The organism is Thiomonas sp. X19 (genome assembly GCF_900089495.1).
Lineage (GTDB): Bacteria > Pseudomonadota > Gammaproteobacteria > Burkholderiales > Burkholderiaceae_C > Thiomonas_A.
The window spans coordinates 3,452,203-3,509,165 of the sequence record NZ_LT605203.1 but is presented as its reverse complement, the minus strand read 5'-3'; the positions used below and the strand labels follow the sequence as shown (position 1 = coordinate 3,509,165).

The 56,963-nt window shown below is 64.9% G+C and carries 49 protein-coding genes and 1 riboswitch (2 of these 50 only partly in view); of the genes, 18 read left to right on the top strand and 31 right to left on the bottom strand.

The features are described from left to right. From dnaK to THIX_RS16825, 14 genes are all read right to left on the bottom strand, one after another. Window positions 1-1,307, bottom strand: partial view of a molecular chaperone DnaK gene (gene dnaK / locus THIX_RS16890; protein ID WP_112487109.1) — the 5' portion only. The gene continues 637 nt to the left of window position 1, outside the view; only the first 1,307 of its 1,944 coding nucleotides appear in the window; the start codon lies at window positions 1,305-1,307; the stop codon falls past the left edge of the window. A 109-nt stretch (window positions 1,308-1,416) separates the two neighbouring features. Next, window positions 1,417-1,989, bottom strand: coding sequence for a nucleotide exchange factor GrpE (gene grpE, locus THIX_RS16885; protein WP_112487108.1), 573 nt, complete (start codon window positions 1,987-1,989; stop codon window positions 1,417-1,419). A 257-nt stretch (window positions 1,990-2,246) separates the two neighbouring features. Beyond that, window positions 2,247-4,055, bottom strand: a complete 1,809-nt coding sequence (locus THIX_RS16880; protein ID WP_112487107.1) for a glycosyltransferase family 39 protein — start codon at window positions 4,053-4,055, stop codon at window positions 2,247-2,249. Between the two features lie 170 nt (window positions 4,056-4,225). Further along, window positions 4,226-5,323, bottom strand: coding sequence for a ferrochelatase (gene hemH, locus THIX_RS16875; protein WP_112486663.1), 1,098 nt, complete (start codon window positions 5,321-5,323; stop codon window positions 4,226-4,228). Between the two features lie 19 nt (window positions 5,324-5,342). After that, complete coding sequence (locus tag THIX_RS16870) at window positions 5,343-6,257, bottom strand: adenylate/guanylate cyclase domain-containing protein (RefSeq protein WP_112486664.1); 915 nt, start codon at window positions 6,255-6,257, stop codon at window positions 5,343-5,345. A gap of 131 nt (window positions 6,258-6,388) precedes the next feature. Then, window positions 6,389-8,776 (bottom strand): RNA polymerase sigma factor RpoD, encoded by a 2,388-nt coding sequence (rpoD, locus tag THIX_RS16865; RefSeq protein ID WP_199195324.1) that lies wholly within the window; start codon window positions 8,774-8,776, stop codon window positions 6,389-6,391. 384 nt (window positions 8,777-9,160) lie between these two features. Then, entirely contained in the window at window positions 9,161-11,017 is a 1,857-nt protein-coding gene (dnaG, locus tag THIX_RS16860) for a DNA primase (RefSeq protein WP_112487106.1), read from the bottom strand. Window positions 11,018-11,067: 50 nt separating this feature from the next. Then, complete coding sequence (locus THIX_RS16855) at window positions 11,068-11,826, bottom strand: SDR family NAD(P)-dependent oxidoreductase (protein ID WP_112487105.1); 759 nt, start codon at window positions 11,824-11,826, stop codon at window positions 11,068-11,070. A 197-nt stretch (window positions 11,827-12,023) separates the two neighbouring features. Continuing rightward, window positions 12,024-12,677 (bottom strand): adenylate kinase, encoded by a 654-nt coding sequence (gene adk, locus THIX_RS16850; protein WP_112487104.1) that lies wholly within the window; start codon window positions 12,675-12,677, stop codon window positions 12,024-12,026. Between the two features lie 262 nt (window positions 12,678-12,939). Further along, on the bottom strand, window positions 12,940-13,746 hold the full coding sequence (gene kdsB, locus THIX_RS16845) for a 3-deoxy-manno-octulosonate cytidylyltransferase (protein WP_112487103.1): 807 nt from the start codon (window positions 13,744-13,746) through the stop codon (window positions 12,940-12,942). After that, complete coding sequence (locus tag THIX_RS16840) at window positions 13,743-13,982, bottom strand: Trm112 family protein (protein ID WP_112487102.1); 240 nt, start codon at window positions 13,980-13,982, stop codon at window positions 13,743-13,745. Before THIX_RS16840 ends, kdsB begins: the two co-directional genes overlap by 4 nt. Further along, window positions 13,963-15,051, bottom strand: a complete 1,089-nt coding sequence (lpxK, locus tag THIX_RS16835; protein ID WP_233224608.1) for a tetraacyldisaccharide 4'-kinase — start codon at window positions 15,049-15,051, stop codon at window positions 13,963-13,965. The genes THIX_RS16840 and lpxK overlap by 20 nt, the downstream gene beginning before the upstream one ends. Next, a complete protein-coding gene (locus tag THIX_RS16830) occupies window positions 15,048-15,467 on the bottom strand; it encodes a biopolymer transporter ExbD (RefSeq protein ID WP_112487101.1) in 420 nt (139 codons plus the stop codon). The genes lpxK and THIX_RS16830 overlap by 4 nt, the downstream gene beginning before the upstream one ends. Window positions 15,468-15,485: 18 nt before the next feature. Then, on the bottom strand, window positions 15,486-16,121 hold the full coding sequence (locus THIX_RS16825) for a MotA/TolQ/ExbB proton channel family protein (protein ID WP_112487100.1): 636 nt from the start codon (window positions 16,119-16,121) through the stop codon (window positions 15,486-15,488). Between the two features lie 438 nt (window positions 16,122-16,559). On the opposite strand from THIX_RS16825, the gene xseA reads away from it, so the two are divergent. Beyond that, complete coding sequence (gene xseA / locus THIX_RS16820) at window positions 16,560-17,933, top strand: exodeoxyribonuclease VII large subunit (protein WP_112487099.1); 1,374 nt, start codon at window positions 16,560-16,562, stop codon at window positions 17,931-17,933. A gap of 304 nt (window positions 17,934-18,237) precedes the next feature. On the opposite strand, the gene THIX_RS16815 is transcribed toward xseA, so the two are convergent. Then, window positions 18,238-19,593, bottom strand: a complete 1,356-nt coding sequence (locus THIX_RS16815) for an IS1182-like element ISThsp16 family transposase (RefSeq protein ID WP_112484377.1) — start codon at window positions 19,591-19,593, stop codon at window positions 18,238-18,240. Window positions 19,594-19,721: 128 nt separating this feature from the next. Here THIX_RS16815 and THIX_RS16810 point away from each other — a divergent pair, with 128 nt between their 5' ends. After that, the gene (locus THIX_RS16810; RefSeq protein WP_112487098.1) at window positions 19,722-20,306 is read left to right on the top strand and encodes a superoxide dismutase; all 585 of its coding nucleotides are present in this window, start codon (window positions 19,722-19,724) and stop codon (window positions 20,304-20,306) included. 118 nt (window positions 20,307-20,424) lie between these two features. On the opposite strand, the gene THIX_RS16805 is transcribed toward THIX_RS16810, so the two are convergent. Both THIX_RS16805 and THIX_RS16800 read right to left on the bottom strand, forming a co-directional pair. Next, window positions 20,425-20,913, bottom strand: coding sequence for a DUF192 domain-containing protein (locus THIX_RS16805; RefSeq protein ID WP_112487097.1), 489 nt, complete (start codon window positions 20,911-20,913; stop codon window positions 20,425-20,427). Between the two features lie 167 nt (window positions 20,914-21,080). Beyond that, entirely contained in the window at window positions 21,081-21,335 is a 255-nt protein-coding gene (locus THIX_RS16800; protein ID WP_233224607.1) for a hypothetical protein, read from the bottom strand. Window positions 21,336-21,549: 214 nt separating this feature from the next. Here THIX_RS16800 and icd point away from each other — a divergent pair, with 214 nt between their 5' ends. The 3 genes from icd to clpA all read left to right on the top strand — a co-directional run bounded on the left by icd (window position 21,550) and on the right by clpA (window position 25,701). After that, window positions 21,550-22,800 carry an NADP-dependent isocitrate dehydrogenase gene (gene icd, locus THIX_RS16795; RefSeq protein ID WP_112487095.1) on the top strand — a complete coding sequence of 417 codons (1,251 nt, stop codon included), beginning with the start codon at window positions 21,550-21,552 and terminating at the stop codon, window positions 22,798-22,800. Window positions 22,801-23,064: 264 nt separating this feature from the next. Further along, window positions 23,065-23,394 (top strand): ATP-dependent Clp protease adapter ClpS, encoded by a 330-nt coding sequence (clpS, locus tag THIX_RS16790; protein ID WP_112487094.1) that lies wholly within the window; start codon window positions 23,065-23,067, stop codon window positions 23,392-23,394. 9 nt (window positions 23,395-23,403) lie between these two features. Beyond that, on the top strand, window positions 23,404-25,701 hold the full coding sequence (gene clpA, locus THIX_RS16785) for an ATP-dependent Clp protease ATP-binding subunit ClpA (RefSeq protein ID WP_112487093.1): 2,298 nt from the start codon (window positions 23,404-23,406) through the stop codon (window positions 25,699-25,701). 55 nt (window positions 25,702-25,756) lie between these two features. On the opposite strand, the gene THIX_RS16780 is transcribed toward clpA, so the two are convergent. After that, complete coding sequence (locus THIX_RS16780; protein WP_112487092.1) at window positions 25,757-32,092, bottom strand: non-ribosomal peptide synthetase; 6,336 nt, start codon at window positions 32,090-32,092, stop codon at window positions 25,757-25,759. Between the two features lie 245 nt (window positions 32,093-32,337). Continuing rightward, window positions 32,338-34,023, bottom strand: a complete 1,686-nt coding sequence (gene ilvD / locus THIX_RS16775; RefSeq protein WP_112488429.1) for a dihydroxy-acid dehydratase — start codon at window positions 34,021-34,023, stop codon at window positions 32,338-32,340. A gap of 248 nt (window positions 34,024-34,271) precedes the next feature. Here ilvD and lgt point away from each other — a divergent pair, with 248 nt between their 5' ends. Further along, entirely contained in the window at window positions 34,272-35,093 is an 822-nt protein-coding gene (gene lgt, locus THIX_RS16770; RefSeq protein ID WP_112487091.1) for a prolipoprotein diacylglyceryl transferase, read from the top strand. A gap of 2 nt (window positions 35,094-35,095) precedes the next feature. On the opposite strand, the gene THIX_RS24355 is transcribed toward lgt, so the two are convergent. The 5 genes from THIX_RS24355 to THIX_RS16750 form a co-directional block, all read right to left on the bottom strand. After that, entirely contained in the window at window positions 35,096-35,431 is a 336-nt protein-coding gene (locus THIX_RS24355) for a PIN domain-containing protein (protein ID WP_112487090.1), read from the bottom strand. A 14-nt stretch (window positions 35,432-35,445) separates the two neighbouring features. Continuing rightward, window positions 35,446-35,622 (bottom strand): hypothetical protein, encoded by a 177-nt coding sequence (locus THIX_RS24350; RefSeq protein ID WP_158540931.1) that lies wholly within the window; start codon window positions 35,620-35,622, stop codon window positions 35,446-35,448. Between the two features lie 5 nt (window positions 35,623-35,627). Beyond that, window positions 35,628-36,464 (bottom strand): sulfite exporter TauE/SafE family protein, encoded by an 837-nt coding sequence (locus THIX_RS16760; protein ID WP_112487089.1) that lies wholly within the window; start codon window positions 36,462-36,464, stop codon window positions 35,628-35,630. Between the two features lie 296 nt (window positions 36,465-36,760). Further along, the gene (locus THIX_RS16755) at window positions 36,761-37,093 is read right to left on the bottom strand and encodes a cell division protein ZapA (RefSeq protein ID WP_112487088.1); all 333 of its coding nucleotides are present in this window, start codon (window positions 37,091-37,093) and stop codon (window positions 36,761-36,763) included. Window positions 37,094-37,139: 46 nt separating this feature from the next. Beyond that, entirely contained in the window at window positions 37,140-37,391 is a 252-nt protein-coding gene (locus THIX_RS16750; RefSeq protein ID WP_112487087.1) for a cell division protein ZapB, read from the bottom strand. Window positions 37,392-37,457: 66 nt separating this feature from the next. Then, a riboswitch (cobalamin riboswitch) is annotated at window positions 37,458-37,695 on the top strand. A 151-nt stretch (window positions 37,696-37,846) separates the two neighbouring features. On the opposite strand from THIX_RS16750, the gene THIX_RS16745 reads away from it, so the two are divergent. Genes THIX_RS16745 through THIX_RS16735 form a run of 3 tightly spaced genes read left to right on the top strand, consistent with a single transcriptional unit; the run spans window position 37,847 to window position 41,594 of the window. Next, a complete protein-coding gene (locus THIX_RS16745; protein WP_112487086.1) occupies window positions 37,847-39,838 on the top strand; it encodes a TonB-dependent receptor domain-containing protein in 1,992 nt (663 codons plus the stop codon). 38 nt (window positions 39,839-39,876) lie between these two features. After that, window positions 39,877-40,857 (top strand): iron ABC transporter permease, encoded by a 981-nt coding sequence (locus tag THIX_RS16740; RefSeq protein WP_112487085.1) that lies wholly within the window; start codon window positions 39,877-39,879, stop codon window positions 40,855-40,857. Further along, the gene (locus THIX_RS16735; RefSeq protein WP_112487084.1) at window positions 40,854-41,594 is read left to right on the top strand and encodes an ABC transporter ATP-binding protein; all 741 of its coding nucleotides are present in this window, start codon (window positions 40,854-40,856) and stop codon (window positions 41,592-41,594) included. The genes THIX_RS16740 and THIX_RS16735 overlap by 4 nt, the downstream gene beginning before the upstream one ends. A gap of 10 nt (window positions 41,595-41,604) precedes the next feature. Here THIX_RS16735 and THIX_RS16730 read toward each other — a convergent pair whose 3' ends face one another. The 5 genes from THIX_RS16730 to THIX_RS16710 all read right to left on the bottom strand — a co-directional run bounded on the left by THIX_RS16730 (window position 41,605) and on the right by THIX_RS16710 (window position 46,737). After that, complete coding sequence (locus THIX_RS16730; protein ID WP_233224606.1) at window positions 41,605-42,570, bottom strand: cobalamin-binding protein; 966 nt, start codon at window positions 42,568-42,570, stop codon at window positions 41,605-41,607. Continuing rightward, window positions 42,567-43,211, bottom strand: coding sequence for an endonuclease III (gene nth / locus THIX_RS16725; RefSeq protein WP_112487082.1), 645 nt, complete (start codon window positions 43,209-43,211; stop codon window positions 42,567-42,569). The genes THIX_RS16730 and nth overlap by 4 nt, the downstream gene beginning before the upstream one ends. 78 nt (window positions 43,212-43,289) lie before the next feature. Further along, the gene (gene rsxB / locus THIX_RS16720) at window positions 43,290-43,997 is read right to left on the bottom strand and encodes an electron transport complex subunit RsxB (RefSeq protein WP_112487081.1); all 708 of its coding nucleotides are present in this window, start codon (window positions 43,995-43,997) and stop codon (window positions 43,290-43,292) included. Between the two features lie 69 nt (window positions 43,998-44,066). After that, the gene (locus THIX_RS16715) at window positions 44,067-45,344 is read right to left on the bottom strand and encodes a polyhydroxyalkanoate depolymerase (protein WP_112487080.1); all 1,278 of its coding nucleotides are present in this window, start codon (window positions 45,342-45,344) and stop codon (window positions 44,067-44,069) included. Window positions 45,345-45,513: 169 nt separating this feature from the next. Then, entirely contained in the window at window positions 45,514-46,737 is a 1,224-nt protein-coding gene (locus THIX_RS16710) for an amino acid aminotransferase (RefSeq protein ID WP_112487079.1), read from the bottom strand. A 182-nt stretch (window positions 46,738-46,919) separates the two neighbouring features. On the opposite strand from THIX_RS16710, the gene uvrB reads away from it, so the two are divergent. From uvrB to THIX_RS16695, 3 genes are read left to right on the top strand one after another with little or no spacing between them, the layout of a single operon-like run. Next, window positions 46,920-49,013, top strand: coding sequence for an excinuclease ABC subunit UvrB (uvrB, locus tag THIX_RS16705; protein WP_112487078.1), 2,094 nt, complete (start codon window positions 46,920-46,922; stop codon window positions 49,011-49,013). Between the two features lie 52 nt (window positions 49,014-49,065). Then, on the top strand, window positions 49,066-50,310 hold the full coding sequence (locus THIX_RS16700; protein WP_112488428.1) for a PQQ-dependent sugar dehydrogenase: 1,245 nt from the start codon (window positions 49,066-49,068) through the stop codon (window positions 50,308-50,310). 47 nt (window positions 50,311-50,357) lie between these two features. Next, complete coding sequence (locus tag THIX_RS16695) at window positions 50,358-50,849, top strand: low molecular weight protein-tyrosine-phosphatase (RefSeq protein WP_112487077.1); 492 nt, start codon at window positions 50,358-50,360, stop codon at window positions 50,847-50,849. A 40-nt stretch (window positions 50,850-50,889) separates the two neighbouring features. On the opposite strand, the gene THIX_RS16690 is transcribed toward THIX_RS16695, so the two are convergent. Beyond that, window positions 50,890-52,113, bottom strand: a complete 1,224-nt coding sequence (locus THIX_RS16690) for a GNAT family N-acetyltransferase (protein WP_112487076.1) — start codon at window positions 52,111-52,113, stop codon at window positions 50,890-50,892. Here THIX_RS16690 and THIX_RS16685 point away from each other — a divergent pair. Together THIX_RS16685 and THIX_RS16680 are read left to right on the top strand one after the other, a co-directional pair. Then, window positions 52,112-53,824 (top strand): NAD+ synthase, encoded by a 1,713-nt coding sequence (locus THIX_RS16685; protein ID WP_112487075.1) that lies wholly within the window; start codon window positions 52,112-52,114, stop codon window positions 53,822-53,824. The two genes, THIX_RS16690 and THIX_RS16685, sit on opposite strands and share 2 nt — an antisense overlap. A 62-nt stretch (window positions 53,825-53,886) precedes the next feature. Continuing rightward, window positions 53,887-54,225: a P-II family nitrogen regulator gene (locus THIX_RS16680; protein ID WP_112487074.1), complete on the top strand. Its 339-nt coding sequence runs from the start codon at window positions 53,887-53,889 to the stop codon at window positions 54,223-54,225. Between the two features lie 46 nt (window positions 54,226-54,271). Here THIX_RS16680 and THIX_RS16675 read toward each other — a convergent pair whose 3' ends face one another. After that, window positions 54,272-54,856 carry a TIGR00730 family Rossman fold protein gene (locus THIX_RS16675; RefSeq protein WP_112487073.1) on the bottom strand — a complete coding sequence of 195 codons (585 nt, stop codon included), beginning with the start codon at window positions 54,854-54,856 and terminating at the stop codon, window positions 54,272-54,274. 194 nt (window positions 54,857-55,050) lie between these two features. Here THIX_RS16675 and THIX_RS16670 point away from each other — a divergent pair, with 194 nt between their 5' ends. The 4 genes from THIX_RS16670 to cas3 all read left to right on the top strand — a co-directional run. Then, the gene (locus THIX_RS16670) at window positions 55,051-56,103 is read left to right on the top strand and encodes a site-specific integrase (RefSeq protein ID WP_112487072.1); all 1,053 of its coding nucleotides are present in this window, start codon (window positions 55,051-55,053) and stop codon (window positions 56,101-56,103) included. Between the two features lie 108 nt (window positions 56,104-56,211). Then, complete coding sequence (locus THIX_RS16665) at window positions 56,212-56,514, top strand: BrnT family toxin (protein ID WP_112487071.1); 303 nt, start codon at window positions 56,212-56,214, stop codon at window positions 56,512-56,514. Further along, window positions 56,495-56,785, top strand: coding sequence for a hypothetical protein (locus THIX_RS16660; protein WP_112487070.1), 291 nt, complete (start codon window positions 56,495-56,497; stop codon window positions 56,783-56,785). The genes THIX_RS16665 and THIX_RS16660 overlap by 20 nt, the downstream gene beginning before the upstream one ends. Before the next feature lie 135 nt (window positions 56,786-56,920). Beyond that, window positions 56,921-56,963 carry the 5' portion of a CRISPR-associated helicase Cas3' gene (gene cas3 / locus THIX_RS16655; protein ID WP_233224762.1) on the top strand. 2,201 nt of this gene lie beyond the right edge of the window, so only the first 43 of its 2,244 coding nucleotides appear in the window; the start codon lies at window positions 56,921-56,923; its stop codon lies off the right edge, out of view.

The following is a 56,963-nucleotide window of genomic DNA, read 5'->3' as shown; positions in this document are numbered from 1 at the left end:
GCCGGCTGGTTGTCGTCGGCCGTGGAGTAGACCTGCGTGTGCTTGGTGGGGATGGTGGTGTTGCGCTTGATCATGGGCGTCATCACGCCGCCCAGGGTTTCGATCCCCAGGGTGAGCGGGGAGACGTCGAGCAGCAGCACGTCCTTGCGGTCGCCGGCCAGCACCGAGCCCTGGATGGCGGCACCCACCGCAACGGCTTCGTCCGGGTTCACGTCCTTGCGCGGGTCCTTGCCGAAGAACTCCTTCACCTTGTCCTGCACCTTGGGCATGCGCGTCATGCCGCCCACCAGGATGACGTCGGAAATGTCGCCGATCTTCACGCCCGCGTCCTTGATGGCCTTGCGGCAGGGCTCGATGGTGCGCTCGATCAGTTCTTCCACCAGGGCTTCGAGCTTGGCGCGCGTGAGCTTCAGGCTCAGGTGCTTGGGGCCGCTGGCATCGGCGGTGATGTAGGGCAGGTTGATCTCGGTCTGCTGGCTGCTGGACAGCTCGATCTTGGCCTTCTCGGCCGCGTCTTTCAAGCGCTGCAGCGCGAGCACGTCCTTGGACAGATCGACGCCCGACTCCTTCTTGAACTCGGCGACGATGTAATCCATGATGCGCTGGTCGAAGTCTTCGCCGCCCAGGAAGGTGTCGCCATTGGTGGACAGCACTTCGAACTGCTTTTCGCCGTCCACATCGGCAATTTCGATGATGGAGATGTCGAAGGTGCCGCCGCCCAGGTCGTACACCGCAATCTTGCGGTCGCCCTTGCCGACCTTGTCCAGGCCGAAAGCCAGGGCCGCGGCGGTGGGCTCGTTGATGATGCGCTTCACGTCCAGCCCGGCAATGCGCCCGGCGTCCTTGGTGGCCTGGCGCTGGCTGTCGTTGAAATAGGCCGGCACGGTGATCACGGCTTCGGTCACTTCTTCGCCGAGGTAGTCTTCGGCGGTCTTTTTCATCTTGCGCAGCACTTCGGCCGAGATTTGCGGCGGCGCCAGCTTCTTGCTGCGCACGTCGATCCAGGCATCGCCGTTGTCGGCGCGCACGATGCTGTAGGGCATCATGCCGATGTCCTTCTGCACTTCCTTTTCCTCGAACTTGCGGCCGATCAGGCGCTTCACCGCATACAGCGTGTTGCGCGGATTGGTCACTGCCTGGCGCTTGGCCGGAGCGCCGACCAGGATTTCACCGTCTTCCATATAGGCGACGATGGACGGCGTGGTGCGCGCGCCTTCACTGTTTTCAATGACCTTCGGCGCACCGCCTTCCATCACTGCGACGCAGGAATTGGTGGTGCCAAGGTCGATGCCGATGATTTTTGCCATGTCGAACTCCGTGTTTGTCGTTGGTTTCTTGCTGGCCGTGGCGGCTCGTGGTGATGATTGGCTGCCGCCCGGCGCTCATGTGCATCAAATGCTGCCGTTTCCCCGGGATTCAAGCACCCGGCTTGTCATTCATGTCTGCAGCCGGTCCTGCGGCCGCAGCGACCGTCACCATCGCCGGCCGCAGGGTGCGATCGGCCAGGGCATAGCCCTTTTGCAGCACGTTCACCACGGTGTTGGCGGCTTGTTGCGCCGGCACCGTGGTGATGGCCTGATGCCGGCTGGGGTCGAAGCGCTCGCCGGCGACCGGGGCCACTTCCTGAATGCGGCTGCGCTCGAAAGCCCCGCGCAACTGGCTGAGGGTCAGTTCCACGCCTTTCTTCAGCGCCTCGATGCTGCCGCTGGTGTCGGCCAGCGCAGCTTCCAGGCTGTCTTTCACCGGCAGCAGTTCCTGCGCCATGGCTTCCACGGCGAATTTGCGCGCCTTCGCGGTTTCCTCTTCGGCACGACGCCGGGTGTTTTCAGCCTCGGCCTTGGCGCGCAGGAATTGATCTTTCAGCGTGTCGAGTTCATCCTGGGCGATTTTCAGGGCTTGCTCGAGTGCGTCAGGCGCTTCGTCTTGAGGCGAGTCTGCAGCCTGGAGATCGACGGGCTGGGGTGTGGTGGGTTGTTCGGCTGACGACATGGAGATATGGGCAGGTGAGTTGGGCTTGGACCGAAAAAATGCAAATCTGCGCAGGATTTGAGGGCAAGCGGGCCGAATTCAAGGCAGAGGACTCGGATTTTCCGGCAGTGGCGCCGTGGAGTCGGCCCGTCTGGGANACTTGGCGCATCCGGGCACCATAGACATTGAATGTTTCTGCAATGTTGCGCATGAGGGTCTTCATGGGTTTCAAAATCCTGCAAGATTGGGGCGGTTGATGGTGCCGGTTGATGGTGGCATCAGTTGGCGTGAGAATTCTCGGTGGGGCTCGCATGCGGCATCTTCTGGCTTGCCCCCTGGCTGTAGAACACCACGCTGTTGCGGAAGTTCAAGCGCAGCAGGCCCTGTGCCAGGCCGGTGTGCAAGAAGCTGGGGAGTCGGCTGCGGGCCACCCACACCGCCACCGCCCGGCCCTGGGCGCGCGCCTGCTCCAGCGCCTGCGGTCCCACGCAGATCGCAGCCTGCGGCGCATGGCGGCAGCCGAACCACAGATCCGCGCTGGTGCTGTCGATCACCCGCAGCGGACGAAAGCCGTACAGCAGCAGCGAGGCATCATGGTCCTCGAAGGTCTGCCAGGAGAACATCGCCGCCCCGCCCGGCAGCGCCGCGTGGATGGCCGCGGCCACATGCTTCTGCGAGGTGTCCGCGGTCTTGGCGATGTCCAGCTGGGTGGCAAAGCCCACCATCACCACCCCGGCCAGGCCCAAGGCCAGCAGCCCGGCGTGCAAGCGCCCGGCCGCCAGGAGAGCGCCCGCCAGCAGCCCCAGCAGCGCCACGCCGCCGATGAGCGCCGGCAGCAGCGCGAATTGCGCCTGCGGCAAGCCGATCTGCCGCCAATAGGCGTGCACCCCGGGCGTCAGGCTCACCCCCCCCAGCGCCGCGGCGAACAGGCCGAACAGCGCCGCACCCCAGCCCAGCCAGGGCAGCACACGGGGCAGCGCCCCCTGGTCCGCCGCCAGTTGCAGCTTCACCCCCAGCCACCAGGCCACCAGCGGCACCACCGGCAGCAGGTAGTACGCCCCCTTGTTGCCGGCCATGGAGAAGAACACGGTGAGCACCACGGCGGCATTGCGCGCCCAGCGCGCTGTGGCGCTGGCCTGCGCGGGGGTGGCATGATGGGGGGCGGTCCGGGAGGTGGCATCGGCCGCCGGGCTCGGCCCCTGCGGGCGTGGCAGCCATGGGCTGCGCCAGGCCAGCAGCGCCAGGAGCGCGCTCCACTGGAAAAACCCGATCAGCAGCTTGGGGCCGTAATACCACCAGGGGCCGGCGTGGTAGTCATCGGGGATGCGCCGGCCGAGAAAGCGCATGATGGTCTCGTTGATGAAGAAGAACCAGGCGAAGCCGGGCTGCGCGCGCAGGGCGGCCAGATGCCAGGGGGCGGCCAGCAGCACGAACAGGGCGATGGCCCAGGGGTCGAGATAAAAGCGCAGCAGCGCCGCGCGCGTCCAGGCGCCGGGGGCGAACAGCAGCTGCAGCACGGCGATGAGCCCCAGCAGCAGCAGCGCCTCGGGGCCTTTGGTGAGGGTGGCCAGGGCCAGGGGCACGGCGGCGGCGCGCAGCCACAGGCGGCGGCGCTGGTGCACGCCCAGCACCGTCAGGGCCAGGGCGCTGAGCCAGAACAGCAGCATGAGGGGGTCGAACAGGATGGTGCGGGCGATCAGCACGAGGCCCAGCGCGGTGCCGCTGACCAGGGCGGCGAAGCGCCCACCCAGTGGGGCGCCGAGATGGCGGCCGTAGGCGATGCAGCCCGCGCTCAGCAGCCAGGCGGCCAGGGCGTCGGGCAGGCGCGCTTGCCAGGCGCCGACGCCGAAGGCCTTGAAGCTCAGGGCCATGAGCCAGTACAGCAGCGGGGGCTTCTCGATGTAGGGCACGCCGTCCAGATGCGGGATGATCCAGGAGCCGCCGCGCGCCATGGCCCAGGCGATGTCGGCGTACAGCGCTTCGTTGTTGTCGCGAATCGGCGGCCCGCCCAACCCCCAGAACAGGCACAGGGCGGCCATGAGCAGCACCAGCGCATCAAGGGCCCAGTCTGGCAGGCGGCGGAACATGGGGAACGGCACGGGGCTTGGCGGATGTCGAGACGCCAAGCAATCTTCGGCAATCTGCGCGCAATCGTTCAAAAAGAAAGGACGCATTCTAGGCAAGGGCTACCCGGACTGGCGTGGAACCTTCCAAGGCGCTGTCATGTACCGCGCAAACCTTGCGTGCGCGACCTTGCTCAGACGTTGTCCGCACCCATGGCTTTGGCGCGGTCGCGGCTGGCGTTGCGCTGTGCCGCGTCAACGGTTCGGCGGGTAGGCCAGCCCTGCAGATGGGTTTCGATCAAACCGGAGAAGGCTTCGACCCAGCCTGGATCGGCGTTCAGGCAGGGGATGTAGTGGTATTCGCCACCACCGCTGGAGAGGAAAGCCTGCTTGCCCTCCACGGCAATTTCTTCGAGTGTTTCCAGGCAGTCGACGGCAAACCCCGGGCAGACCACATCCACGCGTTGGGTTCCGGCTTTTGCGAGTGCGCGCAGCGTGGGCTCGGTATACGGTTGCAGCCAGGCCTGCTTGCCGAAGCGCGACTGGAACGTGACCTTGTACTGGCTTGCATCCAGCCCCAGGGCCTGGCCCAAGAGTCGGCTGGTCTTGTGGCATTCGCAGTGGTAGGGGTCGCCGAGCTTGAGGGTGCGCTGTGGCATGCCGTGAAAACTCATGATCAATTGTTCGGCTCGACCATGTTCGGCCCAATGGCGCTGAATTTTTCTTGCCAGGGCCGTGATGTAGCCGGAATCATCGGCATAGTTGCGCAGGGTGCGGAGTTCCGGTTGGCGACGGGCACGACGCAGCCAGGCCATGACGGCATCGAGCGACGAGGCGGTGGTGGCGGCGCTGTATTGCGGATACAGTGGCACGAGCAGCAGGCGCGTGACGCCTTGCGCGTGCAGTTCGTCGAGCACTGCCGTCGTGGCCGGGTTGCCGTAGCGCATGGCATGACGGACGATGACCTGGTGCCCCTTCGCGGCCAGGCTGGCTTGCATGCCCCGTGCCAGTGCTGCGGTGCCGCTGGCCAGCGGCGAGCCGTCAGCCTGCCAGATGCTGGCGTATTTGGCCGCTGACTTGGGTGCGCGCAGCGGCAGGATGATGCCGTTCAGCAGCGGGAGCCAGAGGGCGCGCGGAATTTCGACGACGCGCTGGTCGCTGAGGAATTCGCGCAGGTAACGGCGCAGGGCAGGGGCTGTGGGGGCGTCGGGCGTACCCAGATTCAGCAGGAGCACGGCCATGCCGGGTTCCGCGCCATGGGTGTACTGGCGGTCTGCGACGGGTTGCTGCATGGAAGGCAAAGCGTCGAAATCAGGAGTCGTGAAGCTGGAACAGCACGGTGGGCGCCGTCGGATCGGTCGGCTTGGCGCCCAGGCAGATTTCACCTTGCCCGTGCAGCACGCATTCGTTGCGGCGCAGGGCGAGCACGTTGTCCTGGCCGCTGTAACGCACCCAGGTCCCATTGCTGGATAGGTCGGTGAGCATGAAATAGCTGCCGCGCCACTCGATGCGCGCATGCTGACGAGAGACGCGAATGTCGTTGACGGCAAACTCCGCCGCTTGCGTGCGGCCGATGTGGATGGGGCTTTGTTCGGGGCTGAAGTCCTGGGCGGTGTCGAGCCAGCACAGATTGAGCCGCTGGGTGACGGCAGACAGGACGGTGGGCTGGTGCGGCAATGTCTGGCTGTTCTGCCAGGTGGTGTCCCATTCGATCTGGTGCACTGGCACAGGCACGTCGTAACCACGCAAGAAGATGGCGCCCAGGCTGCGAAGCCGCGCCAGCAGCTCCAGCGGCAGGCCTTCCATCACGGCATCGTTCACCAGAATTTGCCCGCCGCCAGCCGAGTCGGAAAGGCGTGCGGCGGCATTCACGGCATCGCCGAAACAGTCGCCTGGCGTCAGGACCACCGGGCCGCGCGACAAGCCGATTTTCAGTGGAACGGCGATCGGAGTCTTGCCGGTATGGCCCCAGTTGGCCAGGGTTCGCTGCACCTCGCTGCAGGCGTGCACCGCCTCGGCGTTGTTGTCGAACACGGCGAGGACGCCGTCACCCAGGGTCTTGACGACCTGGCCATGGAATTGGCTCACGGCGGTCGACATGGCATCGGTCACGCTGGTCATGAGCCTCGCCGCAACGGCATCACCCAGTGATTTGTAAAGCCCGGTACTACCGACAACGTCGGCAAATACGACTGTGCGAACGACGGGTTTGCGCAAATTCGACATAGCCGCGAGTCTAGCGTGGAATGACCGAATTTCGCACGCCGCAAGCTTGGGCGAAAAGAGGGGCCGGCCGCGGCGCGGGATTCCCATGAAAAAGCCCGGACATGCCGGGCTTTTTCATGGGGCAGGGGCCATCAGAGCGAGTCGAGGAAGCTGCGCAGCTTGTCCGAGCGGGTCGGATGCTTGAGCTTGCGCAGGGCCTTGGCCTCGATCTGGCGGATGCGCTCGCGGGTCACGTCGAACTGCTTGCCAACTTCTTCCAGCGTGTGGTCGTTGGCCATCTCGATGCCAAAACGCATGCGCAGCACCTTGGCTTCGCGCGGCGTGAGGGAGTCGAGAATGTCCTTGACCACTTCGCGCAAGCTGGCCTGCAGCGCCGCATCGGTGGGCGCCAGCATGCCGGTGTCTTCGATGAAATCGCCAAGGTGGGAGTCGTCATCGTCGCCGATGGGTGTTTCCATCGAGATCGGCTCCTTGGCGATTTTCATGATCTTGCGCACCTTGTCTTCCGGCATCTCCATCTTCTCGGCCAGCATCGCGGCATCCGGCTCGGTGCCGGTTTCCTGCAGGTACTGGCGCGAGATGCGGTTGACCTTGTTGATGGTCTCGATCATGTGCACCGGGATGCGGATGGTGCGGGCCTGATCGGCGATCGAGCGGGTGATGGCCTGGCGGATCCACCACGTCGCGTAGGTGGAGAATTTGTAGCCACGGCGGTATTCGAACTTGTCCACCGCCTTCATCAAGCCGACGTTGCCTTCCTGGATCAGGTCGAGGAATTGCAGGCCGCGGTTGGTGTACTTCTTGGCAATGGAAATGACCAGGCGCAGATTGGCCTCGATCATTTCGCGCTTGGCTTCGCGCGCTTCCTGCTCGCCACGGCTCATCTGGGCGTTGATGTCCTTGAAGTCCTGCAGCGGCACGACCACGCGGGTCTGGGTGTCGATCAGGCGTTGCTGCAACTCCTGCACGGACGGCAGGTTGCGCGCCAGGATGGGGGCATACGGCTTGTTCGACGCCGCCAGCTTCTCGGCCCATTTCAGATCGAGCTGGTGACCAGGGAACGATTTGATGAACTCCTCCTGCGGCATGCCGCAACGGTCGACGACGATGCGGCGAATTTCGCGTTCGTGGCGGCGTACTTCGTCAACCTGGCTGCGCAGCAGGTCGCACAGCTTCTCGACGGTGCGCGCGGTGAAACGCACTTCCATCAGATTCTTGGAAATCTGATCCTGTGCTTTCAGGTATGAGGGCGAGCGGTAGCCGTCCTTGTCGTAGGAGCGGCGCATCTTCATGAAGGCATCGTGCACCTGGGCAAAACGCTCCAGGGCTTTGGCCTTGAGCTCCTCCAGTTTCACGGAACTGGCGGCGGCGGCGGCCTCCTCGTCGTCCTCTTCGGCCTCGTCGGCCAGGGCGAAGTCCACGTCTTCCTCGGCAACGTAATCGTCCGACTCGTCGTCGGACACCATGCCGTCGACCACTTCATCCACCGGCAACTGGTTGCCCGCGATGCGCGCTGCCATGGCGAGAATTTCGGCCACGGTGGCGGGCGAAGCGGAGATCGCCAGCATCATCTTGCGCAGGCCTTCCTCGATGCGCTTGGCGATGACGATCTCGCCCTCGCGTGTGAGCAGCTCGACCGTGCCCATTTCACGCATATACATGCGCACCGGGTCGGTGGTGCGGCCGAATTCCGAATCCACCGAGGAGAGCGCGGCCTCGGCTTCCTCTTCGGCCTCTTCCTCGCTGGAGGCGGTCGGGCCGTGCTGGTTGAGCAGCAGGGTCTGGGCGTCCGGCGCTTGTTCGTACACCGCGATGCCCATGTCGTTGAGCATGCTGATGATGGTTTCCAGCAGATCCGGGTCGGCCAGATTGTCGGGCAGGTGATCGTTGATTTCGCCGTAGGTCAGGAAGCCGCGGGTCTTGCCGAGCTTGATGAGGTTCTTCAGGCGCTGGCGGCGGCGGCCCAGTTCCTCTTCGGTGACGTTCGAATCGTCATAGCCGAATTCCTTCAGCAGTTGCTTTTCCTTGGCGCGCGAGGGCCGGCGGCCACGCGGCATGGGGGCGGAAGGCGTGGCACCGTCGTCCGCGTCATCGGGCATGTGGGCGCGGAAATCGTCGCCCGGAAGGTTTTTCTTGTCGGCCTTGGATTGCGGTTTGCTCGCCGCCAGCGCGGCCGCAGCCTTCGCCTTGGCGGCGCCGCGTTCAGCAAGCTTCGCCAGAGCCGCTGCATTCGGCGTGGCGGGGGCCTTGGTGGCGACAGGTTCAACCACCTTGGCGGCCTTGCTGGTCGTGGTTTTCTGGGGGGCGGTGGAAACGGGCTTTTTGGTGGGCATGTCTTGAGGCTTGTGTGAGGATGACGCCGAGGCCTTGCGACTGGCTGAAGCGGGCTTCGCGGCGGGTGTCGTGCGCGCAGTCTGGGCCGGGGCTTTGGAAGCCAAGCCGGCCGAAGCCGAGGCCTTGGTTTTGCTTGAACCAGCCTGTGCCTTGGCTTTGGAAGGTGCAGACTTGGGTTGGATCATGTTCAAGCTCCTCGGTTGGACTTCGTGCGCATGGGCGGTGTCATGGGGAGGCAACGAACCCGTGCCGACCGCGATGCGCGCAACTCGCCCCGCGAAGCCCCCACAACGCTCTCATGTTCTGCAGTTTTCCGTGCAGTGCGGTCTCCGCGGCGTCCCCAATTGCTGTTGCAAGCAAAATTCAGGCCGAAATTGGCTGCGAGCGCATGGAACAACACCCGCATCAACCCTGTTTGGGTAGGCCCGATGGGGAATTCGCGGAAAAACATTTAATTATAGTCAGGAGGTCGATATTTCAAGCCTGCAAGGACAAATAGGCGCTTGCGGAGCAGGCTTTGTGTTGTTCGACTGAATCGGACGGCAATCGTTCGCCCCGGGTCCGCGCCTTCACCCTAGTTCGCGGCGGCGGCTCAACAGACTGCGAAATTCGGCCCTGGATGCCTCGTCGATCAACCCGTCGCGGCTGAGTTCTTCCTGGCGCTGGCGGATGCGTTCCAGTTCGACCCAACGCAACGCGCCCATGAGGTCTTGCTGCACACTGGCAGGCTCGGCATCGAGCCCATCGGCGGCCCCCATCGATTGAACCTGATCGAGCAGCCCGGCCAGCCGCAGCCCTTCCCACAAGGCCGAAGCGCTCAAGTCGGGATAAGCGTCGAGTTGGGCTTCGAGCCAGCTTGCGAGCGCCTGGGTGCTGCTGCCATCTTGCATCAGCAACTCGTGCTGAGATGAACTCAACGTGCTCCAGAGTTCGGGTTGCGCCAACAGGATGCGCATGGCCGTTTGTGCATGATCGGTGCGCAGGCCTGCAAGGCGGCTGGCGCGTTGGGTGGCCATGCTGGAGCGGCGTTCGGGTCGGCGTTCGTTCTCCTGGCGCGTGGCCTTGCCCGTGCCGGCATGGCGCTCGGGCAAGGCCAGGGCCGGGCGCAGTTCTGCCAACGGCATCTCGACTCTTTTGGCGAACTCACCGAGGATCTGCGACTTGAGTGCCGAATCCGGCAGCAGCGCCAGCAGCGGGCGGGCGCGGGCGATGGCCTGCGCGCGTCCCTCGGCCGTGCTCATGGCGAGCCCGGAGCCCAGGGTGTCGAGCAGAAACACCGAGAGCGGCTGGGCGCGGCCCACTTCGCGCTCGAAGGCATCGGCGCCGTGTTCCCGCACGAAGGTGTCCGGGTCGTGCTCCGGCGGCAGGAACAGGAACTTGACCGAGCGTTCATCACCCAGCGCGGGCAGCGCGGCCTCCAGCGCACGCACGGCAGCTTTTTGCCCGGCGGTATCGCCATCGAAACTGAACACGATTTGCCCGCAGTGGCGGAACAGTTTTTTCACATGCTCGGCGGTGCAGGCCGTGCCGAGCGTGGCCACGGCATTGCCCACGCCATGCTGGGCCAGGGCGATGACGTCCAGATAACCCTCGACGACCAGGGCATAACCCTGGCGCTGGATGGCTGCACGTCCCTCGAACAGCCCATACAACTCCTCGCCCTTGTGAAACAGCAGGGTTTCGGGTGAATTCAGGTATTTGGGCTCGCCCTGGTCGAGGATGCGTCCGCCGAAGCCGATGAGTTCGCCCTGCGTGTTGCGGATGGGGAAGGTGATGCGGTCGCGCAGGCGGTCATAGCGCCGCGTGACCGCCTGGCCCTCCAGCGCACCGGGCTCGATGGTCTCGCCCTGGTCGTCGCGCGCCACCACCAGTCCGGCCTGCACCAGGGGGTCGGCTTCGTAGTTGGGAAACACCCGGGCCAAGCCCTGCCAGTCGTCCGGCGCATAGCCCAGACCGAAATGGCCGGCTATTGGGCCGCTCAGGCCCCGTCCTTTGAGATAGGACACGGCACGCTTGGAGTCGCGCAGTTGGTCGCGGTAGAAACGGTTGGCTTGCTCCAGCACGTCTTGCAGGCTTTGCTTCAGGCTGCGCTGCTCGCGCACATGCTGCGCTTGCTGGGGATCCTGCGGCGCTTCGGGCACGGTCATGCCCGCCTGCGAGGCCAGTTCGCGCACCGCGTCGGGGAAGGTCAGGCCCAAGTGATCCATCAGGAAGCCGATGGCCGTGCCGTGGGCGCCGCAGCCGAAGCAGTGGTAGAACTGTTTGCTGGAACTGACGGTGAACGAGGGCGATTTTTCGCTGTGAAACGGGCACAGACCCTTGTGGTTGGTGCCGGCTTTTTTCAGTTGCACCGAACGTCCCACCACCTCGACGATATCGGTGCGGCCGAGCAGTTCCTGGATGAAATCTTGCGGAATCAGGGACATGGCCGATAGCGGGTGGGCCGCCGGCCGAGACCGGCGTGCAATGTCTCTGCCTACTTCGGCTGCATGCGGATGGCGCCATCCAGGCGGATGGTTTCGCCGTTGAGCATGGGGTTGGTGACGATGGCCTCGACCAGTTGGGCGAATTCATCGGGTCGCCCGAGTCGAGAAGGAAAAGGCACGGCTGCGCCGAGGGCGAGGCGCACCGCTTCGGGCATGCCCATGAGCATGGGCGTCTCGAAAATGCCGGGGGCGATGGTCATGACGCGAATGCCATCGCGCGCCAGGTCGCGTGCCATCGGCAGGGTCATGCCGACGATGCCGGCCTTGGAGGCCGCGTAGGCCGTTTGGCCGATCTGGCCGTCGTAGGCCGCAACCGACGCGGTGTGGACGATGACGCCGCGCTCGCCGTCGGCCAGCGCCTCCTGTTTCGCCATGGCGGCCGCCGCGAGGCGAGCCATGTTGAAACTGCCGATGAGATTGACGTTCACCGCGCGGGCAAACGAGTCCAGCGGGTGCGGGCCTTCCTTGCCCAATGTGCGCGTTGCGGGGGCGATCCCCGCGCAGTTGACCAGTCCGCGCAGGGGACCGAGTTCCAGCGCCTGGGCCACGGCAGTTTGCGCATCGGCCTCACGGGTCACGTCGCAGTGCACATAGCGCCCGCCGAGTTCTTGCGCGACGGCCTGGCCGGCTTCATCTTGCACATCGGCGATCAACACCTTGCCGCCGGCAGCAGCCAGACGACGTGCGGTGGCAGCGCCCAGGCCCGAGGCGCCGCCGGTGACGATGAAAGCTTGTTGGGCGATGTGCATGGCTCTAGGTTTCCAGTCGCTCGTTTTGGCTCGGCTCAGAGGGTGTGAATGAATCCGGCGTGGCCGAGCAGGGCGCCCAAACGGTTCCAATCAAGGCGCCAAGCACAGCCGTGCCTGACGGCACGGCGCGCATTGGCAACGCCGAGTGGGGCCGTTTGGGCGGGATGAGCGGGCATGGTGGATTTGTTCACACCCTCTCAGCCCAGTGCAGCGAAAATGCGCTGGCTGACTTCGTCCACCGAGCCTACGCCGGAGATCTTGGCCAGCCTGGGGGCTTGCGCATCGCCGCTCTGCGCCCAGCGCGTGTAGTAATCCACCAGCGGCCTGGTCTGGGCGCGGTAAACGGCCAGACGCTTGCGCACGGTGTCTTCCCGGTCGTCGTCGCGCAGCACCAGGTCTTCGCCGGTGACGTCATCCTTCCCAGTCACCTTGGGCGGGTTGTAGCGCACATGATAGACACGGCCGGAGGCCGGGTGCACGCGGCGCCCGCTCAGGCGCTCGACGATATCTTCGTCGGGCACGTCGAACTCCAGCACGACGTCGATGTGCACACCGGCTGTCCTCAGCGCGTCGGCCTGGGCGATGGTGCGGGGAAAGCCGTCGAACAGGAAGCCGCGCGCGCAATCGGGTTGCAGCAGGCGGTCGCGCACCAGGCCAATGATGATGTCGTCCGACACCAGCGCGCCCGAATCCATCACGACCTTGGCCTGCTGGCCCAGCGGGGTGCCGGCTTTGACCGCGGCGCGAAGCATGTCGCCGGTGGAAATCTGGGGAATGTCGTAGCGCGCGCAGATGTTGGCAGCCTGTGTGCCTTTGCCGGCGCCGGGTGCGCCCAGCAAGATTAAACGCATGAAAACTCCTGCTTTTTTGTCATGGGAAAGAGGCTCGGGAACAGCTTTTCAGAATAGCACGCGAGCCCAACAACAGGCTGACGTCTCGGGCCGGGTTCGCATCGCATCGTGCCGCCTGATCACGCACGATTTCAAGCTTTCGGCGCCTATCGAGCGCCCCCAGGGTCGGCTCGCCGGCCCGCCCCCCGTGGGGGTCAAGGAAACTTGGGGCGGCCCTGCGTTTCCTTGAGAGCCGTTGATCTCGACGTCTCGACCGAAGGCGCTAGGGCCAAGCCTGCATCAGCCGGCGTACGCGGGCCAGATCTTCCGGTGTGTCGACTCCGGGCGCCGGTGCCGAGTCCACGCGCAGCACCGCGATGCACCAGCCATGCCAGAGTGCGCGCAGCTGTTCCAGGGCCTCGGCCTGCTCCAGTGGGCAGGGGGGCAAGGCGGCAAATTCTTGCAGGGCTTGCATGCGGTAGGCGTAGAGGCCGACATGCCGCAGGACGGGAAGTCCTGGCGGCAGGCTGGGGAGCGCAGCCGACGTTGCCCAAGGCGTGCGCGTGCCGCCGGTTGCGAAGGCATCACGGTGCCAGGGAATGGGGGCGCGCGAGAACAGCAGTGCATGATCGCGAGCGTCGAGCACGACCTTGACCACATTCGGATTGAACGCATCGGCCGCGTCGTGAATGGGATGCGCCGCCGTTGCGATGGCGGCTTGCGCGTCATCGGCGAGGCATTGTGCGCAGGCGCGGATGAGGGCAGGGTCGATCAGCGGCTCGTCGCCCTGCACGTTGACCATGATGGCGGCCGCGGGCAGGTGGAGTTGACGGGCCGCTTCGGCGATGCGGTCGGTGCCGCTGGCGTGGTCGGCGCGGGTGAGCAGCGCCTCGATGCCGTGGCTGGCGCAGATGGCTGCAATCTGCGCATCGTCCGTGGCGACGGCCACGCGGCTTGCACCGCTGCGCTGCGCCCGCTGGGCAACGTGCACCACCATGGGCAGGCCGGCGATGTCGGCGAGCGGCTTGTCGGGCAGGCGGGTTGAAGCGCGGCGCGCGGGGATGAGAACGGTGAAGTCCAGGGCGGTCATGCGCCGCGGCTCTGCGTCGGCTCGCCCGGGGGAGAGGCGGGTGGGCTGCTGTTGGCCGGACTGTCGCGGCTGAGATCCTGGTCGCGTGCCTGCTCAACCAGCATCACCGGGATGCCGTCGCGCACCGGGAAGGCCAGCCGGTCACGCGGGCAAATCAATTCCTGTGCGGGTCGGTCGTAGTTCAGCGGTCCCTTGCAGACAGGGCAAACCAGGAGGTCAAGCAGGCGTGAATCCATGGGGGCGATCCGGACGCGCGGGCAATCGCGCAAGCAGCCAGGGGAAAAAAGCAGGGTCGACTTCAAGCAGCAGTTCGACTGCCCAGAGCCGGTCCAGGCGGGAGAACGAAGGCTTGCATTTTAGGGCGTCCTTTTCCGTGATGAGTAGGGCTGCAGCCTCGATCTGACGGAACGGATCGGTGTCGAAGCTGTGGTGGTCGGGCAACGCCAGCGTGGTCGGCAAGGTCGCGCCCGCCAAGCGCAGCATGTCGAAAAACTGTTCTGGGTGGCCGATGCCGGCCGCAGCTGCCAGGGCTTGCCCGGCATGGCGCAACAGGAAGGCGTTCAGACTGAGTCGCTCGCCAGTGGCAAGCTGGCGCACCATGCCGAGCTTGCGATCGAAGACGAAGCAGGGCGTGGCAAGTGAGGCGCTGGCCAGGCTGGCGAGGCTGGAAGATGGGCCAAGCGTGGCGTCGCGCGGGCGATTCCAGGGTTCGCGCAAGGGGCCGGCTGGCAACAGCCAACCGTTGCCAGGGCCGCGCAGATCCGTCACCACCAGCTCGACGTCACGCGCCAGCGCCAGATGCTGCAGGCCGTCGTCACTGAGCAGGACGTCCACCTCGGGGTGGGCGCGCAGCAGGGCTTGTGCCGCCGCTTCCCGACGGCGTCCAACCCAGACCGGGCAGGCCGCGAGCCGGCGCAGCAGCAAGGGTTCGTCGCCGGTTGTGGCCGGGTCGGCATCCGGCTCGACTTGCAGCGGTTCATGTCCCATGTCCTCGCGGCCGTGGCCGCGCGAGACGATGCCGGGCTTCCAGCCCAAGCGGCTCAGGTGCTGCGCGATGGCCAGCACCAGCGGTGTCTTACCAGTTCCACCGACGGTCACGTTACCCACCACGATGACGGGCAGCGGGGCGCGCCAGGCCTGCCTCCAGCCGTGTTGATAAGCCAGCCGCCGCAGCGCGGCCAAGGCGCCAAACAACCCGGAGAGGGGAAGCAGCAGCCAGGCTTGCCAGCGGCGCTGCAGCCACCAGGCCGGCCAGCCCGAGGCAGCTTGCCCCGCGGTGCGGGCTGAAGGCCGCTGAGGAATCACGAGCCTGGCGAACGTTGGGTGGCGAACGTGAGCTGGCTCAGGCCGGCCACGCGCGCGGCTTCCATGACGTTGATGACGGACTGCTGGGTGCTTTGCGCGTCGGCACTGATCACGACCATGGTGTTGGCATTGCCCTTGGCCGCCTGCGTCAGCGAGCTGGCCAGATCCGCCACGCTGCGGCTGGGGAGGACATGACGGTTGACGGCATAGGTGCCGTCGCTGCTGACGGCAACCACGATCTCATGCGGGTAGTGCTCGGCTTTGGGCGCATTCGCCGTGGGCAGGTTGATCTTGAGCTCGGTGTACTTCGAGTAGGTGGTGGTGATCATCAGAAAAATCAGGATCACCAGCAGCACGTCGATCAATGGAATGAGGTTGATTTCCGGCTCTTCAGGCCGCGGGCGCTGGAAGTTCATGGAGGCTCCTGCCCGGCATCAGGGCGATGTCCGCGCCGCGGCTTCGAGTTGGGGCTGCAGATGCGTGGCCAACCTGCGTGCGGCCTGTTCCAGTTCGATGCCGAAGTCGTCCACCCGGCCACGGAAGTAGCGGTAGAACATGAGGGATGGCACGGCAATGATGAGCCCGAATGCCGTGTTGTAAAGCGCCACCGAGATGCCATGCGCCAGCAGCGTCGGGTTGGTGCTGCCGCCGGTTTGCGAGCCGAAAATCTCGATCAGGCCGACCACGGTTCCGAGCAACCCCAGCAACGGTGCGGACGAGGCCACGGTGCCCAGGGCATTGAGGTAGCGCTGCAGGCTGTGCATCACGGCGCGGCCGCTGTTTTCCAGATCTTCGCGCAAGCTTTCCGCCGTGGCATGCGGCCTGCGCACGGCACGAAAGCCAGCAGCCAGAACCATGCCCAACGGCGAATTGCGCTCGAGTTTGTCGATGGTGTCGGGGGACGGAATGGAGCTTACCGATACCGCCATGGCCTCTTCCAGCAGGCGTGGCGGAATCACTTTGGCGTTTCGCAACGAAGACAACCGTTCGAGGATGATGGCCAGGGCTGCGATGGAGCAGGCAATCAGCGGCCAGATGGGCCAGCCTGCGGCTTCAACAATGCTGAGCAAGATGAAAACCTCGGTGTTGGAAGGGGGTTCGGGGGGCTGGCAACGACCAGCATGGTAAACGGTGGAACAACGCCTACCAGGGGCCGAGCCATGGAAGCTGGGCGGCGTGAAATGTGCCCAACACCCGTTCCACCAAAACCGGATGGCGCGTTGCCCCAGGGTTCTCAACCCCAAGGCGCAAGCGACACCGGCAGGTGCGGGGTTATCCCAAAGAATTGTGGATAACAATGTGCGCAACTGCGATTTTGCTGGCGTAGGCGACTGAATTCCAAGGCTCGGATTTAATGTGACTGTTTTTTGAACACAGAAAATTGATTATGAATCAACGAGATAGATCGGATCTTCGCGTTCCTGGCGTTCGTTTGCAGGCAGCAGGGCTATTCCTCGGCGTTTGTGGACAGCTTGCGTTGCGGGAACGGGCTCGCCGGAGTCGGCAGCATGCCCGTTGAGCGCGGGAGCGAGCGGCAGGCGACGCAAGCCTGGAGCGTCGGCCGTCTGGCGCGGGCCTTGACCGACACCTTGTCGGCACGCTTCGGTGTGGTCACGGTCGTGGGTGAGGTCAGCAGTTTCATGCGCGCGGCAAGCGGGCATTGCTACTTTGCCCTGCGCGACGCTTCGGCGCAATTGCGCTGTGTCATGTTCCGCCAGCGCGCGTATCTGCTGGACTTCGATCCGCGCGATGGCCAGCAGGTCGAAATCCGCGCGGTGGTTGGTCTTTACGAGCCGCGCGGGGACTTGCAGCTCACCGTGGAATCGATGCGCCAGGCCGGGCAAGGGGCATTGCTGGAGCAGTTTCTCCGGCTCAAGGAGCGTTTGCAGGCCGAGGGTCTGTTCGACCCTGAGCGCAAAAAGCCCCTGCCCGCGCATCCACGCGCGATCGGCATCGTCACGTCGCGGCAAGCGGCTGCATTGCAGGATGTTCTTGCCACGCTCAAGCGCCGCAGCCCGCAGGTTCGAGTCGTGATCTACCCCGCCAGCGTGCAGGGAGTGGGGGCTGCGCCGGAACTCGTGCAAGCCCTGGAGCTTGCAGAACAACGCGCCGAGGTGGATGTGTTGTTGTTGGTGCGTGGCGGCGGTGCCATGGAAGATCTCTGGCCCTTCAATGATGAGGCCCTGGCGCGCGCGCTGCACGCATGCAGCCTGCCGGTGGTGTCGGGCGTGGGCCATGAAACAGATTTCACCATCGCTGATTTCGCCGCTGATGTTCGCGCCACCACCCCCACAGCCGCCGCCGAGTTGTGCGCTCCCGCCCTGGCCGATCTGCGCTTGCAGGCGCTGCAACTGGCGCGCCGCCTGCAGCAAGCCGTGCTGCACTGGCAAGGGCGTGAGCAGCAGCGTCTGGACCGTCTGCATCTGCGCCTGCCCAAGCCGGGCCGCATGTTGCAGGGAGCCGCGCTCCACCTGCGCGGGTTGCAAGCGCGCCTGCAAGATCGTCTGCGTCGCCTGCTGCAGGAGCAGATGAACGCTTGGGCGCAGCGAGAGCGTCAGCTGAAGGTTCTTCCAGCACAGCACTGGGCTGAGCGTCGCGCGCGGCTTGAGGCCTTGGGCAGTCGCCATGACCAGGCGCTACGCCAAAACTGGGCGCTGGCGCGCGGCAAACTCGCGGGCCAGGAGCAGCGCATCGCTTTGCTCAACCCTGCCGCCACCTTGGAGCGCGGTTATTGCCTGGCCTGGAATGAAGACGGGAGCCTGTTGCGCGATGCGCGACAGATTCGCAGTGGGCAGAGCCTGTTGCTGGCCACGGCCCAGTCAGCCGTGGCCATGGACCTCGGCACGGTCACGCCGGCCAAGCATCCCCTGTCCAGCCCTTGAGGGGATTGGCGCCAAACAGCACGGCGAAGTTGCAGGAAGCCCCTGCATGAAGGCGTGGCGCAGCCCATCCACTCCTTGACCTCCTCGGGGGTGTGGGGGCAACGCCCTTGCAGCTTCTCCGATTCAGCAGACTCCTAGGAGGCTGTCGGACTTGAACCCGAGCGAATCCGATTGATCAGTGCGACGCGTTTTTTTTGACAGCGGCGCGCTGATCGAACGCTCTCGATGGTTGGCGAGACACTGTGAGGGCACATGGGGCGGCCTGGGGACTCGGTTTTGGCGTGGTCGGGGCGCACTATTGCCCTCACGCGGCTCGCAGGACGTGCATGCGCTTGATGTTCCAAGCCATGGTCACCAAGCTCCATTCGCCTTGTGCCTTGGCCAGCCCGCGCATGCTCATCTGGCGCCAACCCATCACTTGCTTGATGATGCCGAACACCGGCTCCACTGTCTGCTTGCGCAGGCCGTACAGGGCTCGGCCTGCTTGCGTGCCCAGGCGGTGTGCCATCTGCACGAGCGGATCCGTCGTCTGGGGCTCGGGCACATCGGGTGCAAAGCGCCCCATCACCGGCGTGTGATGCGACTCCCGCTTGAGCGCCAGCAGCGGCTCGATACCCGCGTCGTTGCACGCGATCACGTTGGCTTGGCTGAAGAAGCCGTTGTCCGTGATGAGCGTGTGCACCTCGCCCAGCACCGCGGGTAACGCTTGGATCTGCTGCAGCGTAGGCACAACTTCGCGCTTGTCGTTGGATGCCTGGCTCACATGCTGGGTGATCACCATCATCGTCGCGATGTCCACGCCGGCTTGTGCGTTGTAGCTTTGCTCGAAGCCCCCACCCGACACGGGCATGATGCGCGACTCTTCATCCGTGAGGTTGACCTGATCGCTGCTCCGGGGGCCGGCCTCTGGCGGCTCAGGGTCCTTGCCGCGCGGCTTCTTGCCCGCCTCGCGCTGGGCTTGGCGCTTGGCGGTCTTGGCCTCGTACTCCTGCTGCTCGACCTGATGGCGTTCGCTGGCGCGCTGCTCGATCTTGGCCTTGGCCTGCGCGATTGCGCTCAAGCGATCTGCACGCAGGGCGATCTCCGCCGGCACATCCATGCCGTCGGGTACCGTCGCGCGGTCGCTGTTCTCTGCCAGCGCCAGCAGCGTTTGTACTTCCTGGCGCAGCTGCGCCTCGATCTTGTTGGCATGAGCCCACGACAAGGCCTTGTGCTTGCTGGCGTTGGCGTCGATCTTGGTGCCATCCAGCGCGATGTGTCCGAGCTTGAGCAGCTTCATCTCGCGCGCCAGAACCAGCACCTGCACGAACAGTGCCTCCACCTCCTTCAAGAAGCGGCGGCGGAACGTCGCCAGCGTGTCGTGATCGGGGTGGGTATTGGCCGCAACAAAGCGGAACGCCACCGAGTCGTAGGTCGCCCGCTCGATCTTGCGGCTGGAGTGCACGCCGTTGGCGTAGCCGTAGATCAGCAGGCCCAGCAGCACCGCCGGATGGTGCGCCGCCGAGCCCCGGCCTGCGTACTGTCGGGCCAGATCGCCCAGATCAAGCTGCTCGATGACTTCGACCACGAAGCGCGCCAAGTGATCAGTGGGCAGCCATTCGTCCACCGACGGTGGCAACAGATATGCGGTGTCTCGGTCAACAGGGACGAAGCGGCTCATCGGCTCGGGCTCTCGGTTGTGCAGCAGCAATTGTCTCGGATAGCGTCTTCATCCGGAAGACCGCAAAGTCCGACAGTCTCCTAGAATAAAAAACTGTTCTTCGCAGTCCAACTTCGAAAGGCTATCCCATGGAACACCAACTTCCCGCCCTGCCGTTTGCCCTGGATGCGCTTGCGCCCCATATGTCGCGTGAAACCCTGGAATATCACCACGGCAAACACCATCAGGCCTATGTCACGAACCTGAACAATCTCATCAAAGGCACCGAGTTTGAGGCCATGAGTCTCGACGACATCATTCACAAAGCGCCTGCCGGCGGCGTGTTCAACAACGCGGCCCAAATCTGGAACCACACATTTTTCTGGCATTCCCTCAGCCCCAAGGGTGGTGGTGAACCCGGGGGTGCGTTGCAGGGCGCCATCAACAAGAAGTGGGGTGGCTTCGCCGCATTCAAGGAGGCATTCCACAAGTCGGCCGTGGGCAACTTCGGTTCGGGCTGGACCTGGCTGGTGAAAAAGGCCGATGGCTCGGTGGACATCGTCAACACCAGCAATGCCGCCACGCCGCTGACTTCAGCCGACAAGCCGCTGCTGACCGTGGACGTGTGGGAGCATGCCTACTATGTGGATTTCCGCAACCGTCGGCCGGACTTCGTCAAGACCTTCCTGGATCATCTCGCCAACTGGAGTTTTGCCGAGCGCAACTTCGGCTGAAGTCAGGATCACGCCGCCGGTCTCCTCCCAAGGGGGCCATCTCCGGCCCGAGCATGGTCCGGCGGTTTGAGGTGGCTCTGGATGGCATGATGCAAGGTTGCGACGGATGCGCTTGCGGTCAGCGTGCAGCGGTGGTCCCGAAGGGCTTGCCACGAAGCTGGAAGCCGGGTTTGAGGCCGCGCTGCGCAAACCAGCCCAGCGGCATTTCGAGTGCGAAACGCACGTTTTGCACCGCGCAATGGCTATCCAGCGTCTGCGGCTTCATGTCGGCAATATTGGTGATTCGCCCTTGGTCGTCGATGAACGCCACTGACAGCGGTATGAAGGTGTTCTTCATCCACATGCACACAGGCTGATCGTCAGAAAAGATGAACAGCATGCCGTGGTTGCCGCTCAGTTCGCGCCGATACATCAAGCCGGTTTCACGCTGGTCAGGCGTCGTGGCAAGTTCGGCGTGAATCAACTGCATGCCAGCCTGCAAGGTGGTTTGCGGCAGGACGGCCAGTTGCGCACGCGCCAGAGGCGCGAGGCTCAGAACAGCGAAGCAAACCAAGAATCCGATGTGGCGACGGTTGGCCTTTCTGGCCAGGTTGGATGTCAGTTTCATAGGGGCTTCCTTGGACCAAGTCTGTGCCAAGGCATTGTGCCGCAGACCTCGGGCAGTGCATCGCATGGGCTGACCCGGTTCAATGTTGGACACAAAAAAAGCGCCTGAAGGCGCCTTTGATGGGCCGAATGAACTTGGCCCGGAATGCTGTTTGAAATGGCCTGGAATTACTTGGCGGCAGAAGCGGCAGGAGCCTTCTTTTCCATTTTCTTTCCCGTGGCCTTCTTGTGCATCACCTTTTTGTGATGCTTCACGGGTTTGTGCGCTTCGGCCTTGGCGGCAGGAGCGGGCTTGGCTGCTTCGGGAGCAGCTTGAGCCATCACAGCGGAGGCGAGGAACATGGCGAACATGGCGGCAAGAATCTTCTTCATGATTGACCTTTGAAAGAGTTTTGGATGTTGATCCAAGGGGATCGCATCCATAACGCGGCCCGTCGAAATTCGGTTGACATGATGGAAGCCCCGCAAGCATCCAGGGTGTGCGATCCGCGCGCCAGCCGCAATCGTTGTGAAGCAGGACCGTCGGCCTCGCGCTGCATGACCATGTGTCAGATGTCAGACTTATGTCTTATAAAAGACATGATCCTGCGCATGCGTCCTGACTAGAATGCGGCATACACACGATCCGGAGTCTCCCATGTATCAGCACATTCGTATTCCCGAGGCGCAGCGCATCACCGTGGGCGCCGACCAATCCCTGCACGTCCCTGACCATCCCATCGTGCCCTTCATCGAGGGCGATGGCACTGGAGCCGACATCACACCCGTGATGATCAAGGTCGTGGATGCGGCCGTGGCAAAGGCTTACGGGGGGCAGCGCAAGATCGCCTGGATGGAAATCTATGCCGGCGAGAAGGCGACCCGCGTCTATGGCCCGGATGTCTGGCTGCCCGAGGAAACACTGGATGCGCTGAAGGAATTCGTCGTGTCCATCAAGGGCCCACTGACCACACCCGTTGGCGGTGGCATTCGTTCGCTCAACGTCGCACTGCGCCAGCAGCTCGATTTGTATGTCTGCTTGCGGCCGGTGCGTTACTTCACGGGCGTGCCCTCACCCGTGAAGGCACCGGAGAAGGTCGATATGGTGATCTTCCGCGAGAACTCGGAGGACATTTACGCCGGCATCGAATGGGCGGCGGAGTCCGATGGGGCGAAAAAAATCATCGATTTCATGATCCGCGAGATGGGCGTGAAAAAAATCCGCTTTCCGGCAACCTCCGGCATCGGCATCAAACCCGTGTCGCGCGAGGGGACGGAACGGCTGGTGCGCAAGGCCATCCAGTACGCCATCGACAACAACCGCGCTTCGGTGACCCTGGTGCACAAGGGCAACATCATGAAATACACCGAGGGCGGGTTCCGCGACTGGGGCTACGCCCTGGCGCAGCGGGAATTCGGTGCCAAACCCATCGACGGCGGCCCGTGGTGCAGTTTCAAGAACCCGAAGACGGGGCAGGACATCGTCGTCAAAGACTCCATTGCCGATGCTTTCCTGCAGCAGATCATTCTGCGCCCGGCGGAGTACGACGTCATCGCCACGCTGAATCTGAATGGCGACTACATCTCCGACGCGCTGGCGGCGCAGGTCGGGGGCATCGGCATTGCGCCCGGCGCCAATCTGTCCGACACGGTGGCGATGTTCGAGGCCACCCATGGCACGGCGCCCAAGTACGCTGGCAAGGATTACGTCAACCCCGGCTCGGAAATCCTCTCGGCCGAAATGATGTTGCGCCACATGGGTTGGGTGGAAGCGGCTGATCTGGTGATTGCGAGCATGCAGAAGTCCATCCAGTCCAAGCATGTGACCTATGACTTCGCCCGCCTCATGCCAGGCGCCACGCAGGTGTCGTGCTCAGGTTTTGGGCAGGTGATGATCGATCACATGTGAAGCCGAGCTCGCGTAGGCCGACAGGTCGATGCATCACGGGCCAAGGCTTTCCATGCCAAGAAAAAGCCGCACAGTGTGCGGCTTTTTCTTGGCTGGTACGTTATGTGCATGATGAAAAGCTTGCGGCAGCTCTGGAGCGATGCTGCACACGCGCAACACATCGCCCCGCGTGCGGCATTCAGGCCCATGAGTGCAGCAACTTGGTGAACAATGGGGCGTAGCCCTAGGCAAGCAGATGCAAGGTGGTAAATCTAAAATTCGAGCATGTCCAAACCACGCAAAATCTCCGGTTCCGACCCTGGTTCTGCGGCTGTTGTCGAGCGCCAGGAGCAGCAACTCAAGCCCCCGCCGCTGTATCAGGTGGTGATGTTGAACGACGATTTCACGCCCATGGAATTTGTGGTGTTTGTGATTCAGCAGTTTTTCAGCAAAGACCGTGAAACGGCGACGCAAATCATGCTTAAAGTACACCAGCATGGTCGGGCCGTTTGCGGGGTTTTTGCGAAAGATGTGGCCGCGACCAAGGTTGAGCAGGTGATGGCGGCGGCGCGTCAGGCAGGGCATCCCCTGCAGTGTGTGATGGAGGCCATTTAGGAGAGTGTCATGATTGCCCAGGAACTGGAAGTCAGTTTGCATATGGCCTTTGTCGAGGCGCGTCAGCAGCGGCACGAGTTCATCACCGTGGAGCACCTGTTGTTGGCGCTTTTGGACAACCCGTCGGCCGCCGAAGTGCTGCGCGCCTGCTCGGCCAATCTCGATGATCTGCGCAAGAGCCTGGCAGCCTTCGTCAAAGAAAATACCCCCGTGGTGCCGGGTTCGGACGATGTGGACACCCAGCCCACGCTGGGATTCCAGCGCGTGATCCAGCGCGCCATCATGCATGTGCAGTCGTCCAGCAACGGCAAGAAGGAAGTCACCGGTGCGAATGTGCTGGTTGCCATCTTCAGCGAGAAGGATTCGCACGCGGTGTATTACCTCCACCAGCAGGGCGTGACCCGGCTGGACGTGGTGAACTTTCTCTCGCACGGTATTCGCAAGACCGACCCGGTGGAGCCCGCCAAGCCTGCCAGCGGTGGCGGTGTGGACGACGAGGAGAAGGATGCCAAGGAAACGCCGCTCGACCAGTTCACCCAGAACCTCAACCAGTTGGCCCGCGAGGGCCGAATCGACCCACTGATCGGCCGCGAGGCCGAGGTCGAACGCGTCATCCAGGTGCTGTGCCGCCGGCGCAAGAACAACCCCTTGCTGGTGGGTGAGGCCGGTGTGGGCAAAACCGCCATTGCCGAGGGTTTGGCATGGCGCATCGTGCAGGGTCAGGTTCCGGCCGTGCTGGAGCAGGGCGTGGTTTTTTCCCTGGACATGGGCGCCTTGCTCGCAGGCACCAAGTACCGGGGCGACTTCGAGCAGCGCATCAAGGCGGTGATCAAGCAGATCAAGGAGATGCCGCACTCCATTCTGTTCATCGACGAGATCCACACCCTCATCGGCGCGGGCGCGGCCTCGGGCGGAACGCTGGACGCGTCCAACCTGCTCAAGCCGGCGCTGACCTCCGGCCAGTTGCGTTGCATCGGTGCGACGACGTTCAATGAATATCGGGGTATTTTCGAGAAAGATGCTGCTCTTTCGCGTCGCTTCCAGAAAATCGACGTGGTCGAGCCCAGCATTGAGCAGACCGTGGAAATTCTCAAGGGGCTGAAGTCGCGCTTCGAGGAGCACCATGGCGTGAAGTATGGCGCGGGCGCGCTGGCGGCAGCGGCTGAGCTGTCGGCCAAGTACATCAACGACCGGCATCTGCCCGACAAGGCCATCGACGTGATCGACGAAGCCGGTGCGGCGCAACGCATCCTGCCCAAGAGCAAACAGAAAAAGACCATCGGCAAAACCGAGATCGAGGACATCGTTTCCAAAATCGCCCGCGTGCCGGTGCACAGCGTCACAACGGACGACCGCTCCAAGCTGCGCAATCTGGAACGCGATTTGAAGAACGTGGTGTTCGGTCAGGACGAATCCATCAATGCCCTGGCTGCCGCCATCAAAATGGCGCGCTCGGGCCTGGGCCGGCCGGAGAAGCCCATTGGCGCCTTCCTGTTCAGCGGTCCAACGGGCGTGGGCAAGACCGAGGTGGCGAAACAACTGGCTTTCGTGCTCGGCATCGAGTTGGTGCGCTTCGACATGTCCGAGTACATGGAGCGGCACACCGTGTCACGCCTGATTGGCGCGCCTCCGGGCTATGTCGGCTTCGACCAGGGAGGTTTGCTGACCGAGGCCATTTCCAAGAGGCCGCACGCGGTGCTGCTGCTCGACGAGATCGAGAAGGCCCATCCGGATGTCTACAACGTGTTGCTGCAGGTGATGGACAACGGCACGCTGACCGACAACAACGGGCGCAAGGCCGACTTCCGCAACGTCATTCTGATCATGACGACCAATGCGGGCGCCGAAGCCATGCAGAAGAGCACCATGGGTTTCACCTCCAAGCGCGAGCGTGGCGACGAGATGGTCGACATCAAGCGCATGTTCTCGCCCGAGTTCCGCAACCGGCTCGACGCCATCATCAACTTCCGTGCGCTCGACGAAACCATCATCCTGCGCGTGGTCGACAAGTTCCTGCTGCAACTCGAGTCGCAACTCACCGAGAAGCGCGTCGAAGCCACCTTCACCGATGCCTTGCGCAAACATCTTGCCGCTGATGGGTTTGACCCGCTGATGGGCGCGCGCCCGATGCAGCGCCTGATTCAGGACACCATTCGCCGCGCCCTGGCCGACGAGTTGCTGTTCGGCAGGCTGGTGGACGGAGGCCGGGTGACGGTGGATATCGACGAGCACGGCAAGGTCACGCTCGACATCTCCGAGCCCGACCCCAAGCCGCGCAAACGTGAAGCGGAGGATGCCCAGGCTTGAGGTTCGAGCTTGGCGCGGCTGAACGCGGCGCTCGAGGCCGCATTCGGCGTCTCGCTTAACGCTTCAGCTCCATGCCGTTGGCGAGCTGGCCGAGGGTTTCCAACACCATGCGGCGCGGCTGAATGCGCACCCCATGGCGCTGTTCCAGCGTGGTGATCGCGCGCATGGCCAGCAGGGAATGACCGCCGAGGTCGAAAAAATTGTCGGTGACGGCGATCTGCTCAGTGCCCAACAGTTCGGTCCAGACCGCTGCAATGGCGTTTTCAGCCGGGCTGTTCGGGGCGGCTTGAGCGCGAGGACGATGGCGAGCCTGGGAACTCTCAGTCGAGGGTGGTGGCAATGCTCCACGGTTGATTTTGCCGTTGGGCAGACGGGGCAGGGCGGGCAGCGCGACGATATGCTGCGGCAGCATGTAGTCGGGCAGGCGCTCGCGCAAGGCTTCGCGCAGCGCGGAAACCTGCAGCGCTTGGCCCGCGGCGGGTACCACATAGGCCACCAGCCGCACGTCTTGCGCGCTTGGGGCGTGTGTGGAGACCACCGCATCGGCCACCTGCGGCAGCGCCAGCAAGGCCGCCTCGATTTCCCCCAGCTCGATGCGAAAGCCGCGCAGCTTCACTTGATGATCCAGCCGGCCCAGGTGTTCCAGCTGACCATCGTGGCGCCAGCGCCCGAGATCGCCGGTTTTGTAGAGGCGGCCCTCTGGGCTCTTAGCGAACGCGTCGGCGATAAAGCGCTCGGCGGTGAGTTCCGGGCGACGCCAGTAACCCAGTGTCACCCCGGCCCCGCCAATGTGGATTTCACCCGGAACGCCGATCGGGCAGCAATGGCCGTGCGCATCGAGCACCCAAACCTGGGTGTTGGCAATGGGGCGGCCGATGCAAATGCCAGCGCGCGGGTTCTCCACCTTCCAGGCTGTCGACCACACCGTGGTTTCGGTGGGGCCGTACAGATTCCAGACTTCGCCACAGCAGCCAAGCAAGCGTTCAGCCAGATCCAGCGGCAAGGCCTCGCCACCCACCAGGGCGCGAAAGGCCGGGGGCGCGTTCCAGCCCGCATCCAGCAGCAGTCGCCAGGTGGAGGGCGTGGCCTGCATCACGTTGCAGCCGCTGCGTTCCAGCAGCGCGCGCAGGGCGTAAGGGTCGCGCGCCGTGTCGGCATCGGCAATCACCACCTGCGCGCCAACGGCCAAGGGCAGGAGCAGTTCCAGCACCGCGATGTCGAAGGATAAGGTGGTGACCGCCAGCAGCTTGTCGCTTGGACCCAGCCCCGGCGCCTGAGCCATGCTGGCGAGGAAATTGACCACCGCGCGATGCGGCACCAGCACCCCCTTCGGCCGCCCGGTGGAGCCGGAGGTGTAGATCATGTAGGCCGGATCATCGGGGCGGGCGTCGCTTGGCGCATCGGGTGGCAGCGGCAAGCCGTCCAGACTGGCCCAGAAACCCGGCGCATCCAGCGCCAGCAGGGGCACGTCACAGCCGGCGAACAAGGTTTGCAGAGGGCGGTGGCTCAGGATGAGGGCCAACTCGGCATCCGCCGCCATGTCGCGCAGGCGCTGCGGCGGGTAGGCGGGATCGAGGGGCACATAGCAGGCGCCGGCGTGCAGCACCCCGAGCAGCGCTGGCAACATGTGGGCGCCGCGCGGCAGGCTCAAGCCCACGCGGTGGCCACGGCCAATGCCGCGCTGGCGCAGCAGGCGCGCAAGGCCAAGAGCTTGGGCGTGCAGTTCGGCAAAGTGGCTGGGTCGGGTGTCGGCGGTGAACACGGCCTCGCGTTGCGGTGCTGCAGGCAGGCCGCTTTGCACATGCCGATGCACCAGCAGCTGGGGCGGCAGCGGCACTTGCGTGGCGTTCCAGGCGCCGCGCAGCAGATCGATTTGCCGTGGCGCCGCCAGCGAGAACGCGGAGAGCGGAAGGTCGGGCCTGGCCAGCGCCTGATCGAGGACGTGCATATAGCTGTCGAGCAGGCGCTCGGCGGTGGCGCGGGTGTAGAGGTCGGTTGAATATTCGAGGTGGATGCGATGGGTGAATTCGGTGTCGACGTGGATGGAGAGGTCGAACTGCGCGGCGATGCGATCGAAATCGAAGTCCTCGTAGTCGAAGTCCACCGCGGCGAGTCGCCCCAGCGGCGCATTGCGCAGATTGAACAAAACCCGCACCAGCCCGATGGGGTGGCCGGCACGATCGCTGGCCAAGCTCTCCACCAACTCGTCATAGGGCATGTCCTGGTGTGCATAGGCACCCAGGGCGGTGGCGCGCACGCGCTCGACAAGGCTTTGAAAACTGGGGTCGCCGGACACATCGGTGCGCATCACCAAGGTGTTGACCAGCGTGCCGACCAAGGATTCGGTGGCTAGATGGTGCCGATTGGCGATCAGGCTGCCGACGGCGATGTCGGTCGCACCGGAGATGCGACACAGCAGGAGATCGAACGCCGCCAGGTAAAGCATGAACGGTGTGACGCCCCAGGCGGCGCCACGCTGCTTCACCTGCGCCCTGATGTTGGGTGTCAACTCGGTGAAGACCTTGTGGCCGCGAAAGGATGGAACCTTCGGCGGGGTGCGGTCGGCCGGAAGGCTCAGCGGCTGAAGATCCCGCAGTTGCTGCAGCCAATACGCCGTCTGCGTGTGTCGGCTTGCGACCGCCGGCGCGCTGCGCTGCCAAGCGGCGTAGTCCACATATTGAACCCTGAGTGGCGGCAAGTCGGGCTGTTTCCCCTGGGTCGACGCCGCGTAGGCCGCGAACAATTCACGCATCACGATGGCGAGTGCCCAGGTGTCGGCAATGGCGTGATGGAACACCCACGACAGCACATGCTGGTTCGTATCCAGCCGCAGCAGTGCGATGCGATGCAGCGGAGCGCTGGCTAGGTTGAAGGGCCGGTCCAGGCCTTCACTCAGCCAGCGCCGCGCTGCGGGCTGGCGCTGATCGGCTGGCAAATGGGCCAGATCGACATGCTCTAAAGTCACGCGCAAATCGGTTTCGATGCGCGTCATGGGTTCGCGCTCTCCCATCAGCAGACTGGCGCGCAGCATTTCATGCCGCTGCACCAGCAAGTCGAGCGCGCGCCGAAAGCATTGGGTGTCGAGCGGGCCTCGCAGCAGCAGGGTCACGGGAATGTTGTAGGCGGCCGAGGCGGGATCGAATTGCTGGATCAGCCACATGCGTCGCTGCGAATACGACATCGGCAACAGTCCGTTGCGCGGAATCAGCGGAATTTCAACCAGGCTTGTGCTCGCCGGTGCGCTCCGGTTTTGCAGGGCCTCCAAATGCTGCGCCAGATCGGCGATGCGAACATGCTCGAAGAGCGTGGTCAGCGCCAATTCCAGGCCGAGGCGCTCGCGGATGCGCGAAGCCACCTGCGTGATCTGCAGGGAGTGGCCGCCCAGGTCGAAAAAGCTTTCGCGAGTCCCGAACGCTTTCAAGCCGAGAACCTCGCTCCAGATGGCCCACAGCGCCTGCTCGATGGGCGTGTTTGGCGCGACGATCTCACCAGGCGCAAGGGTGGCAAGGTCGGGCGCGGGCAGGGCCTGGCGATCGAGCTTGCCGTTGGCCGTGAGCGCGAATGCATCGAGGTGGATGTATTGCGAGGGCACCATGTAGTCTGGCAGGGCCTTGCTCAGATGCTCGTGGCAAGCCGCAGTGTCGGGAACCTGCGAGCCCTCATGCACGGTGAAATAGGCGACCAGACGCTTGTCGGACTGCGCATCCCCCGCAGTCGTCACCAGCGCTTGCCGGATGTCGGGATGCAAGGCGAGTTGGTTTTCGATTTCGCCCAGATCAATGCGGAAGCCGCGGATTTTCACTTGGTGGTCGTTGCGGCCGATGAACGCGATCCGTCCGTCGTCAAGCCAGCGGGCGAGATCGCCGGTTTTGTACAACCGTTCGCCAGCACGCTCACTGAGGGGGTCGGGGATGAAGCGCTCGGTGGTCAGTCGGGCCTGATGGAGATAGCCGCGCGCCACCCCCAGCCCGCCGATGTGCAATTCGCCCACGGCGCCGATGGGCGCGATGCGGCCTTTCGGGTCGAGGATGCGCACCTGGACATTGAGCAGCGGGCGGCCGATATGGGGCTGGGGCGAGGCGGAGTCGATGCGCGCCGCCGTGGCGTCGACCGTGCATTCCGTGGGGCCGTAGACGTTGTAGAACGCGTGTTCGCGCTGCCCGCACAGCTTCGCCCAGAGCGCGGTGTCGATGGCCTCGCCCCCCACCAGCGTGACCCATGGCCAGCCCGGCGGGGGGCGCAGTTCCCCGGATGCGATGACCGCCTTCATCTGCTGCGGCGTGATGTCCAACACGTCAACCCTGTGCTGGGTCAGATAGCCCGACAGCTGCGCAGGATCAAAGCGCACGCTCTGCGGCAGCAGCACCAGTGTGCGTCCAGCGGCAATCTGGATGATCTGCTTGATCGAGGCGTCAAAGCCCAGCGAGGCATTGACGCCGACGCGTTTGACATCCGGATGGTGGCGGTACACCGCATGTTCCAGTGCCTGCAGGAGGTTGCTCATGCTGCGATGCTCGATCAGGACGCCTTTGGGTGTTCCAGTCGACCCGGACGTGTATAGCAGATAGGCCAGGTCATGCGGACCCGGCGCTGGGGTTGATGGGGCAGCATCGGGATACGGCGCATCGGTGGCACCGAGCGCGTCGAAGCCCATGATTCGCGTGCCCTTCGCCACCAGATGGGTGATCGAGGGAGCGAAGTCGGACAGCACGACGGGAGGCCGGGCGTCGTCCAGGATGGCGGAAAGGCGCCCGGCGGGTTGCGCCGGGTCCAGGGGGACGAAGGCGCCCCCGGCGGCGAGGATGCCGAGCAGACCGGCGATCATGTCCGGGCCACGGCTCACATGCAGGCCGACCAGCACACCAGGTCCGACTCCCAGCGTGCGCAGCGCCTGTGCCAAGGCGGTCACCCGGCGCGCAAGCTCGCCGAAGGTCAGCCGCTGATCTTCGTACACCACGGCCAGGGCTTCGGGCTGGCGGATGGCGTGGGCGGCGAAGCGTTCGTGGATCAACGCGGGGTTGGGCAGAAGGACGGGGCCGCGTCCAAAGTCATCAAGGATGCGATCGTGTTCGCCAGTCATGAAGAGGCTGAACGCCTCCAGTGGCAGATCCGGGCGCTGCAGGGCTTGCGTGAAGAGCAAGGCCAGCCGGTCGCGGATGTGCTCGGCATCCGAGCGATCCAGGGCGTCGGGGTTGAAGTTCAGTTCGACGTGGACATCGGCGTCTTGGTGATAGTCCCGCACGTAGATCATCAACGGGGTCTTCGCCAGTCCGTTATGCAGGGGTATGGTGGTGTAGCTGGCGCCGTGCAGCACGCCGTTTTCATCGAAGGGCTCGATTGACAACGAGATGTCGTAGATCCGCGCCCGGCCGCTGGAGGCCAGGTTGAGGTCGCGATGGATTTCCGAGACGGGGAAGTTCTGATGCCGGTAGTCGCTACGCAGATCGGCTGCAATGGTGGCCATCAGCGTGGCAAAGGGTTGATCGAGATCGCAGTCGACCCCCAGTGGCAGCATCGAGGCGAACATGCCAAGCGTGGATTTGTCTTGCGCGCCAATGCGGTTGTGCACCGGCACCCCGATGCAGATCGAGGGCTGATCCAGCAATCTGAAGCATGCCAGCCCGAGCAGGGCAAGCAGGAAATGCGCCTGGGACAGGCCCATGTCCAGAGCCAGACGCTTCATGGCGTTGTAGTGCGCACGCCGAATGGTCCAGATCACCTGATGCTGGGTTGCCTGTTGCATCTCGGTGCCGGCGGCAGATTTTGGCGGAAACAAAGCTGGCGGAAGTTGCGGAAAGCGCTGCTGCCAGTAGCGCCGGTCGGCCTTGAAGCGTTCCGAATCCAAGTAGGCCTGCTGCTTTTCCACGTACTCGAAGTACGAGGGCGAGGCGGCTGGCGGATCGTGGCGGGTGAGTAAGCCGTTGTAGGTTTCCCGGATGGTGCGCAACAGCAAGTGCAAACCGTGGCCGTCGACAACCAGATGGTGGCAGCGCGCCAGGAAAAAATGCCGGGTTTCCGCGGTGCGAATCAGGGCAAAACTGCATAACGGGGAGACGCGCAGGTCGAAGGGTTCGAGGAAACGTTCTCGCAACAAGCGCATGGCCTGCGCAATGGCGTCGGCTTGGCCTGACAGATCGATCAGCGGCAAGGTGTAGTCGAATCGCCCATGGGCGCGCTGCGTGATCACCCCCGTCGCATCATGGCGTGCGAATGCCACGCGCAGGACGTCGTGGCGATCGAAGGCGAACTGGATGGCCTCTTGCAGGGCAGGGTGGTCCAGAGGACCGTCGATGTCCAGGTAACAGCCGATGTTGTAGAGCGGACGGCCCTCGTGGATGCTCTGGTCGGTGTAGATGTCGAGCTGTTGAGGGGTCAGCGGGAAGTCGGACATGATGGACGTTGGTTTCCAGGGGGCAACACCGACAGTTGCTTATGCACAGCACGCAACGCGCATGTGACTTGGAAACCCGAGATCGGGCAACCCATGACTTGGGGGATAGGTCTTTCCGTCAACGTGGTTTCGTGATCGAGATCAAGCAAGAAGCGGCGCCTCGAAAGCGTCCACGGCGCCAGAGGATTGATGGCGCCGTGGACGCAAGCCGGCGCTGATCGCCCTGCGGTTTGCTTTGCGAGGAATCAGCCCAGATCGGCGTCCAGCACCGAGCCGCGCGATGCCGTTCCCGCAAGCTTGGCAAACTTGGCCAGAACGCCGCGGGTGTAGCGTGCCTTGGGGGGCTGCCACGCGGCGCGGCGGCGGGTGATTTCGGCTTCGCTGACGTTGAGCTGCAGGCTCAAACTGGGGGCGTCGATGGTGATGCTGTCGCCCTCGTGGATCAGGGCGATGAGGCCGCCGACCTGGGCCTCGGGCGCCACATGGCCGACCACCATGCCCCAGGTGCCACCGGAAAAGCGGCCATCGGTGATGAGGCCGACGCTCTCGCCCATGCCGGCGCCGACGAGGGCCGAGGTGGGGGCCAGCATTTCGGGCATGCCGGGGCCGCCCTTGGGGCCGAGGTAGCGCAGCACGAGGATGTCGCCGGCCTTGATCTGCTTGGCCAGAATGGCTTGCAGCGCGCTTTGCTCGTCGTCGAACACGCGCGCCGGGCCGGTCATGCTGGGGTTCTTCAGGCCGGTGATCTTGGCCACGCAGCCTTCCGGGGCGAGATTGCCCTTCAGAATGGCGAGGTGTCCGTGCGCGTACAGCGGCGCGGTCATCGGCCGGATCACGTCCTGGTCGGCGCGCGGCACCTCGGGCACGTCGGCCAGGTTCTCGGCCACGGTCTTGCCATTGATGGTGATGCAGTCGCCATGCAGCAGGCCGGCTGCGAGCAGGGTTTTCATCACCTGCGGAATGCCGCCGGCGCGATGCAGATCGGTCGCCACATATCTGCCGGAAGGCTTCATGTCGCACAGCACCGGGGTGCGCTTGCGAATGACTTCGAAGTCGTCGATGGTGAACGGCACTTCGCCAGCGTGCGCGATGGCCAGCAGGTGCAGCACGGCGTTGGTCGAGCCGCCGGTGGCCATGACCACCGCCACGGCGTTTTCCAGCGCCTTGCGGGTGACGATGTCGCGCGGTTTCAGGCCGGCGCGCACGGCAGCCAGCAGCACCTGTGCCGAGTCGCGCGCCGATTGCACCTTCTCGTCGTGCACATTGGCCATGGTGGAGGAATAGGGCAGCGACATGCCCATCGCCTCGATGGCGCTGGACATGGTGTTGGCGGTGTACATGCCGCCGCAGGAACCGCTGGTGGGCACCGAGCATTGCTCGATGGCGTCGAAGTCCACCTGGCTCATGCGTCCGGCGGAGAACTCGCCCACCGCCTCGAACACCGAGACGATGTTCAGGTCTTTGCCCTTGTAGTGACCGGGCAGGATGGTGCCGCCATAGACGAAGATGCCCGGCACATTGCAGCGGAGCATGCCGATCATCGCGCCCGGCATGTTCTTGTCGCAGCCGCCGATGGTCAGCACGCCATCCATCCACTGTCCCTGCACGCAGGTTTCGACGCAATCGGCGATGACCTCGCGCGACACCAGCGAGTACTTCATGCCCTCGGTGCCCATCGACATGCCGTCGGCGATGGTCGGCGTGCCGAACATCTGCGGATTGCCGCCGGCGGCGCGCACGCCTTCAACGGCAGCATCCGCCAGTTTCTGCAGCCCGGAGTTGCAGGGCGTGATGGTGGAATGGGCGTTGGCGATGCCGATCATCGGATGCGCGAAATCGGCCTTCGTGTAGCCCATGGCGTAGAACATGGAGCGGTTGGGCGCGCGGGCAACGCCCTCGGTGATCGTGGAAGAACGGAGTTTGTCGGTCATGGGATTGGCGATGCGAAAGGCCATGCAAAAGGCGGGACAAGACGGAAACAAAACGGAAACGAAACGCAACGGATCCAGAACCTGGCCGGACCGAGCCTGTCGTACCGGCAGGCATCCAAACGACCCAGGCTGCTGTTTTGCTGCAGCCGTCCCTCGCGGGGATCGAAAAAACTCGGGAGTGGCCCTACGTCTCATCGAGATCACGGGTGCGAGGGAGCCATCATGCAGACCCCGTACACTTCGCAACCATGCTAATTCATCCCAATTTCAACCCCATTGCCCTGAAGCTGGGGCCCGTCGAAATCCATTGGTACGGCATCATGTACCTGCTGGGCTTCCTGGCGTTCTGGCTGCTGTCCAAGAAGCGGCTGAAGGATCAGCCCTATGCGCGTTTTGGCTGGACTTCGCGCGATGTGGAGGATTTGCTCTTCGCCGGCGTGTTGGGCGTCATCCTCGGCGGACGCATCGGCTATGTGCTGTTCTACCAGCCCGAGTACTACTTCGCGCATCCCGCTCGCATCATCGCCGTCTGGGACGGCGGCATGGCTTTCCATGGCGGCTTGATTGGTGTGATGGTGGCCGCCGGCTGGTTTGCCTGGACGCGCAAGGTGGCGTGGATGGATCTGCTCGATTTCGTGGCGCCGCTGGTGCCGCCCGGCTTGGCGTTCGGCCGCATCGGCAACTTCATCAATGGTGAACTGTGGGGTCGTCCGGCGCCCGCCTGGTGGCCGGGCGCGATGATCTACCCCGAGTCGGGCAGCATGGTGCCGCGGTTTCCATCCGAGCTGTACCAGATGTTCTTCGAGGGCATTGTGCTGTTCACGGTGTTGTGGTGGCTGTCTCGCAAGGAGCGGCCCCGCGGTTTCATTGCCGGCAGTTTCGCCCTGGGCTACGGCCTGGCACGCTTCACCGACGAGTTCTTCCGCCAGCCCGACGCCTTTCTCGGCTACCTCTGGTTTGGCTTGACCATGGGGCAACTGCTGTCGATTCCGCTCATCGCGCTGGGCATCGGCATGATCTGGTGGTCCAAGCGCCGGGCCAAGCGCCTGGGCTGGAAACCTGCCGCCTGAACTCAAGCGCGAGGTCGATCAGCCGCAGTGGGCATGGCCCAATCCTGCGGCCGCAGGATGCGCAGGCCCCGCACTCGGGCTGCCGGGGCCAAGGCGAGCAAGGCCTTGTCCCGGGTCAAGATCAGCTGGGCTGAACGGTGCAGTGCCAGGTCGATGAACATCTGGTCGTCCGGGTCGGCGCAGCGCAAGGGTGGGGCGTCTGCGCGGCATGGCACGGTGCCTGCATGCAGGTCGGCGTGTCGGGTGAAGCCGTTTGCCACCCGTTCGCGCAAATCGAACGCTGCTCCGCGTCTGGCAAAGACGGTGCGCGTGGCCACCTCCAGGGCTTCTTCCTGCATCGCGGCCGTCGCGATCAGCGTGCCCCACCCGCCATCAGGCGCTGGGCCGGCGCCAGCATCGCCGCGTCCTGGAACAGCAGCCAGTCGAGCACGACATTCGTGTCGAGAACCCAAAGCGGGGGGCGTTCCCCAGGCTCGCCTTTTGCGGTCGGCTTATTGGCCGCCGGATTGGGGTGTGCCCAGGCGGCCATCCGGCTCAGGTTTGCATCCAGCCCATCGCATGCATGCCCTTCCAGAGCATATAGCTGGCCAGGCTCAACAGCAGCAAGGCGAACACCCGTTTGAGCGACTGCACATGGATGCGATGCGCCACGGTTGCTCCCACGGGGGCCATCAGTACGCTCGTGGCCGCGCAGGCAAACAAGGCGGGAAGGTAGATATACCCCAGCGAGTCGGGGGGCAGGCCATCGGCATGAAGCCCGGCCACGACATATCCGGCAAGGCCGCCTGCGGCAATGGGAAAACCCATGGCCGCGCTGGTGGCCACGGCGTTGCGCAGGCCCACGCCCCGCCAGCTCAGGAACGGCACGGTCAGGAATCCGCCCCCGGCGCCCAACAGCGATGAAATGAATCCGATCAGGCTCCCGGTTCCGATGAGCGCGGGCCTGAGCGGCAAGGATTCAGCTGTGCCGACCGCCTGTTTTTGGCCCGCGACCATCAACATCCGCAATGCCGAAAGACCGACGAAAAACGCGAAGAACATGGCGAGCCAGCCTGACTTGAGCAGGCCGGCGACTTGGGCGCCGGCGAAGGTGCCGAGCACCGCGCCCAGGCCCATCCAGCCCGCGATTTCCCAGCGCACGGCGCCACGCTTGTGATGCGCGCGCACGCTCGATACCGAGGTGAACAGGATGGTGGTCAGCGACGTGGCAATGGCCATGCGCACGATCAGGTCGGCGCCGAAGTGTTCGCGCGTGAACATGAAGGTGAGAAAGGGCACCAGCAGCATGCCGCCGCCAATGCCGAGCAGACCAGCCATGAAGCCCGTGAACGAGCCCAGCACCATGAGTTCAAGCAGAAATTGCCAGGCCATTGCACATCAGAAGGTTGAGGTCGTCATGCACCGGGTCGCCGAAGCGGGGCGACGTTGTGCGCAGAAGAGGTGTCTGCCCGAACCGCGCCGACCATTGATCCCTGAACCCAGTTGGAACAGGTGGGCAAGGTCACCACACTTCGGGAGCGTCTGCGCGAGACACTGCGCGCCCATGTGAAATATTCCAAGCCCGAGGCAAAGCGCATCGGTTCAAGAAATGCCTGATCGGGGCGGCCAGGCAGACGCTTTGGATTGTAGGTGGGCCGCAGCCCCGGTCGCTGCCTGGGGTCAAGCCGTCAGAGCAATTGCCCGTCGGTTTCCAGCGCGGTGTCGAGCTGGTGGTTGATCTGCGCAATCCTGGCCGCCAGCGCAGGCAGTTCGACCGGGAGCGGGGTTGCGGCTTCACTGTTGGCCCCGGGCCTGGAGGCCAGCAGCTTGGCATGGGCCAGGTTGAGCGCCGCCAGGACGGCGATGCGTTCGCGGGCGCGTATCTTGCCCAGCTCGCGGATGCTGCACATCTCGCGGTCGACTTCGGCGACGGCGAGCCGGAGCGCGTCCTCCTCGCCCTGCGGGCAGGCCAGCACATAGCTCTGGCCCATGATGCTCACTTCCAGGGTGGCGCTGCTCATGGATGCATCTCGCGGAATGGGGTGATGAAGGCGGGCGCGGCAGCGCTCAGGCCGAGGGGTCGGTCGCAGGCACGCCCGCCAGGGGGTCCAGCCGGGCCAGCAGATGGTCGACGCGCGCACGCGCTTCATGCAGCCGAGCCCGCAAGGAATCGCGCTCGGCCTCGAGTTGGCGAATGCGTTCGTCCAGCAAGGCATTGGTGCGTTTGAGTTCGGCGTGGCGCAGCACCAAGCGGTCGGCCTTGTCGCTCAAGGCATCCAGCAAGGCAGGCAACTCGGTCGGCGTCGTTGGGGGGCTCATGCGGCGGATTCTAGTGCCAGGATTCGCCTCCTCGAACGGCATGAACCGGGGTCTCCCCCGGCCTTCCCCTACCATGATGCTGTTGGTGCTTGCGCGGCCATTCGTGGTCGCGCGGTTAAACGGGAAACAGGGTGATGCCGGCTTCGCACGCATCCAGCCTGTGCTGCCCCCGCAACGGTACGTGGACGCAGGCGCGAGCCTGCCGTCCCGATGCAACAAGCCACTGGTCGCCTGCAAAGGCACTGGGAAGGCGCATCGGGAAGGTCCACCAGCCCGGATACCGGCCAACAGGCGAAAACCGCAGCGCTGCCCGGGGTGAGGCAGGCTGGGTGCCAGGGCCTTGCGCGTCGCGCAGGCCCACGGCCTGCGTGGCTTCATGTCGGGGCGATGCGGTTTTCGATTTCGGTCAGCCGTGCGGGGGAGCACGGCAACCGCTATCCATCGACTGAAGTCCCATGAAAAACCATCGTTCCACGAAGCAGCGCCACGATTTGCGCCTGCCCGCCTCGCCCTTCGCCTCGTGCTTTGCCGCATCTCCCGGCGCGGCCTGCGCAGCCCCTCGCGCGCCGGCGTTGCGGCCGCCCGTCATGCCCATGCTCGGCGCACTCGCCCTGGCGCTCCTGACGGGCCATGCTGCACATGCCCAAACGGCAGCCGCGGCCACGGCGCTGCCGCCCGTGGTGGTGTCGGCCAGCGGCTATCCACAGTCCTTGTCCAGCGCGCTGCCCAGCGTGAGCGTGATCACGCGCGAGCAGATCGAGGAGTCGGGCGTGCAGAACCTCGCCACTTTGCTGCAGCAGGCGGCGGGTGTGCAGGTCACGTCCAATGGCGGGCCGGGACAGAGCGGCAATGTGTTCGTGCGCGGCTTTGGCGGTACCGACGTGCTGGTGCTGCTCGATGGCGTGCCGATCAACGCGCAGGACACCACCGGGACGTCCTATCTCAACAACTTCACGACCGACCAGATCCAGCGCATCGAAATCATCCGCGGCAACGTCTCTGCCATCTACGGCTCGGGGGCGATTGGCGGCGTGGTGCTCATCACCACGCGCAAGGGCGCGAAGACTCCGCAGGCCTCGGTCTCGGTGACCGCCGGTAGCCGCAACACCGCAACCGTCTCGGCCAACGCCAGCGGGGAAGTGGGGAAGACGCAGTTGCAAGCAGGAATCAGCCGCTACACCACGCAGGGCATTTCGTCGATCAATCCGGAGCAGCAGAGCCATGTCAACCCCAATGCGAACGGCTATCGCAACACCACGATCAACGGCTCGATCGTGCAGGAGCTGACGCCGGGGCAATCGCTGGGGCTGCGCGCGTTTCGCAGCGAAGGCCGGGCAAGTTACGACAGCTATGGCGCCTACGCCAGCCCGACGGATACCAACCTGAGCAGCACCACGCAGTCTTTGTATCAACTGTTCAGCGACAACCAACTGGCGACGAACTGGACCTCGCACCTCAGTCTGTCGCAACAAGCCACTGCGAATACCGTGGACAATTTCAGCGCTTATCCGTACGACATCAACTACCGCACCCGTACCCAGCAACTGCTTTGGCGCAATGTGGTCCAACTCGACAGCGCCTGGACAGCCACAGCCGGGCTGGATCTGCAGCGCCAGTCCATCACGTCGCTGACCGGCTCCATCAACGCCACCAGCCGCAATGCCAACGCGGTGTTCGTCGGCTTGAATGGCGCGTTCAGCGGCAATCAAATCCAGTTGAACCTGCGCCACGACAGCATCGGCGGCTACTCGGGGCAGAACACGGGTTATTTGGGTTATGGGCATGAACTGGGCGGCGGCTTCAAGGCGATTGCCAGTTACTCCACCGCGTTCAATGCCGCCCCGCTGGGCTACCTGTACGCACCGTATTACGGCAACCCCGCGCTGCGGCCGGAGAAAGCCCATTCCGCCGAAGCCGGGCTGCAGTGGTCGCAGGGGCCGAACGTGCTGCGCGCCACGCTGTTCCAGACCCAGGCGACCGATCAGTGGATCTACGACTACAACACCAGCACTTTCCAGAACATCGCCAGCAGCCGTACCCGCGGCCTCGAACTGACGGGTCGCGGTGCCTGGCATGGCTGGGCCTATGACGCCAACCTGACCCTGCAGCAGCCGGTGAACACCAGTTTGCCGGGCGATCCCACATTGCAGCGAAGGGCGCGCAGCCTGGCCAATGTCAGCGTGAATCACGCCATCGGCAATGTGCTGTATGGCGCAACCCTGCATTACAGTGGTCCGCGCTGGGACAACGATGCCAACGGCAATCCGACCACCCTCGGCGCCTACACCACCGTCGACCTCACCGCCAGCGGCCCGATCACGCCGCAGTGGAGCTGGAATGCGCGGGTGCAGAATCTGTTCGACAAGAAGTATCAGACGGCCTACAGCTACAACCGTGAACCCTTTGGCGTGTTTCTGGGTCTGACCTGGCGACCGCTGGGTTCCTGACCCACGCGGTATGCCGTCCTGCTCACGCCGTTCTCCCCATGTCCGCTCCCACCATCGACCAAGCCCCGGAACTGACCGGCCGCCGCATCGAGCCGCACAGCGGCCGCTTGCTGGCCATGACGGCCGGTGTGCTGGTGCTGGCGGTGCTGCTGGGCGTGAGCGTGGGCGCGGGCGGCTGGAACTGGCCGATCATCGCGCAGTTGCGCATTCCGCGCGTGCTGGCCGGTGCCGGGGCTGGAGCCTTGCTGGCGCTGGCCGGGCTGGCCATGCAACTCGTGCTGCGCAACCCCCTGGCCGACCCCTATGTGCTCGGCGCCTCCGCAGGTGCCGGCATGGGGGCCATTGCCATGCTGGTGGTTTTCGGCAGACAGCTCTGGCTGGGCAGCGTCGGCGGGGCGCTGGCGGCGCTGGGGCTGTTGCTGCTGCTGGGCCGCCGCGCCATGGCCAGCCCGGATGACGAGGCGCCGGCCCAGCTCATTCTGATCGGCGCCATGCTCTCGGCGGTGTTCGCCGCCGGCTCCACCTTGCTGCTGGCGCTGGTGCCGGAGCAGAGTTTGCGCGGCGCGGTGTTCTGGCTGGTGGGGGATTTGTCGGGTGCGCGCTTCGGTCGCTGGCTGTGCCTGGTGGCCATCGTGCTGGCTGCGATTCTGGCGGGATGGGGCCGTGCGTTCGACCGGCTGGCGCTGGGCAGCGAGCATGCCTGGCTGCTCGGCGAGCCGGTGCATCGCCTGCGCCTCGGGCTGGTGCTGCTGGCCGCCGTGGCCACGGGCGCCGCGGTGGCCGAAGCCGGCGCGGTGGGCTTCGTCGGCCTGGTCGTGCCGCACTTGCTGCGCATGTTCGGCGTGGTGCGCATGCGCCAGCAATGCTGGGCCGTGCCCTTGGTGGGCGCGGCGCTGGTGGTGGCGGCCGATTCCCTGGCGCGGGGCGTGGCCATGCCTTACGAACTGCCGGTCGGCGCCATCACCGCCTTGATCGGTGCGCCGGTGTTCATTCTGCTGTTGATCCGGCAGCCGCGATGAATCCGTCCACCGCGCTGCTTGCCGCCGACCGGCTGGATGTGCGCATCGGCCCGCGTCTGTTGCTGCGCCAGTTGTGCATGCAGGTGCGGCGGGGTGAGCGCTGGGCGGTACTCGGGCGCAACGGCGCGGGCAAGTCCACCCTGCTGCGACAATTGGCCGGCCTGGGCGAGGGGCCGGCTCCGGTGCTGCTGGGCGGCACGGCCCTGTCGGCGTTGTCGCCGCGCGCGCTGGCGCAACAGCGCGCGTTTCTGCCCAGCCAGCCGCGCGACCGCTTCGGCATCGCCGTGCTGCATGCCGTGACCCTGGCGCAGCACAGCGTTGACGACGCCGCGGCGATGGACTGCCTGCGCCGGGTGGATGCAGCGCATCTCGCCCATCGGCATGTGCTGCAACTCTCGGCCGGCGAACGCCAGCGCGTCGCCCTGGCCCAGGTCTTGGCACAGCGCACGCCGCTGCTGCTGCTGGACGAGCCCGTCTCGTTCCAGGACCCGGCGCATCAGGGCCTGGTGGCGCGCTTGCTGCGCGGGTTGCCGCAACAGGGCATCGTGTTCGCTGCGCATGATGTGAACTGGGTGGCGCATGTGGCCACCCATGTGCTGGGTCTGGTGCCCGGTGGGCAGTGGATCGCCGGCCCCGTCGACCAGGCCCTGCAGGCGCATCCCCTGCAGCGGCTTTACGGCTGCGACTGGCAGCGCGTGCCGCGCCAGGATGGCCCCGACTTGTGGCTGCCGGTTTGAAGAGTCGGACTCATCGCCCACCGTCGATGCTGCGGGTGCGGGCGATGGCGGCGCAGAGTTGCGCCACGCCGTCCAGCACCTGCGCGCCCATGCGCGGCAACTGGTGCGGGTTGAGCAGCACGAGCTGGCGGTGGCGCACGGCGCTGACCTCGGAGTCGCGGGTCCAGGCGTCGAGCGCGTCGGCATTGGAGCTGGCGGCGACGATGAGTTGCGGGTCCGCGGCGATCACCGCTTCGCGGCTGATGCTCGGCGCCAGCAGCGGCAACGCGGCGAAGGGGTTGACGCCACCGCACAAGTCAATCGCCTGGTTGATGAGTTGCGGCCCGCCCACGGTCATCAGCGGGTCGCCCCAGACCTGGTAGAACACCCGCACCGGCGCCTGCCGGGCGTAGCGTGCGCGCAAGGCCGCCATGCGGGCGTCGAAGTCGCGCACCCAGGGACTGGCCACGGCATCGGTGCCGGCCAGCTCACCAATGCGCCGCACCGTGTTGGCGATGGCTTGCAAGCTGTCGGTCTGGCTCCAGTACACCGGAATGCCGAGGCGCTGCAGGGTGTCGATTTGGCGCGGCGGCGTGCCTGATTTCCAGGCCAGGATGAGATCGGGCTTCAGGCTGGCGATGGCTTCCAGATTGAGCGCGAAGGCATCACCCACGCGCGGCAGCTTGCGCGCGGCGGATGGTGCGTCGGCATGTTGCACGGTGGCAATGAGCTTGCTGCCCGCTCCGGCGGCATAGCTCAATTCCACCAGCTGCGGCGACAGCGCGACGATGCGCTGTGCCGGATGCGCCAGCAGCACCAACTTGCCGGTATCGTCGCGCACGCTGATGCTGGCTTGGGCGATGGGCAGCAGGCCGACGAACAGGGCGGCGAGCAGCAGGGCGCCAAGAACCTGGCTCCGTGTGGCGGTGCCAGCCCGGCGCAGAGGGCGCGGAACCCGGCTTTGGCCATGCCAGGCCGCTCGTGGCATACCGCTCATGCCGAGGGCCCCGGCGTTTTGGGTTGGTGCGCGCACAGATCGGCCAGATCGCAGCGCCAGCATTCAGGCTTGCGCGCCTTGCAGACATAGCGCCCATGAAGGATGAGCCAGTGGTGGGCGTCGTGCAGGTAGGCGGCGGGCACGACCTTCATCAGCTTGGTTTCCACCTCCAGCGGCGTCTTACCGCGCGCCAGGCCGAGGCGGTTGGCGACGCGGAAGATATGCGTGTCCACCGCCAGCGTGGCTTGGCCGAAGGCGATGTTCAGCACCACGTTGGCCGTTTTGCGACCCACTCCCGGCAAGGCCTCCAGGGCTTCGCGCTGGCTCGGCACCTGGCCGCCGTGCAGTTCCACCAGCATGCGGCTGAGCGCAGCCACATTCTTCGCCTTGGTGCGATACAGGCCGATGGTGCGGATGTAGGGCGCGATGCCGTCTTCCCCCAAGGCGGCCATCGCTTGCGGCGTGGGCGCGGCGGCGAACAGGGCGGGCGTGGCCTTGTTGACGCTGACGTCCGTGGCCTGGGCCGACAGCGCCACGGCCACCAGCAACTCGAAGGGGTTGCGGTACTCCAGCTCGCTGCGCGGCTGCGGATTGGCGGCCTGCAGGCGTGCGAACAGGCTTTGAATGGCGGCTTTTTGCATGGTTGAATTGTCGCCTTGAATGGAGGGCCGGGGCTGCGCTGCAGTGAAGCGGCCGACGCCTGGTCTTGCCTTGCCGGCTCAGGCTTTGCGCTGGGCCTGGCGCTGGCGCGCGCGCTCCAGTGCGGCCGCAATCAGGTCTTTCTTGGGCGCTGAAGCCGAGGTCGTTTCGTGTGGCGGTGAATCGGCAGGCTGCATGGGGCCAGCAGCCTTTGCAGGCAAGCCCTGGGTTGCAAAGCCCGTTGTTGGCAAGCCATCGGGGCGATTGTGGCTGCGCCGCTCGAGCCGTTTGCGGTGCGCCGCATAGCGCTGCCGGGCCTGCTGCGCCAGGGGAGCGCTCCAGGCGTTCCAGCCGGTCCGGGTTGCCAGCATGGGGTCGCCGATGGGCTGCAGGTGGATGCAGTCCATCGGGCAGGGAGGCAGGCAGAGTTCGCAACCGGTGCAGCCGTCCGCCAGAACGCCGTGCATGCGCTTGGGCGCACCGGCGATGACGTCCACCGGGCAGGCGTCGATGCACAGCGTGCAGCCGATGCACCAGGCCTCGTCGACCACCGCAATGCGGCGCGGGCCTTCGACGCCATGTGCGGGATTGAGCGGCACGGGCGGTCGGCCGGTGATGGCGGCCAGCCGCGCAACGCCTTCGGCGCCCCCCGGCGGGCATTGGTTGATGCCGGCCAGACCCGTCGCCACGGCCTCGGCATAGGCGCGGCAATCGGCATAGCCGCAGCGGGTGCACTGCGTTTGCGGCAGGGCCGCGTCGATGCGGTCGGCCAGGCTTGGGGCACTCATGCGAGTTGTTCGTCCGCGGTCCTTTGCGCCTTGCGGGCCGGTTCGCGCCGATCGATGTGCGCCGATCGTTCAGGCGGTGCGGCGGCGGGGCGCTTTTTGCACCGCGCCTTCGCGATGGGCGGCGATGAAGTCGCGCACGCGGGGGTAGGTGATGTCGCGCCAGCGGCGGCCGGCGAAAATGCCGTAGTGGCCGGCACCGGGCACGGTGAAGTGGGTGCTGTCGGCCTCTGGAACGCCGGTGCAGAGTTGATGCGCGGCTTCGGTCTGGCCGGCGCCGGAGATGTCGTCGAGCTCGCCTTCGATGGTCATCAGCGCGGTGTTGCGAATGTCTTGCGGCCGCACCGGTTTGCCATGCACGGTCCACGTGCCATGGACCAGGGCGAAGTCCTGGAACACGATGCGGATGGTGTCGAGGTAGTACTCGGCCGGCAGGTCGAGCACGGCGTTGTATTCGTCATAGAAGCTGCGGTGGGCTTCGGCGTCATCGGTGTCGCCGCGCACCAGGTCGAGGAAAAAGTCGTAGTGCGAATTGAAGTGCCGGTCCGGGTTCATCGCGACGAAGCCGGTGTGTTGCAAAAAGCCGGGGTAGACGCGGCGGCCGGCGCCGGGATAGTTCACCGGCACACGGTAAATGACGTTGGTTTCGAACCATTCGTAGCTCTTGTTCATCGCCAGATTGTTCACCGCCGTGGGCGATTTGCGTGCGTCGATCGGCCCGCCCATCATCACCATGCTGCGCGGCGTGGCTTCCCCGGCCGAGGCCATCAGCGAGATCGCGGCCAGCACCGGCACGGTGGGCTGGCACACCGACATGACGTGCACGTCGGGGCCGATGTGGCGGATGAATTCCTGCACGTACGCGATGTAATCGTCGAGCGAGAACCCGCCTTGCTCGGTGGGCACCATGCGCGCGTCAACCCAGTCGGTGATGAAGACCTTGTGGTCCTGCAGCATGGTGCGCACGGTGTCGCGCAGCAGGGTGGCATGGTGGCCGGAGAGTGGCGCCACGATCAGCACGGTCGGCGCGTTTTTCAGCCGCTCGAGCATCTTCGGGTCGTCGGTGAAACGTTTGAAGCGCAGCAAGCGACAGAAGGGCTTGTCCAGCGCCACTTGTTCCTGGATGGCGATTTCGCGCCCATCCACCTTCACCGAGGTGATGCCGAACGCGGGTTTTTCGTAGCTCTTGAGCAGGCGGTGCATCAACTCGTAGCTGGCCGACAGGCGCTGGGCGCCGGGCGTCTGCGACAAGGGCCACAAGGGATTGGTGTAGAACTTGGACGCAGCCTCGGCAAACTCGGCCAGTGGGCTGAGCATGGCGCGCTGCGATTCATACCAGTCATAAACCATTTCGACTCCTTGTGCAATGCAGCAATTTTACGACCGGGCTAGCCATCTGCCTGCACGCACCCAGGATCCCGCCCCCTTGGCAGGGTCGGGAATTCGGGGCGGAAGCAGGGCGGGCATAGGGCCCGGGCATCGCGGCGGGAAGGGCGAAAATAGCGAAAGTACCCAGCACTCAGGCCATGCCCTTTTCGGACTGCATGGCCGCTGCCATGGCTTTGGCGACGTAATCGATGTTGCGGGTGTTGAGCGCGGCCACGCAGATGCGACCGGTGCTGACGCCGTAGATGCCGTGCTGCGTGCGCAGCGCTTCCATCTGCTCGGCGCTCAGGCCGGAGTAGCTGAACATGCCTTTCTGGCGGGTGATGAAGCTCAAATCGGTGTTGACGCCTTGTGCCTTCAAGCGATCGACCAGGGCGACCCGCATGGTGCGAATGCGCTCGCGCATATTGGCCAGTTCCTGTTCCCACTGCGCGCGCAGCGCGGGGGTGGAGAGCACGGTGGCCACGACCTGGGCGCCATGGGTGGGCGGGTTGGAATAGTTGGTGCGGATGACGCGCTTGAGTTGGGACAGCACGCGGGCGGCTTCATCCTTGCTGGCGCAGACCACGCTGAGCGCGCCGACCCGCTCGCCGTAGAGCGAGAAGCTCTTGGAGAACGAGGTGGAGACGAAGAAGTCCAGGCCGCTGGCGACGAATTGCTGGATCACGGCGCCGTCTTCCTTCAGGCCGAAGCCGAAGCCCTGGTAGGCCATGTCGAGGAAGGGAACCAGGCCGCGCGCCTTGAGCGCGGCGATGACCTGCTCCCATTGCTCCGGCTGCAGGTCGTAGCCGGTGGGGTTGTGGCAACAGGCGTGCAGCACGATCACGGTGCCGGCGGCCGTCCGATTCAACGCGCCCAGCATGGCGTCGAAGGCGATGCCGCGTGCCTTGGCGTCGTAATACGGGTAGTTGCCCACGACGAAGCCGGCGGACTCGAACAGGGCGCGGTGGTTTTCCCAGCTCGGGTCGGAAATCAGCACCTGCGCGGCGGGGTTCAGGCGCTTGAGGAAATCGGCCCCCAGCTTCAGGCCGCCGGTGCCGCCCAGGGCTTGCACCGTGACCACGCGTCCCGCGCCCAGCAGATCACTGCCGGCGCCGAACACCAGGTCTTGCACCGCCTGGTCATAGGCAGCGATGCCGTCGATGGGCAGGTAGCCGCGCGGCTTCGGGCTCTCGGCCAGCAGGTTTTCCGCTTCTTTGACGCAGGCCAGCAGGGGCAGTTTGCCGTTCTCGTCGGTGTAAACGCCCACGCCGAGGTTGACCTTGCTCGGGTTGGGGTCGGCCTGGAATTGCTCGTTCAGGCCGAGGATGGGGTCGCGCGGGGCCATGTCCACGCTGGCAAAAAGCGATGCACTCATGGGTGTTTGTGAGGGGCTCTAGGGATGGAGGGATTGCCGGGCGCAAAATGCTGGGCTTGTGGCTGGCCCAGCGCAGACCGGAAGACCCCTGATTTTAGGCCGCCAGCGGATTTCCGGCCCGCGCCCACCCCACCCATGTCGGGGATGTGCAACGCCGGTCGCTTTTTCCTTCGAAATCCGCCATGCCCAGTCTCGCCATCGTCGAACCGTCCGCACAGCCGTCCTTGATGCGCTTTCCGGGCTCACCGTTCCAACTGCATCAGCCCTACCCGCCAGCAGGCGACCAGCCCGAGGCCATCGCCAAGCTGGTGGAAGGCATCACCGACGGCCTGAGCTTCCAGACCCTGCTGGGCGTGACGGGCTCGGGCAAGACCTTCACCATGGCGAACGTGATTGCCCGTCTGGGGCGTCCAGCCATCGTGTTTGCGCCGAATAAAACACTAGCGGCGCAGCTTTACAGCGAATTTCGCGAGTTTTTCCCGAAAAACGCCGTGGAATATTTTGTCAGTTACTACGATTACTACCAGCCCGAGGCCTATGTGCCGCAGCGCGACCTGTTCATCGAGAAGGACAGCGCCATCAACGAGCACATCGAACAGATGCGGCTCTCGGCCACCAAGAGCCTGCTGGAGCGGCGCGATGTGATCATCGTGGCCACCGTCAGCGCCATCTACGGCATCGGCAATCCGGCGGATTACCACGCCATGATCATGACCATGCGCGTGGGCGACAAGCAGGGGCAGCGCGACGTCATCGCCCAGCTCGTGCGCATGCAGTACACCCGCAACGACGTGGAGTTCACCCGTGGCTCCTTTCGTGTTCGCGGCGACCAGATCGACATTTTCCCGGCCGAGCACGCCGAGCTGGCCATACGCGTGGAGCTGTTCGACGACGAGATCGAGGCGCTCACCCTGTTCGACCCGCTCACCGGGGCCATGCGGCAAAAAATTCCGCGCTTCACCGTCTACCCCAGCAGCCATTACGTCACGCCCAAGGAACGGGTGCTGGAGGCGACGGTGGCCATCGAGGCCGAATTGAAAGAGCGCCTGGGCGAGTTCCGCCGCGCCGGCAAGCTGGTGGAGGCGCAGCGCCTGGAGCAGCGCACCCGCTTCGACCTGGAGATGCTCACCGAGATCGGCCATTGCAAGGGCATCGAGAACTACACCCGGCATCTGTCGGGCGCCGCTCCTGGCGAGCCGCCGTCCACCCTGGTGGATTACCTGCCGCCCGACGCGCTGATGTTCCTGGACGAAAGCCATGTGCTCATCGGCCAGTTCAACGGCATGTACAACGGCGACCGCGCACGCAAGACCACGCTGGTGGACTACGGTTTTCGCCTGCCCTCGGCGCTGGACAACCGGCCGCTGAAGTTCGCCGAATTCGAGAGCAAGATGCGCCAGGCGACCTTCGTCTCGGCCACCCCCGCGGCCTATGAGCTGGAGCACGCGGGCGCGGTGGTGGAGCAGGTCGTGCGCCCCACCGGCCTGGTGGACCCGGTGGTGGAGGTGCGCCCGGCCACCGCCCAGGTGGACGACCTGCTGGGCGAGATTCGCCTGCGGGTGAATGCGGGCGACCGTGTGCTCGTCACCACGCTGACCAAGCGCATGGCCGAGCAGCTCACCGAGTACTTGTCCGACAACGGCGTGAAAGTGCGCTATCTGCACTCCGACATCGACACCATGGAGCGCGTGGAGATCCTGCGCGACCTGCGCCTGGGCCTGTTCGACGTGCTGGTGGGCATCAACCTGCTGCGCGAGGGGCTGGACATTCCCGAAGTCTCGCTGGTGGCCATTCTGGATGCCGACAAGGAAGGCTTCCTGCGCTCGGAGCGCTCGCTGATTCAGACCATCGGCCGCGCCGCGCGCAACATCAACGGCAAGGCCATTCTCTACGCCGACGTGGTCACCGACTCCATGCGCCGCGCCATGGGCGAGACCGAGCGCCGCCGCACCAAGCAGGTCGCCCACAACCTGGCCCTGGGCATCACGCCGCGCAGCGTGGTCAAGCAGGTGCGCGATTTGATCGACGGCGTCTACGACCAGTCCGGCAGTACCGCGCGCGCGCAGCAACGCGCCGACCAGGAGCATGCGCGCTTCGAAGCCCTGGACGAGAAGGACCTGGCACGCGAGATTCGCCAGCTCGAAAAACGCATGCTGGAACACGCCCGCAACCTCGAATTCGAGCAGGCCGCGCGTGCCCGCGACCAACTGGCCGCCTTGCGCCGCCGTGCGTTTGGCGCCGGCGACGATCACGATCTGGACGCCCAGACCGGCTGAGCCATCCGACCCTTTGCCCGTCGTCGCCGAGTTCGCCCAGGAGACCCCTGCCATGCCGAACCCACTTGCTCCTGCCCTTGTCTCCCGCCGCCGGACCTTGGCCTGGCTGGGCGCTGCTGCCGGTTGCAGTGCGCTCGGCGCTGGTGGCGGTGCCGTGGTCATCGCTTGGGGCGATGTGCCGGCGTCGGCGCTGTCACAACCCAAGCCGCAACCCAAGCCAATCGTGGCAAGCTCGCAACCACGCGTGACCACGTTCACCACCGGACTGGCCAACCCCTGGGGATTGGCTTTGCTGCCCGACGGCCGGGCCCTGGTGACCGAGCGCCCGGGCCGTCTGCGCCTGGTGGGAGTTGGCGGCAGCCTGTCGGCGCCGGTTGCCGGCATACCCACGGTGGATGCGCGCGGCCAGGGCGGCCTGCTCGACGTCGCCATCGACCCCGATTTCCAGCACAACCGGCGCATCTATTTCAGCTATGCCGAACCCGGCACGGGTGCCGAGGCCGGCCTGAACGGCACCGCGGTGGCGCGCGCCGTGTTGAGCGCCGACGCCGCGAGCCTGTCCGATGTTCAAGTGATCTTCCGCCAGACGCCCAAGGTGGGCAGCACCGCGCACTTCGGCTCGCGTCTGGTTTTCGCCCGCGACGGTTCCCTGTTCGTCACCCTGGGGGAACGCTTCAGCCGGCGCGACGAGGCGCAGAACCTGGCCAACACCCTGGGCAAGGTGGTGCGCATCCGCAGCGACGGCAGCGTGCCAGCGGACAACCCATTCGTCGGCCATGCCGGCGCCATGCCGGCGATCTGGAGCCTGGGCCACCGCAATGTGCAGGGCGCCGCCATCCACCCAGACACGGGCGAACTGTGGACCTGCGAACATGGCCCGCAAGGCGGCGACGAGGTCAATATCGACCGGGCAGGGCGCAACGACGGCTGGCCGCGCATTTCCTACGGCTGCGAATACGGCGCGCCGGTGGGCGGCTGCACGCCGGTGGGCGGGGCCAGCGCCGCGCCCGGCCTGGAGCAGCCGCTGACCACCTGGGTGCCCACCTCCATCGCCCCCAGCGGCATGGCTTTCTACACCGGCAGCATGTTCCCGCAATGGCGCGGCAGCCTGTTCATCGGCGCGCTGGCGGGCAAGGCACTTTGGCGCTTGAGCCTGGACGGCAATCGCGTGGTGGCGCGCGAAGCCTTGTTCAGTGACCTGGGCGAGCGCATCCGCGATGTGCGCCAGGCGCCCGACGGTTCGATTCTGCTGCTGGCCGACCGTCTCAACGGCCGCATCCTGCGCCTGCAGGCCTGATTGACCCACAGCCTCCCGCCATCTCCGACTCGGAACCCCAATCCTTCATGCGCCAATTCAGTGTGCTGTTCTGTTGCATGGGCAATATCTGCCGCTCGCCCACGGCCGAGGGCGTGTTCCGCGCCCAGCTGCACGAAGCCGGTTTGGCGAGCCAAGTGCATGTCGATTCCGCCGGCACCCACGGCTATCACATCGGCGAGCCGCCCGACGCGCGCAGCCAGCGGCATGCGCTCAAACGCGGCTACGACCTGAGCCGCCAGCGTGCCCGCGAGGTTCGCGCTGCCGACTTCGAAGCCTTCGACCTGATCCTGGCGATGGACTTCGACAACCTCGCCCGACTCGAGCAGGAATGCCCGCCCGAGCGGCGTCGCAAGCTGCGGCTGTTCATGAGTTTCGCGCCGCAAACCGGCAGTGCCGTGGTGCCCGACCCCTACTACAGCGGCGCCGACGGCTTCGAGGTGGTGCTCGATCTGGTGGAGCAGGCGAGCCGCGGCCTGTTGGCCCATGTGCAGCAGGAGTTGCAGGCGCAGGGGGCCTGAGTCGTCGCAGTCGGGTCGCGCAGCCGAGTCGCGCGCTGCGTCAGTCCCGGGTTTCACCGGCGCTCCAGGGGCTGGGCGTCTCCAGTGCCGCCGCGGGGGCCGTCTCCAGTTGGCGAAACGGCGCGTGTTCACGCAGCTCGTCCATATGGTCGTCCATCGCCAGCGTCTCGCGTTGCAGGAAGTTCTCGATCGCCGCGTTGAAGCGCGCATCGGCCAGCCAGTGGGCCGAAGTGCAGGCCACGGGCAAGAGGCCGCGGGCCATCTTGTGCACGCCCTGCGCACCGCCTTCGAAACGGATGTAACCGTGCTCGATGCAATACTCCAACGGCTGGTAGTAGCAGGCCTCGAAATGCAGATGGGGCACATGGCGCAGCGCGCCCCAATAGCGCCCGTAGGCATGCCCCAGCGCGGGGTCGAGCAGGATGAGCGAGGCGGCGATCGGCTGGCCGTCCTGCTCGGCGATGAGCAGCAGCACATGCTTGGGCAGGTGCTGTCCGAGCGCGCGGAAAAAACCCAGGTTCAGATAGGGCGATGAGCCGTGCTCGGCATACGTCTGGTTGTAGCAGCGGGCGAAGAAAGCCCAGTCTTCCGCGCTTGCCTGTGCGCCTGAAACCTGGCGAAAGCGCACGCCGGCTTCCACCACCTTGCGGCGTTCCTGGCGCACTTTTTTGCGCTTGTCGTGGTTCATGCTGCCGAGAAAGGCGTCGAAATCCGTCCAAGGCTTGTCGGCGGGTTGTTGCCAATGGAACTGCACGGTCTGCCGCAGCAGCAGGCCGGCCTGCTCGCACAGCGCGCGGTCCTCGGGGGTGAGAAACAGCAGATGCAGCGACGACAGGCCGCTGCGCCGCGCCAGCCCCAGCAAGGCTGCCAGCAGCGCCTTGCGCGCCGCGCGGCCTCGCCCCAGCAGGCGCGCGCCGGTGACCGGGGTGAAGGGCGTGGCCGCCAGCAGCTTGGGGTAGTAGGGCAGGCCGTGGCGCTCGTGGGCGTCGGCCCAGGCCCAGTCGAACACGTACTCACCCATGGAATGGCGCTTGGCGTACACCATGCAGGCGGCGGCAAGCCGGCCGGAGGCATCGTGCAGTCGCAGCAACAGCGGCTGCCAGCCGGTGTCCGCCACGGCGCAACCCTGCGTTTCCAGCGCCAGCAGGTAGGCATGGCACTGGAACACGGTGCTGCCTGGCGTGGCGGCGGCGAGCTCGTCCCACGCGGCTGCCGGCACCTCTGTCATGCTCTGGGCTATCTCAATGCGAAAATCGCTGTCCATGTCCATTCAAATCGCCATCGCGCAGTTCAACGGCACCGTGGGTGACCTGGCCGGCAACTGCAAAGCCATCGAGGCCATGGCCGCCCAGGCCCATGCCCAAGGCGCCCGCCTGCTGCTCACGCCGGAATTGGCGCTGACCGGCTATCCACCCGAAGATCTGTTGTTGCGGCCAGCCTTCATGCGCGCCGCAGACGATGCATTGCACCATTTGGCGCAAAGCCTGGCGCAGTATCCGGATATGGCCGTGGTGGTGGGCCACCCGCATGTGCCGGGCGAGCATGCCGATGTACGCACCGCGTCGACCCAGCAGCCGCTGCGCTGGAACGCCGCTTCGGTGCTGCGCAACGGCCGCATCGAAGCCACTTACGGCAAGCTGGAACTGCCCAACTACCAGGTGTTCGACGAGCGGCGCTACTTCGCTCGCGCCGGCGAAGCCTGTGTGTTCGAACTTGGTGGCGTGCGTTTCGGCATCAATATCTGCGAAGACGCCTGGTTCCCCGAAGCCCCGCGCCGGGCGCGTGCAGCCGGCGCCCAGGTGCTGCTGGTGCTGAACGCTTCGCCGTTTCATCTGGGCAAGAGTGGCGAGCGCGAAGCCATCATGCGCGGCCGTTGCCGTGAAACCGGCATGGCTCTGGTGTTCGCCCACGGCGTCGGCGGGCAGGACGAGTTGGTGTTCGACGGGGGCTCGTTCGTGATGGACGCCTTCGGCGAGGTGCAGGCGCGTGCGCCGCAGTTCGAGCCTTGCGTGCTGACCGCCACACTGGGTGCCGATGCCCAGCCACTTCAGGGGGAGGTCGCCCCCATTCAGCCGCTGCCGGCGCAGGCTTGGAGTGCGCTGGTGAGCGGCACGCGCGACTATGTGAACAAGAACGGCTTCCCCGGCGTGCTCATCGGCCTGTCGGGAGGGGTCGACTCGGCCCTGGTGCTGGCCATTGCGGTGGACGCGCTGGGGCCCGAGCGCGTGCGCACGGTGATGATGCCTTCGCCCTACACCGCCGACATCTCCTGGATCGACGCGCGCGACATGGCACAGGGCCTCGGCGTGCGGCATGACGAACTGTCGATCACCCCCATGTTCGACGCTTTCCGTGCCACGCTGGCGCCGCTGCTGGCCGCGCGCGAGGGCGACACCACGGAGGAAAACCTGCAGTCGCGCATTCGTGGCACGCTGCTCATGGCGCTGTCGAACAATTCCGGCTGGATGGTGCTGACCACGGGCAACAAGAGCGAGATGGCCACCGGCTACGCCACGCTCTACGGCGACATGGCGGGCGGTTTCGCCGTGATCAAGGACGTGCGCAAGACCCTGGTGTGGGAGTTGGCCAACTGGCGTAATGCCCATGCCGTGCGGCAGGGCAAGGCGCCGGTCATTCCCGAGCGCGTCATCACCCGTGCGCCCTCGGCCGAGTTGCGCCCCGACCAGACCGACCAGGACAGCCTGCCGCCTTACCCGGTGCTCGACGCCATTCTGGAACGCTCCATGGAGAACGACCAGAGCACGGCGGAGTTGCTGGCGGCGGGTTTGCCGGCCGAGGCCGTGAGCCAGGTGCTGCGCCTCATCAAGCTCAACGAATACAAGCGTCGCCAGGCGCCGCCGGGAGTGCGCATCACCCACCGCGCTTTTGGGCGCGACTGGCGCTACCCCATCACCTCCCACTGGCTGGAACGGGTCGATTCCGAGCCGTCCCCAGGCCATCACGGCCATGGATGAATCGGTTAAGCTGAAGCTCTGGATCGCACAAGCACACATCAGGGTCATTGACGAGGATAACCATGAAACAAATTACCGCCATCATCAAACCCTTCAAGCTCGACGAGGTGCGTGAGGCCCTGGCCGAAGTCGGCGTCACCGGCCTGACCGTGACCGAGGTCAAGGGCTTCGGCCGGCAGAAAGGCCATACCGAGCTGTATCGCGGCGCCGAGTATGTGGTCGACTTCCTGCCCAAGGTGAAGATCGAGGTCGTGGTCAAGGGTGGTGAGGTCGAGCCGGCCATCGACGCCATCGTCAAGTCCGCCCGCACCGGCAAGATCGGCGACGGCAAGATCTTCGTCACCAGCGTCGAGCAGGTCATCCGCATTCGCACCAGCGAAACCGGCGAAGCGGCCGTCTGACCACTCGGGCATCCGTGCGGCCCGGTCGCCGCGCGGCGTCTGCGCGTCAGATCGCTTCGCGCATGCGCCACCAGGGATCGTCCTGCACCGGCTGGCTCCCCACCATGCGGTCCAGCAGCCGGCCCGGATCGGCCTCCACCACCAGCGGCGCCAGCACCTCGGTACGGACGAATCCCTGCTCGCGGCTTTGCGCGAGAAAATCCAGCAACGGGTCGTAGTAGCCCTGCACATTGAGCAGGCCGATGGGCTTGTTGTGGTAGCCGAGCTGCCGCCAGGTCCAGACCTCGAAGAGTTCCTCCAGCGTGCCCAGTCCGCCGGGCAGGGCGATGAAGCCATCGGCATAGTCGGCCATCATCTTCTTGCGCTGGTGCATGTTCTCCACGATATGCAACTCACTCAGGCCGGTGTGGCCCACCTCGCGTTGCATCAACAACTCGGTGATCACGCCCACCACGCGGCCGCCACCAGCCAGCGCCGCTTCAGCCGTGGCATGCATCAGCCCGACACTGCCGCCGCCGTAAATCAGGGTCATGGCGCGGTGGGCAATGGCGCTGCCCATGGCGGTGGCGGCTTCGGCGTAGACCGGATCGGTCCCGGCGCGGGACCCGCAATAAACACAAACGGAATGCATGGAACAAGAACCTTCAGAGCATGCGTGGCAGCAGGATGGACAGCCAGACCACGGCACAAAGCAGCAAGGTTAGCAAGAGGAAATGAAACGCCTTGGGACCCGCATAAACACTGGCTTTGCTAGAATAAAACATGGGTTTTGGGGGAATCTAGGGGGAATCGAACGATCGTTCGCTAACCCTGCAAGGGGCTGTCATGGCATACATCGAGAAGCGGAAAAATGGATACAGAGTACAGGTTCGGCGTCGTGGTCTGCCCAGCATATCGCGTACGTTTGACCTGAAGGCCGATGCCGAGGCTTGGGCGCGCGACATGGAGCGCGAAGCGCAACAAGGCAACATCGCCGTGTTGCGCAACGAGGCGGGCAAAGTCACGATGGCCGAACTCATTGATCGATTCTCGGTCGATGTGGTGCCGAGCTTCAAATCTGCGGGCAACTGGCGAGGCTACTTGCAGATTGCGCGTGTGCGATTTGGTTCCTATTTCCTGTCGGCCATACGCAGCGTCGATCTGGCGGCGTGGCTTGCCGATCTGCGTGCCTCTGGGCTGGCGCCAGCCACAACCCTGCATTACTTGCAAGCTGTGCGGTCTTGCTTCAACTATGCCGCCAAGGACTTGGGTATCCACCTACCCGCAGGCAATCCGGCACGCGATGTGCGCAAGCCTAAGCTTGACAACGCTAGGGATCGTCGCTTGTCGCCAGAGGAACTGGATTACCTATTTCGCGGGATCGCTGGTGCTCGCAAGCCCGACGGCATGCGGGAAATGATTTCGCTGGCCGTAGAAACGTCAGCACGCGAGTCCGAGCTGCTGAGCCTGAACTGGAGGCTCATCGATCTGGACAAGCGCACGGCTCACCTTCGTGTCACGAAAACCGGGGTGCCTCGCACGGTGGCTTTGTCCATTGCTGCGGTCGGTGCCTTGCGAACCATGCAGGCCTTTCCGCGCCGACTTGACGGGAAAGTATTCCCATGGACGCGCGGGGCTTGGGTGAGCGCGTTTATCCGCATCCGCCGCCGTGGTCGTGAACTGTATGAAGCCGATTGCACCGCGCAAGGCGTCAGACCGGACGCGTCATTCCTGACCGACCTGCGTTTCCATGATCTGCGCCACGAGGCCACGTCCCGGCTGTTCGAAAAGGGCCTTGGCATCATGGAAGTGGCGAGCATGACAGGCCATAAGAGCCTCGCCATGCTGAAGCGCTACACCCACGTCGAAGCCGAAAAACTCGCCCAAAAACTCGGGTAACACCAAACCAATGGCCAGCGCCGCATGGTTGTGGCCTGCGAGCGTACGGGGCGTCCATCACGCCATACGTCATATTGACAATTGCAATACATAGTCTATTCTTTCGCTATGGACATCGAGTACGCGTTGCAGGGCATCCGATTCCGCTGGAATGCGGACAAGGCGCGCAAGAACATCGACAAGCATCAGGTTTCATTCGAGCAGGCGGCACAGGTCTTTCTGGACCCCTTCGTGCGCTACCAGGACGCATCCGATCGAGGCGAGCAACGCGACGCAGCCATCGGTGCGGATTTTGATTTCCGGGTGCTCTTTGTCGTGCACATGATGTTCGAGGACGATCACATCCGCATCATCTTTGCCAGAAAGGCAGAACCACCCGAGAGGTCTCGCTATGAAAATGGAAACGATTAAGCGCCGCCTGGCCAAAGACAGGCCCATGGTTGCCGTCACCTTGCGCATGCCGCAGGACGTGGTGGACGACCTCAAGCGCGTGGCCCCGCTGCGCGGTTTCGCCGGTTATCAAGCCTTGCTGCGCGCGTATGTCGGTGCCGGCCTGCGTGACGATATGGAACGGTTCGAGGGGTCAGCTGTCGCTCGACTGATCGACAGGCTGCGCGATAGCGGCGTGCCTGAGGAAACCTTGCGTCGCGCTGCGGCTGAGGTTTCCCATTCCGCCCCTTGATGCACATGCGGGAACGCGACTGGGTGACCATCAGCCAATCAATATCTCTCCAGCTGAGCTTCAAACTCAACTAACTCAGCCGCAGGACAGCCGATGTCAAAAAGCAGGAATCAGCGGGACAGTCGACAACAGCCCATTGCCCATGCCGCGAAGGATGCCAACGGCAACTGGCTTGAAC

Bases quoted from the DNA above. Each gene is read 5' to 3' on its own strand.
- dnaG (WP_112487106.1), bottom strand. From the start codon at position 11,017: ATGTCCCTGATTCCGCAAGATTTCATCCAGGAACTGCTCGGCCGCACC.
- lgt (WP_112487091.1), top strand. From the start codon at position 34,272: ATGCTAATTCATCCCAATTTCAACCCCATTGCCCTGAAGCTGGGGCCC.
- THIX_RS16750 (WP_112487087.1), bottom strand. From the start codon at position 37,391: ATGAGCCCCCCAACGACGCCGACCGAGTTGCCTGCCTTGCTGGATGCC.
- THIX_RS16830 (WP_112487101.1), bottom strand. From the start codon at position 15,467: ATGAACTTCCAGCGCCCGCGGCCTGAAGAGCCGGAAATCAACCTCATT.
- THIX_RS16800 (WP_233224607.1), bottom strand. From the start codon at position 21,335: ATGGATGCGATCCCCTTGGATCAACATCCAAAACTCTTTCAAAGGTCA.
- xseA (WP_112487099.1), top strand. From the start codon at position 16,560: ATGCCCGTTGAGCGCGGGAGCGAGCGGCAGGCGACGCAAGCCTGGAGC.
- THIX_RS16700 (WP_112488428.1), top strand. From the start codon at position 49,066: ATGCCGAACCCACTTGCTCCTGCCCTTGTCTCCCGCCGCCGGACCTTG.
- THIX_RS16680 (WP_112487074.1), top strand. From the start codon at position 53,887: ATGAAACAAATTACCGCCATCATCAAACCCTTCAAGCTCGACGAGGTG.
- THIX_RS16670 (WP_112487072.1), top strand. From the start codon at position 55,051: ATGGCATACATCGAGAAGCGGAAAAATGGATACAGAGTACAGGTTCGG.
- THIX_RS16690 (WP_112487076.1), bottom strand. From the start codon at position 52,113: ATGGACAGCGATTTTCGCATTGAGATAGCCCAGAGCATGACAGAGGTG.
- THIX_RS16810 (WP_112487098.1), top strand. From the start codon at position 19,722: ATGGAACACCAACTTCCCGCCCTGCCGTTTGCCCTGGATGCGCTTGCG.
- clpA (WP_112487093.1), top strand. From the start codon at position 23,404: ATGATTGCCCAGGAACTGGAAGTCAGTTTGCATATGGCCTTTGTCGAG.
- uvrB (WP_112487078.1), top strand. From the start codon at position 46,920: ATGCCCAGTCTCGCCATCGTCGAACCGTCCGCACAGCCGTCCTTGATG.
- THIX_RS16685 (WP_112487075.1), top strand. From the start codon at position 52,112: ATGTCCATTCAAATCGCCATCGCGCAGTTCAACGGCACCGTGGGTGAC.
- THIX_RS16780 (WP_112487092.1), bottom strand. From the start codon at position 32,092: ATGTCCGACTTCCCGCTGACCCCTCAACAGCTCGACATCTACACCGAC.
- THIX_RS16740 (WP_112487085.1), top strand. From the start codon at position 39,877: ATGTCCGCTCCCACCATCGACCAAGCCCCGGAACTGACCGGCCGCCGC.
- THIX_RS16695 (WP_112487077.1), top strand. From the start codon at position 50,358: ATGCGCCAATTCAGTGTGCTGTTCTGTTGCATGGGCAATATCTGCCGC.
- THIX_RS16715 (WP_112487080.1), bottom strand. From the start codon at position 45,344: ATGGTTTATGACTGGTATGAATCGCAGCGCGCCATGCTCAGCCCACTG.
- THIX_RS16805 (WP_112487097.1), bottom strand. From the start codon at position 20,913: ATGAAACTGACATCCAACCTGGCCAGAAAGGCCAACCGTCGCCACATC.
- THIX_RS16735 (WP_112487084.1), top strand. From the start codon at position 40,854: ATGAATCCGTCCACCGCGCTGCTTGCCGCCGACCGGCTGGATGTGCGC.
- kdsB (WP_112487103.1), bottom strand. From the start codon at position 13,746: ATGACCGCCCTGGACTTCACCGTTCTCATCCCCGCGCGCCGCGCTTCA.
- nth (WP_112487082.1), bottom strand. From the start codon at position 43,211: ATGCAAAAAGCCGCCATTCAAAGCCTGTTCGCACGCCTGCAGGCCGCC.
- THIX_RS16855 (WP_112487105.1), bottom strand. From the start codon at position 11,826: ATGCACATCGCCCAACAAGCTTTCATCGTCACCGGCGGCGCCTCGGGC.
- THIX_RS16710 (WP_112487079.1), bottom strand. From the start codon at position 46,737: ATGAGTGCATCGCTTTTTGCCAGCGTGGACATGGCCCCGCGCGACCCC.
- THIX_RS16665 (WP_112487071.1), top strand. From the start codon at position 56,212: ATGGACATCGAGTACGCGTTGCAGGGCATCCGATTCCGCTGGAATGCG.
- THIX_RS16745 (WP_112487086.1), top strand. From the start codon at position 37,847: ATGAAAAACCATCGTTCCACGAAGCAGCGCCACGATTTGCGCCTGCCC.
- rpoD (WP_199195324.1), bottom strand. From the start codon at position 8,776: ATGATCCAACCCAAGTCTGCACCTTCCAAAGCCAAGGCACAGGCTGGT.
- rsxB (WP_112487081.1), bottom strand. From the start codon at position 43,997: ATGAGTGCCCCAAGCCTGGCCGACCGCATCGACGCGGCCCTGCCGCAA.
- THIX_RS16880 (WP_112487107.1), bottom strand. From the start codon at position 4,055: ATGTTCCGCCGCCTGCCAGACTGGGCCCTTGATGCGCTGGTGCTGCTC.
- THIX_RS16730 (WP_233224606.1), bottom strand. From the start codon at position 42,570: ATGAGCGGTATGCCACGAGCGGCCTGGCATGGCCAAAGCCGGGTTCCG.
- adk (WP_112487104.1), bottom strand. From the start codon at position 12,677: ATGCGTTTAATCTTGCTGGGCGCACCCGGCGCCGGCAAAGGCACACAG.
- ilvD (WP_112488429.1), bottom strand. From the start codon at position 34,023: ATGACCGACAAACTCCGTTCTTCCACGATCACCGAGGGCGTTGCCCGC.
- THIX_RS16660 (WP_112487070.1), top strand. From the start codon at position 56,495: ATGAAAATGGAAACGATTAAGCGCCGCCTGGCCAAAGACAGGCCCATG.
- THIX_RS16760 (WP_112487089.1), bottom strand. From the start codon at position 36,464: ATGGCCTGGCAATTTCTGCTTGAACTCATGGTGCTGGGCTCGTTCACG.
- grpE (WP_112487108.1), bottom strand. From the start codon at position 1,989: ATGTCGTCAGCCGAACAACCCACCACACCCCAGCCCGTCGATCTCCAG.
- THIX_RS16815 (WP_112484377.1), bottom strand. From the start codon at position 19,593: ATGAGCCGCTTCGTCCCTGTTGACCGAGACACCGCATATCTGTTGCCA.
- THIX_RS16755 (WP_112487088.1), bottom strand. From the start codon at position 37,093: ATGAGCAGCGCCACCCTGGAAGTGAGCATCATGGGCCAGAGCTATGTG.
- clpS (WP_112487094.1), top strand. From the start codon at position 23,065: ATGTCCAAACCACGCAAAATCTCCGGTTCCGACCCTGGTTCTGCGGCT.
- icd (WP_112487095.1), top strand. From the start codon at position 21,550: ATGTATCAGCACATTCGTATTCCCGAGGCGCAGCGCATCACCGTGGGC.
- THIX_RS16840 (WP_112487102.1), bottom strand. From the start codon at position 13,982: ATGGATTCACGCCTGCTTGACCTCCTGGTTTGCCCTGTCTGCAAGGGA.
- THIX_RS24350 (WP_158540931.1), bottom strand. From the start codon at position 35,622: ATGGCCGCCTGGGCACACCCCAATCCGGCGGCCAATAAGCCGACCGCA.
- THIX_RS24355 (WP_112487090.1), bottom strand. From the start codon at position 35,431: ATGCAGGAAGAAGCCCTGGAGGTGGCCACGCGCACCGTCTTTGCCAGA.
- THIX_RS16870 (WP_112486664.1), bottom strand. From the start codon at position 6,257: ATGTCGAATTTGCGCAAACCCGTCGTTCGCACAGTCGTATTTGCCGAC.
- THIX_RS16675 (WP_112487073.1), bottom strand. From the start codon at position 54,856: ATGCATTCCGTTTGTGTTTATTGCGGGTCCCGCGCCGGGACCGATCCG.
- hemH (WP_112486663.1), bottom strand. From the start codon at position 5,323: ATGCAGCAACCCGTCGCAGACCGCCAGTACACCCATGGCGCGGAACCC.